The 57,163-nt window shown below is 68.2% G+C and carries 54 protein-coding genes (2 of these 54 only partly in view); 10 read left to right on the forward strand and 44 right to left on the reverse strand.

Features of this window, described 5'->3' with window-relative positions:
- The 7 genes from CCR79_RS07695 to CCR79_RS07725 all read right to left on the reverse strand — a co-directional run.
- Positions 1–243, reverse strand: partial view of a lipocalin-like domain-containing protein gene (locus CCR79_RS07695; RefSeq protein WP_201170502.1) — the 5' end (the start) only. The gene continues 924 nt to the left of window position 1, outside the view; 243 of the gene's 1,167 nt are visible here — the first part of the coding sequence; it begins with the start codon at positions 241–243; the stop codon falls past the left edge of the window.
- A complete protein-coding gene (locus tag CCR79_RS13825; protein WP_201170503.1) occupies positions 236–2,767 on the reverse strand; it encodes an FtsX-like permease family protein in 2,532 nt (843 codons plus the stop codon). Before CCR79_RS13825 ends, CCR79_RS07695 begins: the two co-directional genes overlap by 8 nt.
- Positions 2,764–3,423 carry an ABC transporter ATP-binding protein gene (locus tag CCR79_RS07705; protein WP_338018472.1) on the reverse strand — a complete coding sequence of 220 codons (660 nt, stop codon included), beginning with the start codon at positions 3,421–3,423 and terminating at the stop codon, positions 2,764–2,766. The genes CCR79_RS13825 and CCR79_RS07705 overlap by 4 nt, the downstream gene beginning before the upstream one ends.
- A 109-nt stretch (positions 3,424–3,532) precedes the next feature.
- A complete protein-coding gene (locus tag CCR79_RS07710) occupies positions 3,533–3,970 on the reverse strand; it encodes a DsrE family protein (protein ID WP_201170507.1) in 438 nt (145 codons plus the stop codon).
- 93 nt (positions 3,971–4,063) lie between these two features.
- On the reverse strand, positions 4,064–4,600 hold the full coding sequence (locus tag CCR79_RS07715) for a response regulator transcription factor (RefSeq protein WP_201170508.1): 537 nt from the start codon (positions 4,598–4,600) through the stop codon (positions 4,064–4,066).
- 42 nt (positions 4,601–4,642) lie between these two features.
- Positions 4,643–5,953, reverse strand: coding sequence for an ATP-binding protein (locus tag CCR79_RS07720; RefSeq protein ID WP_201170510.1), 1,311 nt, complete (start codon positions 5,951–5,953; stop codon positions 4,643–4,645).
- Between the two features lie 79 nt (positions 5,954–6,032).
- The gene (locus CCR79_RS07725) at positions 6,033–6,368 is read right to left on the reverse strand and encodes an ArsR/SmtB family transcription factor (protein WP_238636495.1); all 336 of its coding nucleotides are present in this window, start codon (positions 6,366–6,368) and stop codon (positions 6,033–6,035) included.
- A gap of 126 nt (positions 6,369–6,494) precedes the next feature.
- On the opposite strand from CCR79_RS07725, the gene CCR79_RS07730 reads away from it, so the two are divergent.
- From CCR79_RS07730 to CCR79_RS07740, 3 genes are read left to right on the forward strand one after another with little or no spacing between them, the layout of a single operon-like run.
- Positions 6,495–9,092: an efflux RND transporter permease subunit gene (locus tag CCR79_RS07730; protein WP_201170515.1), complete on the forward strand. Its 2,598-nt coding sequence runs from the start codon at positions 6,495–6,497 to the stop codon at positions 9,090–9,092.
- Between the two features lie 3 nt (positions 9,093–9,095).
- Positions 9,096–9,947, forward strand: a complete 852-nt coding sequence (locus tag CCR79_RS07735) for an outer membrane lipoprotein-sorting protein (RefSeq protein WP_201170517.1) — start codon at positions 9,096–9,098, stop codon at positions 9,945–9,947.
- A 6-nt stretch (positions 9,948–9,953) separates the two neighbouring features.
- Positions 9,954–11,303 (forward strand): hypothetical protein, encoded by a 1,350-nt coding sequence (locus CCR79_RS07740; protein ID WP_201170519.1) that lies wholly within the window; start codon positions 9,954–9,956, stop codon positions 11,301–11,303.
- A 72-nt stretch (positions 11,304–11,375) separates the two neighbouring features.
- On the opposite strand, the gene CCR79_RS07745 is transcribed toward CCR79_RS07740, so the two are convergent.
- The 7 genes from CCR79_RS07745 to surE form a co-directional block, all read right to left on the reverse strand.
- Positions 11,376–11,735 (reverse strand): ArsR/SmtB family transcription factor, encoded by a 360-nt coding sequence (locus CCR79_RS07745; protein WP_201170521.1) that lies wholly within the window; start codon positions 11,733–11,735, stop codon positions 11,376–11,378.
- Positions 11,736–11,773: 38 nt separating this feature from the next.
- Entirely contained in the window at positions 11,774–12,640 is an 867-nt protein-coding gene (locus tag CCR79_RS07750) for a response regulator (RefSeq protein ID WP_201170523.1), read from the reverse strand.
- Between the two features lie 92 nt (positions 12,641–12,732).
- Positions 12,733–13,746: an RNA polymerase sigma factor RpoS gene (rpoS, locus tag CCR79_RS07755; RefSeq protein WP_201170525.1), complete on the reverse strand. Its 1,014-nt coding sequence runs from the start codon at positions 13,744–13,746 to the stop codon at positions 12,733–12,735.
- A 252-nt stretch (positions 13,747–13,998) separates the two neighbouring features.
- Positions 13,999–14,739 carry a peptidoglycan DD-metalloendopeptidase family protein gene (locus CCR79_RS07760; RefSeq protein WP_238641606.1) on the reverse strand — a complete coding sequence of 247 codons (741 nt, stop codon included), beginning with the start codon at positions 14,737–14,739 and terminating at the stop codon, positions 13,999–14,001.
- A gap of 7 nt (positions 14,740–14,746) precedes the next feature.
- A complete protein-coding gene (locus CCR79_RS07765; RefSeq protein WP_201170527.1) occupies positions 14,747–15,328 on the reverse strand; it encodes a VTT domain-containing protein in 582 nt (193 codons plus the stop codon).
- Positions 15,329–15,991, reverse strand: coding sequence for a protein-L-isoaspartate(D-aspartate) O-methyltransferase (locus CCR79_RS07770; RefSeq protein WP_201170528.1), 663 nt, complete (start codon positions 15,989–15,991; stop codon positions 15,329–15,331).
- Entirely contained in the window at positions 15,991–16,746 is a 756-nt protein-coding gene (gene surE, locus CCR79_RS07775; RefSeq protein WP_201170529.1) for a 5'/3'-nucleotidase SurE, read from the reverse strand. The genes CCR79_RS07770 and surE overlap by 1 nt, the downstream gene beginning before the upstream one ends.
- 88 nt (positions 16,747–16,834) lie before the next feature.
- On the opposite strand from surE, the gene CCR79_RS07780 reads away from it, so the two are divergent.
- Positions 16,835–17,398, forward strand: coding sequence for a Smr/MutS family protein (locus CCR79_RS07780; protein WP_201170531.1), 564 nt, complete (start codon positions 16,835–16,837; stop codon positions 17,396–17,398).
- 33 nt (positions 17,399–17,431) lie between these two features.
- On the opposite strand, the gene truD is transcribed toward CCR79_RS07780, so the two are convergent.
- The 8 genes from truD to CCR79_RS07820 all read right to left on the reverse strand — a co-directional run bounded on the left by truD (position 17,432) and on the right by CCR79_RS07820 (position 24,173).
- Complete coding sequence (gene truD / locus CCR79_RS07785; RefSeq protein WP_207190325.1) at positions 17,432–18,445, reverse strand: tRNA pseudouridine(13) synthase TruD; 1,014 nt, start codon at positions 18,443–18,445, stop codon at positions 17,432–17,434.
- Positions 18,442–18,930, reverse strand: a complete 489-nt coding sequence (gene ispF / locus CCR79_RS07790) for a 2-C-methyl-D-erythritol 2,4-cyclodiphosphate synthase (protein ID WP_304118001.1) — start codon at positions 18,928–18,930, stop codon at positions 18,442–18,444. The genes truD and ispF overlap by 4 nt, the downstream gene beginning before the upstream one ends.
- Positions 18,930–19,661, reverse strand: a complete 732-nt coding sequence (ispD, locus tag CCR79_RS07795; protein ID WP_201170535.1) for a 2-C-methyl-D-erythritol 4-phosphate cytidylyltransferase — start codon at positions 19,659–19,661, stop codon at positions 18,930–18,932. Before ispD ends, ispF begins: the two co-directional genes overlap by 1 nt.
- Positions 19,658–19,930: a cell division protein FtsB gene (ftsB, locus tag CCR79_RS07800; RefSeq protein WP_201170538.1), complete on the reverse strand. Its 273-nt coding sequence runs from the start codon at positions 19,928–19,930 to the stop codon at positions 19,658–19,660. The genes ispD and ftsB overlap by 4 nt, the downstream gene beginning before the upstream one ends.
- Before the next feature lie 39 nt (positions 19,931–19,969).
- On the reverse strand, positions 19,970–21,256 hold the full coding sequence (gene eno / locus CCR79_RS07805; RefSeq protein ID WP_201170540.1) for a phosphopyruvate hydratase: 1,287 nt from the start codon (positions 21,254–21,256) through the stop codon (positions 19,970–19,972).
- Between the two features lie 15 nt (positions 21,257–21,271).
- A complete protein-coding gene (gene kdsA / locus CCR79_RS07810; RefSeq protein WP_338018475.1) occupies positions 21,272–22,099 on the reverse strand; it encodes a 3-deoxy-8-phosphooctulonate synthase in 828 nt (275 codons plus the stop codon).
- Complete coding sequence (locus CCR79_RS07815; protein WP_201170544.1) at positions 22,095–23,750, reverse strand: CTP synthase; 1,656 nt, start codon at positions 23,748–23,750, stop codon at positions 22,095–22,097. Before CCR79_RS07815 ends, kdsA begins: the two co-directional genes overlap by 5 nt.
- Positions 23,751–23,840: 90 nt before the next feature.
- Positions 23,841–24,173, reverse strand: a complete 333-nt coding sequence (locus CCR79_RS07820) for a helix-turn-helix domain-containing protein (protein ID WP_201170546.1) — start codon at positions 24,171–24,173, stop codon at positions 23,841–23,843.
- Positions 24,174–24,397: 224 nt separating this feature from the next.
- Between CCR79_RS07820 and CCR79_RS07825 the strand changes: the two genes are divergently transcribed.
- Positions 24,398–26,380: a M1 family metallopeptidase gene (locus CCR79_RS07825; RefSeq protein ID WP_201170548.1), complete on the forward strand. Its 1,983-nt coding sequence runs from the start codon at positions 24,398–24,400 to the stop codon at positions 26,378–26,380.
- Here CCR79_RS07825 and tilS read toward each other — a convergent pair.
- From tilS to CCR79_RS07840, 3 genes are all read right to left on the reverse strand, one after another.
- Positions 26,362–27,684, reverse strand: coding sequence for a tRNA lysidine(34) synthetase TilS (tilS, locus tag CCR79_RS07830; RefSeq protein ID WP_201170550.1), 1,323 nt, complete (start codon positions 27,682–27,684; stop codon positions 26,362–26,364). The two genes, CCR79_RS07825 and tilS, sit on opposite strands and share 19 nt — an antisense overlap.
- A 5-nt stretch (positions 27,685–27,689) precedes the next feature.
- The gene (locus tag CCR79_RS07835) at positions 27,690–28,646 is read right to left on the reverse strand and encodes an acetyl-CoA carboxylase carboxyltransferase subunit alpha (RefSeq protein WP_201170552.1); all 957 of its coding nucleotides are present in this window, start codon (positions 28,644–28,646) and stop codon (positions 27,690–27,692) included.
- 105 nt (positions 28,647–28,751) lie between these two features.
- Positions 28,752–29,141 (reverse strand): hypothetical protein, encoded by a 390-nt coding sequence (locus CCR79_RS07840; RefSeq protein WP_201170554.1) that lies wholly within the window; start codon positions 29,139–29,141, stop codon positions 28,752–28,754.
- A 112-nt stretch (positions 29,142–29,253) separates the two neighbouring features.
- Between CCR79_RS07840 and CCR79_RS07845 the strand changes: the two genes are divergently transcribed.
- Both CCR79_RS07845 and CCR79_RS07850 read left to right on the forward strand, forming a co-directional pair.
- Entirely contained in the window at positions 29,254–30,108 is an 855-nt protein-coding gene (locus tag CCR79_RS07845; RefSeq protein WP_201170556.1) for a fumarylacetoacetate hydrolase family protein, read from the forward strand.
- Between the two features lie 22 nt (positions 30,109–30,130).
- A complete protein-coding gene (locus CCR79_RS07850; RefSeq protein ID WP_201170559.1) occupies positions 30,131–32,215 on the forward strand; it encodes an EAL domain-containing protein in 2,085 nt (694 codons plus the stop codon).
- Positions 32,216–32,217: 2 nt separating this feature from the next.
- Here the strand turns inward: CCR79_RS07850 and frdD are convergent, their stop codons facing one another.
- From frdD to CCR79_RS07875, 5 genes are read right to left on the reverse strand one after another with little or no spacing between them, the layout of a single operon-like run.
- Positions 32,218–32,574, reverse strand: coding sequence for a fumarate reductase subunit FrdD (gene frdD, locus CCR79_RS07855; RefSeq protein WP_201170562.1), 357 nt, complete (start codon positions 32,572–32,574; stop codon positions 32,218–32,220).
- Positions 32,571–32,969, reverse strand: a complete 399-nt coding sequence (locus CCR79_RS07860; RefSeq protein WP_201170565.1) for a fumarate reductase subunit C — start codon at positions 32,967–32,969, stop codon at positions 32,571–32,573. Before CCR79_RS07860 ends, frdD begins: the two co-directional genes overlap by 4 nt.
- Entirely contained in the window at positions 32,966–33,730 is a 765-nt protein-coding gene (locus CCR79_RS07865) for a succinate dehydrogenase/fumarate reductase iron-sulfur subunit (RefSeq protein WP_201170568.1), read from the reverse strand. The genes CCR79_RS07860 and CCR79_RS07865 overlap by 4 nt, the downstream gene beginning before the upstream one ends.
- Entirely contained in the window at positions 33,727–35,499 is a 1,773-nt protein-coding gene (frdA, locus tag CCR79_RS07870; RefSeq protein ID WP_207190326.1) for a fumarate reductase (quinol) flavoprotein subunit, read from the reverse strand. The genes CCR79_RS07865 and frdA overlap by 4 nt, the downstream gene beginning before the upstream one ends.
- Positions 35,500–35,555: 56 nt before the next feature.
- Positions 35,556–36,884 (reverse strand): transposase, encoded by a 1,329-nt coding sequence (locus CCR79_RS07875; protein ID WP_201170571.1) that lies wholly within the window; start codon positions 36,882–36,884, stop codon positions 35,556–35,558.
- Between the two features lie 142 nt (positions 36,885–37,026).
- On the opposite strand from CCR79_RS07875, the gene CCR79_RS07880 reads away from it, so the two are divergent.
- Complete coding sequence (locus tag CCR79_RS07880; protein WP_201170572.1) at positions 37,027–37,752, forward strand: HAD-IA family hydrolase; 726 nt, start codon at positions 37,027–37,029, stop codon at positions 37,750–37,752.
- Here the strand turns inward: CCR79_RS07880 and dnaE are convergent.
- The 14 genes from dnaE to rpsB form a co-directional block, all read right to left on the reverse strand.
- Complete coding sequence (dnaE, locus tag CCR79_RS07885) at positions 37,749–41,300, reverse strand: DNA polymerase III subunit alpha (RefSeq protein ID WP_201170574.1); 3,552 nt, start codon at positions 41,298–41,300, stop codon at positions 37,749–37,751. The two genes, CCR79_RS07880 and dnaE, sit on opposite strands and share 4 nt — an antisense overlap.
- Before the next feature lie 64 nt (positions 41,301–41,364).
- A complete protein-coding gene (locus CCR79_RS07890) occupies positions 41,365–41,949 on the reverse strand; it encodes a ribonuclease HII (RefSeq protein WP_201170575.1) in 585 nt (194 codons plus the stop codon).
- Positions 41,946–43,085, reverse strand: a complete 1,140-nt coding sequence (gene lpxB, locus CCR79_RS07895; protein ID WP_201170576.1) for a lipid-A-disaccharide synthase — start codon at positions 43,083–43,085, stop codon at positions 41,946–41,948. Before lpxB ends, CCR79_RS07890 begins: the two co-directional genes overlap by 4 nt.
- Positions 43,086–43,117: 32 nt before the next feature.
- Positions 43,118–43,894, reverse strand: a complete 777-nt coding sequence (gene lpxA, locus CCR79_RS07900) for an acyl-ACP--UDP-N-acetylglucosamine O-acyltransferase (protein WP_201170577.1) — start codon at positions 43,892–43,894, stop codon at positions 43,118–43,120.
- Positions 43,891–44,352: a 3-hydroxyacyl-ACP dehydratase FabZ gene (fabZ, locus tag CCR79_RS07905; protein WP_201170578.1), complete on the reverse strand. Its 462-nt coding sequence runs from the start codon at positions 44,350–44,352 to the stop codon at positions 43,891–43,893. Before fabZ ends, lpxA begins: the two co-directional genes overlap by 4 nt.
- Positions 44,353–44,570: 218 nt before the next feature.
- Positions 44,571–46,925 (reverse strand): outer membrane protein assembly factor BamA, encoded by a 2,355-nt coding sequence (gene bamA, locus CCR79_RS07910; protein WP_201170579.1) that lies wholly within the window; start codon positions 46,923–46,925, stop codon positions 44,571–44,573.
- 70 nt (positions 46,926–46,995) lie between these two features.
- Complete coding sequence (rseP, locus tag CCR79_RS07915) at positions 46,996–48,363, reverse strand: RIP metalloprotease RseP (RefSeq protein WP_201170582.1); 1,368 nt, start codon at positions 48,361–48,363, stop codon at positions 46,996–46,998.
- A gap of 7 nt (positions 48,364–48,370) precedes the next feature.
- Complete coding sequence (locus CCR79_RS07920; RefSeq protein ID WP_201170585.1) at positions 48,371–49,543, reverse strand: 1-deoxy-D-xylulose-5-phosphate reductoisomerase; 1,173 nt, start codon at positions 49,541–49,543, stop codon at positions 48,371–48,373.
- The gene (locus tag CCR79_RS07925) at positions 49,543–50,367 is read right to left on the reverse strand and encodes a phosphatidate cytidylyltransferase (protein WP_201170588.1); all 825 of its coding nucleotides are present in this window, start codon (positions 50,365–50,367) and stop codon (positions 49,543–49,545) included. Before CCR79_RS07925 ends, CCR79_RS07920 begins: the two co-directional genes overlap by 1 nt.
- On the reverse strand, positions 50,360–51,139 hold the full coding sequence (uppS, locus tag CCR79_RS07930; protein ID WP_201170591.1) for a polyprenyl diphosphate synthase: 780 nt from the start codon (positions 51,137–51,139) through the stop codon (positions 50,360–50,362). The genes CCR79_RS07925 and uppS overlap by 8 nt, the downstream gene beginning before the upstream one ends.
- 9 nt (positions 51,140–51,148) lie before the next feature.
- Positions 51,149–51,706, reverse strand: coding sequence for a ribosome recycling factor (gene frr, locus CCR79_RS07935; protein ID WP_201170593.1), 558 nt, complete (start codon positions 51,704–51,706; stop codon positions 51,149–51,151).
- Positions 51,703–52,449 carry a UMP kinase gene (pyrH, locus tag CCR79_RS07940; protein ID WP_201170595.1) on the reverse strand — a complete coding sequence of 249 codons (747 nt, stop codon included), beginning with the start codon at positions 52,447–52,449 and terminating at the stop codon, positions 51,703–51,705. Before pyrH ends, frr begins: the two co-directional genes overlap by 4 nt.
- A 76-nt stretch (positions 52,450–52,525) precedes the next feature.
- Entirely contained in the window at positions 52,526–53,401 is an 876-nt protein-coding gene (gene tsf, locus CCR79_RS07945) for a translation elongation factor Ts (RefSeq protein WP_201170596.1), read from the reverse strand.
- Between the two features lie 15 nt (positions 53,402–53,416).
- The gene (rpsB, locus tag CCR79_RS07950) at positions 53,417–54,160 is read right to left on the reverse strand and encodes a 30S ribosomal protein S2 (RefSeq protein ID WP_201170597.1); all 744 of its coding nucleotides are present in this window, start codon (positions 54,158–54,160) and stop codon (positions 53,417–53,419) included.
- 280 nt (positions 54,161–54,440) lie between these two features.
- Here rpsB and map point away from each other — a divergent pair, with 280 nt between their 5' ends.
- Together map and glnD are read left to right on the forward strand one after the other, a co-directional pair.
- The gene (map, locus tag CCR79_RS07955) at positions 54,441–55,208 is read left to right on the forward strand and encodes a type I methionyl aminopeptidase (RefSeq protein WP_201170598.1); all 768 of its coding nucleotides are present in this window, start codon (positions 54,441–54,443) and stop codon (positions 55,206–55,208) included.
- 29 nt (positions 55,209–55,237) lie between these two features.
- Positions 55,238–57,163 carry the 5' portion of a [protein-PII] uridylyltransferase gene (glnD, locus tag CCR79_RS07960; RefSeq protein ID WP_201170600.1) on the forward strand. 741 nt of this gene lie beyond the right edge of the window, so only the first 1,926 of its 2,667 coding nucleotides appear in the window; the start codon lies at positions 55,238–55,240; its stop codon lies off the right edge, out of view.

Raw genomic sequence — 57,163 nt, forward strand, 5'->3', positions numbered from 1 at the left:
ATACCACCATTCGTGACGGTAGTCGGGGTGCGGCCCGTGATCCCGGGGAAAGACCAGCGGCCGCGGCCCCAGGGCCCGGGCGAAGCCCTGCGCATCCTGTTCGCCGGAGAGCGCCCCGGCAACCGTGACCCCCTGCTGCCCGGCTGCGCCGTTTTGCTCCGGCGGATCCGTGCACCCGGCCAGCAGCAAGACCGTGACGACAACCACGCCGCCGCGGAGTAACCTGCCGAGTCGCTCAGCCATCCTCACGCATCGCCTCCCCCGGGGGTACTCTGGCTGCACGGTAGGCGGGATAGAGCCCGGCGAGCAAGGCGGCCACGGTCGCCAGGGCCACGGCCTGTGCCAGCACTGCCGGATCCACCTGGAACTGCAGGCTCCAGCCAAACGCGCGCTGGTTGATCACGTCGGTCAGGGCAAGTGCCAGGGCAAGGCCCGGCACGATGGCCAGAACGCCGGCAAACGCACCCAGCAATCCCGTGCGGGCCAGTTCCAGCGTCCAGACCTGCGCCGGCGTCAGTCCCAAGGCACGCAGGACCGCCACCTCGCCACTGCGCTCCAGGGCGAGCGCCAGCAGAGCACCGAAGACGCCGACAGCCGCGACGATGGTGGCCAGCAACTGCAGAACCCGCGTCACGGCGAAGGTGCGGTCGAACACGTCCAACGACAGGCGCCGAATCTCGGCATCGGAGCGGAAGGTGAGCACTCCGGCCTCGTCACCGGTGGCCTCGCGCAGAGCAGCGATCAGGGCGTCGGTGTCGATCCCCGCCCCGGCGTGGACGGCCAGGCCGTCGACGGCATCGTCCTGCCAGTGCTCGTCGTAGAACCCCCGCGCCACGAACACAGCACCCTGACTCGTCGTGTAGTCGTGAACCACGGCGAGCACCGGGAGGTGCCGCTCGCCGGCGGGCGTCCGGATGGCCACCCGATCGCCGACCTCGAGATTGTGGTGGGCAGCGAAGGGCTCGGTGATGTAGGCGCCCTCTCCCCGCTCGAAACGGTCCCAGGCCGCCGGCCCCCGCTCCTTGTACGCCATGCCGGCATCACCAACCGGACCGTGATCAAAGGCACGGAGCTGGATCTCGCCGAACTCGGAGGGAACCCGCAACTGGCGCGAGGTCGCCACCGACTCGACCCCTTCTACTTCGGCCAAACGCTCGTGCAGCTGCGGCGGCAACTCCGGCGGCGGCTCGCCGGTCTGGGACGGGGCGCTGACATAGACATCCGCCGACAGCGTGCTGTCCAGCCAGGTAGCCAGGCTGCCGCGGAAGCTGTCGATCATGACGCTCACCCCGATGACCGCCGTCACCGCAACCACCAGCGCCACGGCCGCCACCCCGCTGCGCGACAGCCCGGCCGCCACGCCCCGCGCGGCCATGCGTCCCGGCGCCCCGAGCAGCCAACCGGCCGGACCGGCAAGCGCGCCGGCCAGCCCTCCCACGGCCCAGGGCACCAAGAGCGCCGCACCGACCAGCAGGGCAAAGACGCCACCGAAACCCACCACCAGGCCGCCGCTGCCACCCCACAGGAGACCGACTCCGGCGGCACCGAGCAACAACCCGCCCCCGGCCAGCGGGCGCACCCAGCGACGTGCACGCCCCTCCAGCGTGGCGCGGTCCAAGGCCGTGCGCGGGGCAACCGAGGCAGCTTCCCAGGCCGGCGCGGCGGCCGCCAGTGCGGCCGCCACCACCCCCAGCGCCGCGGCCATGAAAAGCGCCGTGGGTGCAAGCGCAACCTCACGGACGTTGTGGACGAAGTAGAGGTCGGTGATGGTCCGTGTCACGAGTTCGAGCAATCCGTCAGCCAGCAGGTAGCCGAGGGGCAGACCCGCCAGCGTGCCGGCGATCCCGAGCACGACCCCCTCGGTAACCACCGCGCGGAACAGCCGCCCGCGACCGACTCCGAGGGCTCGCAGCCGACCGATCAACGCCCGGCGCTGGACCACGGAGAAGGAGATTGCGTTGTAGATGAGCAGCGCGCCCACCAGCAGGGCCAGCAGGCTGAAGGCGGTCAGGTTGAGGCGAAAGGCCGCGGTCATTTCGTCGAGGGCAGCCGCGCCTTCCTGGGCCTCGCCGATCACTGCGCCATCGGGCAGTAATTCCTGCACGCGAGCCAGGCGAACCGCTCCGGCTGCTCCCTCGGGGATCACCAGATCGATGCGGTCGAGGCGCCCGAGCCGGTCGAGCAGCTCCTGAGCGGTGGCCACGTCCACTACGACGGTATCCCGCAGCCCCTCAGCGGTCAGGCGATCCGGAGCCTCAACCACCGCAGCCACCTCCAGCCGGTGCTCGCGCCCGGCGACCTCCACCGCCAAGGGGTCTCCCTCGGTGACCCCCAGCCGCCGCGCATCGTCCCGGAAGAGCACCACCAGATCGTCCCGATCGAGCCAGAGGGCAGCATCCACCGCACGAGCGGCACCGGCTACCGCCTCGCGGACCCCCGACTCGGCCCAGGGATCGATGCCGAGCACGCGCAACGGCCCGTCCGGACCTGTGACGTGTCCTTCGACCACCGGGGTCGAGGGGCGAATACCGGCATGCCGCAACCGGGTGTAAAGGCTTTCCTCCACCCCGGCGGTGCCGGCCGTGATCCGGTGGGTAGCCTGCCCGGTGAGGGCCTCCGCCGAACGCGTGAATGCCCGCTCCGAGGAGGCGTTGGCGAGTTCGACGGCAACGACCACCGCCACCCCGAGCGCCACGCCGAGGATCGCCAGCGCCGCCTGCCAGGGGTGGCGCAGGTGATGGCGCCATCCAGCCCGGGCCAGGATCACGCTGCAGACACCTCATCGAGCCGGCCACCCTGCAGTGCAACCACCCGATCGGCGGCGGCCGCCACCTCGCTGGCGTGGGTTGCGATCAGGGCGGTCATGCCACGCTCACGGCGGAGCTCATTGAACAACCCGAGTACGGTTCGGGCCGTCTCCCTGTCGAGGCTGCCCGTGGGCTCGTCGGCAAGGAGAAGCCCGGGGCCGTGCACCAGGGCCCGGGCGACGGCAACCCGCTGCCGCTCGCCGCCGGAGAGGTGTTCCGGGAAGGTGCCCTCCCGTCCCTGCAGTCCGACGCGCTCCAGCAGCGCCCGGGCGTGGCGCCTTCCGTCCCGATCCAGGGCCCCATTGAGCTCCAGCGGAAGGAGCAGATTCTCGAGCACGGTCAGCGTCGGGACGAGATTGAGCTGTTGAAAGATGAAACCGAGATGACGGCGCCGGAAGAGCGTTCGGGCGGTTTCGTCCAGCCTCGCCAGATCCATGCCGTCGAACCTCAGCGCCCCGCGATCCGGTGCCTCCATGGCCCCGATCAGGTTGAGCAGCGTGGATTTGCCCGAGCCGCTCGGGCCGATCACGGCCACGGATTCGCCGCGACGGATGGCCAGATCCAGATCCTCGAGGACCACGCGAACGGCTCCACCCTCCGGGTAGCCCTTGCACACGCCCTGCAACTGGATCAGCAGATCCTGCGCGGACCGTTCCGCACCGCCCTGCGCCGGCGATCGCAGCGGCTGCCGGCCCTTCGTCGGACAGGGGCCGGCAGCCTGGCCGTCAGTTGGAGAAGTGGCGGACACTCGGGTCAGCCATGTACTCGGCCACCTCCGGCGCCTCCGCCACACCGACGCCCTCGATCAGGTCGTCCTCGGTGTAGTCGGTGTTGGGCAGGAAAATGGCGCAGACCTCGACCTGAACGCCTTCATCGATCAGGTTGCGCATCATCTGCTGCGGATTGGCACCGGCCGGCTCCAGGGCATCGGCCGAGTAGTCGTCCGTGGCCATCTCGGCCCCGGGGCCGCAGAGCAGGATGCGTGGTTCCTGGCCCTGCTGCATACCCTGGGTGGCGAGGATCATGGACATGCCTTGGGTCTGCAGATCGTCAGAGGTCACGCTGACGAACAGCTTGTCCGGGCCGTGACCGTCGGCCTGGGCCAGCCCTACCCCGGCAGCGGCCATTGCGGCCGCTGCCAAAACCTTGTTAAAAGCTCGCATCTGGGCATCGCTCCTTGAGTTCACGGATCGGGTCGCTCGGCGACCCTCCCCGGAACATATCGGAGCATTCACGCCCGTGCAAACAGCGCGCGACTATTGCTTGACCGGTCGCTTGCTGAGCTTGCGCTGCAGCGTGCGCCGATGGATCCCGAGTGCCCGGGCCGCCGCCGAGATGTTGCCGTCGTGCTCGTTGAGCACCCGCTGGATCTGCTCCCACTCCAGCCGCCGCAGCGACATCGGCTTCTGCGGGGGCTTTTCCGGCTCTGCAGTGGGTTTGCCCTCCAGGGTGGCAAGCACGGTGTCCGCGTCCGTGGGCTTGGGCAGGTAGTTGTAAGCCCCGCGCTTGATAGCCTCCACGGCGGTGGGGATGCTGGCATACCCGGTCAGTACCAAGATGCGTGCCTGCGGCAGCGCATCCCGAAGTGGCTCGACCAGGTTCAGTCCGGAGTGCTCGCCGAGCTTCAGATCCAGCACCACGTACTGTGGCTGCTGACTGCGCGCCTTTTGCAGGGCGGTCTCCGGCTCTTCCGCCGAATCCACCTGACAGCCCCGGCGCGAGAGCGAGCGCCCCAGCACCTGGGAGAAGGTCGTATCGTCATCGATGATCAGAATCGATGGCCCGTTCAACATGGTCTACCTCCTCTCCTCCTCAAGCCTCACCGGCTCCCTCCCTCATTCAACGCCGCGGTTGTTGTCCGCCCGCAGCAGCTCGAGGGAGACTTCGATCCTCGTTCGCGCACCCTGGCCCTTCGGCGAATCCATCAGGGTGACGCTCCCGCCGAAACGATCCACCGTGGCGTTGGCCAGCACCAGCCCAATGCCCATGCCCGACGGCTTCGTTGTCTGGACCACCCGGCCGGCATGGCGCACGCGCTCGGAATCGAGGCCTGTGCCCTCGTCGTCGATGACCAGGGTCAGTCTTTCACCGTCGCTGCTGATCGAGACCTCGACCCCGCTGCGGTGATTCTCCAAAGACGCCTCGGCGGCGTTGTTCAGCAGGTTGAGCAGCGCATGCATGAGGGTCGGATCCTGGCTGATCTCGACGTCCACGAAAGGCTCCTGGTACGTCACGCTCGGCTCGATCTTCGGGTGCATCAGGCGCCAAGTATCCACGATACGCGCCACATGCCGCTGCAGAGAGACCGTGCGCCCGCCCTGATCGCTTCCGGCTGCGCCCGCGTCCTTCAGATCTTCCAGCGTTTCCTTGCACACCGCAAGCTGCGAATGCAGCAGCTCGAGATCCTGCTGCAGCTCGGTATCGTCCCGGCGTTCCTGGCGCAACTCGTCGACGACCATGGACATCGTCGACAACGGCGTGCCCAGCTGATGGGCGGCCCCGGCGGCCACCGTGCCAAGGGCCACGATCTGCTCGTTGCGCAGGGTATGCTCCCGGGCCCTGGAGAGGCGCCAGTCCTGGCGGCGCAGCACCGAAGACATGAAACGGACGAACACCGTGATCATCCATGCAGAGATCACGAAGTTCACCCACATGCCGATCATGTGCAGGTTGAAATCCCCGCCGATGATCGGGTGGGGCCCGTCCATGGGCAGATAGACCGCCAGCAGCAGGCCGTAGAGCACGACGCAGAGGATCGCCACCACCAGCGCCAGATTGGCCGGCATGGCGACGGCGGACAGCGCAACCGGGACGAGGTAGAGGGAGACGAACGGGTTCGAGGGCCCCCCGGTGAGCCCGAGCAGCACCGTCAGTGCCACGACATCGATGAGGACGTTGAACACGACCTCCGACTGGGAGATCTGCTCGGGGGTGTTGCGCAGACGCCAGAAAGCGAAGACGTTCCACGACGCCAGAACGGTGATGGTCAGCAGCAGGGGCACCAGCGGCAGGGTCAGGCCCAGTCCGAAGTGGACGAAGAGGACGGTGATCATCTGCCCTGTGGTGGCGGTGATGCGCATCCACGCCAGGATGCGTACCGCCTGGGCGGGCTCGAAACGCGGCACGCCCTCCTTTCCTGCGGCCATGTTGTTCGCCTTCTGTCGACCCGTCGATGGCGGCTCAGTCTAACAGGTAAGCGCGGTCCACCGGACAGGCCCGCTGCGGTCAGGTCGCGCCGGACGGCCCCTGCGGGGTCGCCGAGCGCATGCGGCCATCGACGCCGCAGACGGCATCACACAGATCGAACACGTGCGGGGCGGCAATCGCGAAGTAGGCCAACGTACCGCAGCTGCGCCGTCGAACCAGCCCGTGCTGGCGCAGCACGGCCAGATGCCGGGAGATGTTCGGCTGCGACGAGCCGGTCAGCGCCACCAGCTCGCCGACGCTCTTCTCGCCGTCGCGCAGGGCGTGGAGCAGCTGCAAGCGCAGCGGCTCGCCCAGAGCCCGGAACTGAGCCGCAATGAACGCCAGGGTCTCCGCGTCCGGTTCCGAATGTGCCATGCCCATGACCTCGCTTTTCGCAGTGCGCCGGCCCGACGCAGGGCCTCATTGATGCGTGAACTCTAATATGCGTATACTCTCATATTATGGCGCTTGAATGCGAGCAGATCGAAAAGGGAGTTCCCGATGGGCGAGAGGCTGGCACGCTGGTGCGTCGACCACCGGCGATGGATCTTCGCGGCGATGGCTCTGCTGGTGGTCACCCTGGGCGCCCTGATCCCGCGCATCCAGATCGATACCGACCCCGAGAACATGCTCCCGGCAGATCAGGCCGACCGCGTGCTCCACGACCAGGTCCAGGAGCAGTTCAACCTTCACGACATGATCGTCGTCGGCCAGGTCAACGACGACCACCCCGAGGGTGTCTTCAACCCAGACTCCCTCGCCGCCCACTACCAGCTCACCCGGGCTATCGAGCAGATCGACGGCGTCGTCCGGCGTGATCTGCTCTCCATGGCCGCCGTGGACAATGTCGAGCAGGCGGCACCGGGGACCATCGACTACGACTGGCTGATCCCGGCGCCACCGGAGAGCCAGGAGGAGGCCGACCGCATCCGCGCCGCCGTGGAGCGGCTGCCCATGTACCAGGGCACGCTCGCCTCCGAGGACGGCACCGCGGCGGGCATATTCGTGCCCATCGAGAGCAAGGATCACAGCCACCGCATCGCCGGCGAGATCCGCGCCGCGGCCGAGGCGATCGGCGTCGAGGACGAACTCCACATTACCGGCCAGCCCGTCGCCCAGGACACCTTCGGCGTGGAGATGTTCCAGCAGATGGCCGTCTCGGCACCGCTGGCCGGGCTGATCATCTTCCTGGTGATGCTCTTCTTCTTCCGCAACATCCCGCTGGTCATCGCCCCCATGCTCCTGGCCCTGACCACGGTCATCGCCACCATGGGGCTGCTCATCGGCACCGGGTTCACGGTGCACATCATGAGCTCGATGATCCCCATCTTCCTCATGCCCATCGCCGTGGTCGCCTCCATCCACGTGCTGTCGAACTTCGCCGACCGCTACCGACCCGGCGATGACCCCCGTGCGGTGATGGCCGGCGTCATGGAGCGACTCTACAAGCCGGTGCTGTTCACCGCCCTGACCACCGGCGTCGGCTTCGCCTCGCTGATGTTCACGCCGATCCCGCCGGTGCAGGTCTTCGGCGGCTTCATCAGCTTCGGTGTGCTGCTCGCCCTGGTGCTGACTCTCACCTTCATCCCGGCCTATGTCGGTAGCCTCTCGCGCAAGAACTTGGACCGCATGGCCGAGCGGGTCCGGCGCCAGCAAAACGACACGGAAGGATCCCCCATGTGCGCGGTGCTCGACGCCACCGGCCGCCTGGCCGTGCGCGGCCGGGCTTGGATCGTCGGCGCACTGGTGGGCTTGGTGGCCATCGCGGTCTTCGGCATCACCCAGATCCAGATCAACGACAATCCAACCCGCTGGTTCAAGGCCAACCACGATATCCGTGTCGCCGACGAGGTCCTCAATGACCGATTCGCCGGGACCTACGAGGCGTACATCCGGCTGCGCCAGACCGGCCTCGAGGAGGTCGCCGAGCGGCTCGATGCCGAGGCGCAGGCGATCCTCGAGGCGGCCGAAGCCGAGGGATACGACCTGGCGGAGCGCTGGGAGCGGCTGCAGGCCGAGACGACCGACGAGGGCCCGATCGGCGACCGCATGGAGGCACTGGCCACCGAGATCGATGACCTGCTCTTCGAGGTGGATCGCGACGAGGCCGAGCACTGGGAGGACCTGCTCGACGCCGTCGAGGCGGCCCGGACCGAGACCCGTGCCTTCCAGAACCCGGAGCACCTGGGCTGGATCGTCGATCTGCAGGAGCACCTCGTGGGGGCCGGCGTGGTCGGCAAGGCGAACTCGCTGGCCGATCTGGTCCGTACCGTCAACCGGGAGCTGATCAGCGGCGAGCCGGAGGACTACCGCCTGCCCGGGACCTCCGGCGGCGTCTCCCAGGCGATCCTGAGCTTCCAGGGCTCCCACCGCCCCCACGACCTGTGGCGCTTCGTGACCCCGGACTACACCGAGGCCAACGTCTGGCTCCAACTGCCCAGCGGCGACAACCAGGACATGGCCCGGGTGCTCGAGGCCGTGGACCGTTTCGTCGCCGACCAGCCGCCGCCGGAAGGCGTCGAGCTAGACTGGGCCGGCGCCACCTACATCAATCTGGTCTGGCAGGGCGAGATGGTCGAGGGGATGCTCTTCGCCCTGCTCTCCGCCTTCGCGGTGGTGCTGGTGATGATGATCGCCCTATTCCGCTCCCTGACACTGGGCCTGCTGGCGATGCTCCCGCTGACGGTCACCATCGCCTTCATCTACGGGGTCATGGGGCTGGTGGGCAAGGACTACGACATGCCCGTGGCGGTGCTCTCGTCGCTGTCTATCGGGTTGTCGGTGGACTTCGCCATCCACTTCATCCAGCGCCTGCGCATGGCCCTGGAGCAGACCGGCGAGTGGCGCAGCGCCCTGACCCAGGTCTTCCGCGAGCCAGCCTGCGCCATCACCCGCAACACCATCGTCATCGCCGTGGGCTTCCTGCCCCTGCTCGCCGCCCCGCTGGTGCCGTACATCACCGTCGGCACCTTCCTGGCCAGCATCATGGCCGCCTCGGCGCTGGTGACCCTGCTGGCGCTGCCGGCGATCATCAGCTTCGCCCCCGGCCTCTTCTTCCCCCACGCCCGGCAACCGGCGCAACCGCAACAGGAGGTGTAAGCCATGGACCGAACCCTGCACAGCCCCAAGGACTCCGTCCCGGCAGGCAACCCGCGCCGGCGCGGGCGGAACGCGCTGCTCACGACCCTGCTGCTCGCCTTCCCCGGGGTCGCCACCCTAGCCGCGGAGACGCCGGAGGTGGGGGACATCGTCGAGCGGGCCAACCTCGCCGCCTACTACGCCGGCGAGGACGGCCGGTCCGAGGCGCGCATGCGCATCGTCGACGAACGCGACCGCACCCAGACCCGGCAGTTCACCATCCTGCGCCGGGATGTCGAGGACGGCGGCGATCAGCAGTACCTGGTGGTCTTCAGTCGGCCGTCGGAGTTCCGCGGCGTCGTCTTCCTGGTGGAGAAACACCCCGGCGGTGATGACGACCGCTGGCTCTACCTCCCGGATCAGGACCTGGAGCGGCGCATCGCTCCGGGCGACAAGCGGACCAGCTTCGTCGGCTCCCACGTCTTCTACGAGGACGTCTCCGGCCGCCACCTGGAGGACGACGACCACGAGCTGGTGGAGGTCACCGACGACCATTACAAGGTGCGCTCTACCCCGCGGGATGGCGGGAATGTGGAGTTCGCGGCCTACACCACGTGGATCGACCGCGAGACCTACCTGCCACTGACCACGGAGTACAAGGACGACGATGGCACCGTTTACCGGCGCATCGAGAGCTCCGATGTGGAAGAGATCGACGGCTACCCGACACCGATGCGCATGCGCGTCGAGGACGAGCGCATGGGGGGCCACACCGAGGTCCAGTTCCGCGGCCAGGAGTACGACCTGGGCCTGCCGGAGAGCGTCTTCACCCAACGCAGCCTGCGCAACCCGCCCCGCGACTGGCTGAGGAGGTGAGCGAGGATGAGCCCGGCACACGCGAGAAGCGTCCGTCTCCGCCGACGCCACGCCCTGCCCGGCTGGCTGGCCGGCCTGGCCCTGGCGGCCGGGACCGGCACACCGGCCCTCGCCGACTGGGACGACGACCCGTGGGCCGATGACCCCTGGGAGGAGGAGGAGGAGCAGTGGCTGCCCTTTGAAGTGGACGGTTTCGTGGAGCTCGCCGGCGGTCACCACCTCCGGGACAACCGCCTCCTCGACAAGGACTACAACCTGGCCGAGGCCCGCCTGCGCCTGGAGGCACGGGGCGACTGGCGCCGCTTCGATCTCCGCGTCCGCGGCGACGCCGTTGCCGATCAGGTCACCGAGGAGGTACGCGGGGAACTGCGCGAGGCCCGGGTGGCCTTCCCGCTTGGGCAGCGACTGGACATGCGCGTCGGCCGCCAGGTGCTGGCCTGGGGCACCGGCGACCTGCTCTTCATCAACGACCTCTTCCCCAAGGATTTCAACTCGTTTCTCACCGGCCGCGACGAAGACTATCTGCAGGGTCCGTCCGACGCGGTACGCGGCACCTGGTACGGCGACAACGTGACCCTCGACCTGGTCTGGACCCCGGTCTTCGAGCCCGACGACTACCCCGACGGGGAGCGGCTGAGCTTCTTCAATCCGTTAGACGGCGAGAGAACGGCAACATCCCCCGCCGCGGACGACCCAGACACGTTCCCCGACGACGGCGAGCTGGCGGCACGGCTGACCCACCGCATCGGCAGCACCGAGCTGGCCGGGTACTTCTACCGCGGCTTCTTCCCGCAGCCGGAGCAGCGGCTCAATGACCGTTTCACCCACGCCCGGCTCAACGCCTACGGCGCCAGCATCCGCGACCGGATCGGGCCGGGCATCGCCAACGCCGAGGTCGGTTACTACGACTCGGTGGACAACCGCGACGGGGAGCGCAGCGGCGACGTGCCCAACTCGGAGGCGCGCCTGCTGCTCGGCTACACGTGGGAGGCGGTCACCAATCTGGACGTAGGCCTGCAGTACTACCTGGAGTGGCTGCAGGACCACGACGACCTCGAATCGGCCTGGAAGGACCAAAACCGAGACATTGATCGTCTGCCCGAAGAGTACCGCCAGGTGGTCACCACGCGGCTGACCTACAGCATGTGGCGGGACAACCTGACCTGGTCGCTGTTCGCCTTCTATTCACCGGACGACGCCGATTACTACCTGCGTCCGTCCGTGCGCTACCGCGCCTCCGACGCGCTCACCTACTCCGTGGGCGGGAATCTGTTCGGTGGCGATAACGAGCACACCTTCTACGGCCAGTTCGAGCGGGATTCCAACCTCTACGCCCGGGTGCGCTATCGCTTCTGAACCCTCCCGTGCACTCGCCGGCGTGGCCCGCCCCGCAACCGCGGCGGCCCATGCCGGCGGCTGCGGGGTGCTCTACGACTGCTGGCAGAAGAGTTCGTAGAGGCGCTCGAGCAACGCCTCGGTCTCGGGGCTGGCCAGGCGGTAGTAGATGGTTCGCGACTCGCGCCGGGTGGCCACGATCCCCTCCTCGCGCAGGCGCGCCAGCTGCTGGGATAGCGCCGGCTGGCGCATCTTCAGGAGCTGTTCCAGCTCCCCGACGGAGCGCTCGCCGGCGACCAGATGGCAGAGGATCATCAACCTCCGCTCGTTGGCCAGGGCCTTGAGGAAGGTCGCGGCCTCGGCGGCCCGCGAGTCCATCTCCGTCGGGTCCGGGATCACGCCCTCATCGGGGGCGCTGCTCTGGATCTCTGGCTGCACGGTTTCCGTCGACATGGTCGGCTCCGGACTGCTTCGCGAATACAACGCGGCTCTCAGCCGTCAATGACATTGAAATAGTATCCGAGGTGATCCTGCTTTTCGGGATCGTCATCCACAAAGCGCAGGGTCATGCGCAGGATGTCGGTGTCCTGACGCTTCTCGCCCGCCTGCAGGGCGTGGATGTAGGCGTTCATCCGGGATGTCCGCCCGTCCTCCTCGGTGGTGAAATCGAAGGTGGCCTGCTCGAGCAGGGTCGGCATGCGCTCGGGGCGCTTGAAGACCACCACGACCTGGTTGAAATCGATCTCCTTGACCAGGCAGCCGATCGTCCCGCCTGAATGGCGCACTTGGGCGATGACCTTGTCGCGGGGCACCGCACGTTCCTTGCGGGCGCCGCTACCGCCGGCACCGGTCTCCAGCCGTTCAGCGATATTCAGATCCCCGGAAAGCCCCCCGGCGAGCACCGCCGCCGAGTCGCCGCCCTGCACCTGGGTCTCGCCCCCGCCGAGCTTTTTCAACGCCTTGGCGGAGACACCCAGCGACTTGGTCAGTGCACGGGTGACGACTTCGTAGAGCTTTTCGTTGGTAAACGGCTTGACGATGTAGTTGGTGGCGCCACGCTCCACCGCCTGGACCACGTGCTCCCGGTCCCCGCGGCTGGTGATCATCACGAAGGGCACCTCGGCCAGGTTCTCGTCGGCGCGCATCCATTCGAGAACCTCGAGGCCACTCACCTCGGGCATCTCCCAGTCACACAGCACCAGATCAAAGCCGCCCGTGGTCAGCTTCGCCTGCGCCTGCCGTCCATTGGCGGCCTCGTGTACGACGAACCCAGGGTAGCCGAGCTTGACCCCCTTTTTCACCAGATCCCGGGTAAAGGTCGCGTCGTCCACGACCAGGATGTGGAGTTTCTTCGCCATGGCGCCTCCTACGGGTGCCAGGTCAGCTTATCAAATCCCTGACCCTTTTCCGTAGGAGAACGCCTCGCGTCCCAGCTCGATTGCCTGACGCGCTAGCCGAAGACCGCCTCCTGGGAGTAGCCATCCCGCTCCATGAGTTCACGCAGGCGCCGCAGGGCATCGATCTGGATCTGACGGACCCGCTCGCGCGTCACCCCGACCTGCGCGCCCACCTGCTCAAGGGTGTAGCGTTCGTGTCCGTTGAGCCCGAAACGCCGCTCCAGCACGGCGCGCTGCTTGTCGGTGAGGACCGAGAGCCAGTCCTCCAGGTGCTGCATAACCTCGCCATCTTCCAGCGCGCTGTCCGGCACGCTCTGCGTCTCGTCGGGGATGGCATCGAGCAGCACCCGGTCGGAGTCCTTGCCGATGGGGACATCCACCGAGGTGGTCCCCTCGTTGAGGCCGCGCATCCGCCGGACGTCCTCCGCTGAGCGGCCCATGGCCTCGGCGATCTCGTCGACCGTAGGCTCGTGATCCAGTGTCTGCGTCAGCCGCCGCTGGGTGCGCAGGTACTGGTTGATCTCCTTGATGACGTGGATCGGCAACCGGATGGTGCGGGTCTGATTCATGATGCCGCGCTCGATGGTCTGCCGGATCCACCAGGTGGCGTAGGTGGAAAACCGGAACCCGCGCTCGGGGTCGAACTTCTCCACGGCACGGATCAGCCCCAGGTTGCCCTCTTCAATGAGGTCGAGGAAGGCGAGCCCGCGGTTCATATAGCGCCGGGCGATCTTGACCACCAGACGGAGATTGCTCTCGATCATGCGAGCCCGGGCCGCCGCGTCGCCCTGCTGGACTCGACGCGCCAACGTGACCTCTTCCTCGGCGGTAAGCAAAGAGGCGTGCCCGATCTCGTTGAGGTAAAGCTGCGTGGCGTCCAGCGCCGTCCGGCACTCGGCACTGGATCGATTCCTGCTGCGAGGCCGGCGTTCCGGCTCGGGCTCGCTGGCCCCATCCATGCCCCCGGGCTGCATCAGCTCCATGGGGTCTTCCGTCATCGGGGTATCCTGCTCCGTCTCCGAATCAGCGTACGGGTATACGCTGCCAACCGCGGTATCGAGGGTCATCGCGGACCTCCCAGTGGTCTCTGCAGAACCGCTCGCCGGGCTTCCAAGTCCGGCTCCTTGGGCAGCCGACGGGGGATCGGCTCCTTGTCAACTCCCGGTGCTAGCGCACCGCCCCCAAGAACCCTTTGCCGAGGAGACCTAACCCCTTGTTTTGATGATCGTTATTTGAAACGGAATCAACTCGGCCTATGGTTAAGTTATTACCAAACCATCGCCAGCGCAACAAGAAAAGTGTGAACCGTTAACCCCTTTTCACAAATCGCGCGCAGGCAGGTAATCCTCCGGGTCGACCACCTCTCCGTCGATGCGGATCTCGAAGTGCAGGCTGGCCTCATCAGCCCCAGGGGCTCGCCCCATCTCGGCGATGGGGTCGCCGCCGCTGACCCGCTCGCCCTCCGCCACGTTCAGGGCTCGGTTGTAGCCATAGGCCGACAAGAAGCGGTCATCGTGCATGACGATGACCAGGTTGCCGTAACCACGCAGACCGCTGCCACTGTAGACCACTTCACCATCGGCCGCGGCGCGCACCGTGTCCCCCTCCGAACCGCCGATCTGGATGCCACTCTTGCCACCGCTGTCGGTGGCGTAGGAGCGCCGCACTTCACCGTCGGCCGGCCAGACCCAGCCGAGTTCGTAGTCCGGCGCATCGTCCGGCGGCGGGGGCGGCTCCCGGGTCGTATCCTCGGTCTGCCCCGGGGCCGTATCCGCTGCGTGCCCTCCCGCAGCACCCTCGTCGCTGGGCGGATTGAGCACCAGGTAGGCCCCGGCCTGGATCTCGTCCGGGTTGGCCAGCTCGTTCCAGCGCTGCAGCTGCTCGACCCGCAGCCCGTGCCGCCAGGCGATGCGGCCGAGCGTATCGCCTGGCTGCACCTCGTAGAGATAGATACGACGGTGTCCGTCCTCTTCCCAGTCCCCGTCCCAGAGCGTCGCGCACCCGGGCATCAGCAGGAAGATCAGTGCCCAGGCCAGCGCTCGCGACGGGTTGCCCACCATGGGACGGCTATCCGTATTTGACCCACAGCATTCCGAGCAGCAGCAGGACGACACTGATCCAGCCGATCCGCTCGACGTGGCGCAGGAGCCAGGGCTCAAGCCGGGCTCCTCCCCAGGCTACCAGCCCCGCTACCAGGAAGAACCGTGCCCCACGCCCGAGCAGCGACGCGACCACAAACGGAACCAGGGCAACCCCGGTGGCACCGGCCGCCACGGTAAAGACCTTGTAGGGGATCGGCGAGAAGCCCGCCACCAGCACCACCCAGAAGCCCCAATCCTGGAACCAGTCCACCGCCGTCCGATAGGCCTGCTCGTAGTCGGCAGCCGCGATCCAGGGCTCAACCAGATAGAGGGCGAAGTGGCCCAGGGCGTAGCCGATCAATCCACCGAGCACGGACCCCACCGTGGCGATCAGGGCGAAGGCCGCCGCCCGGTTCGGCCGCGCCAGGGACATCGGCGCGAGCAAGACATCCGGCGGGATCGGAAACACCGACGACTCGGCGACGCTGAGCCCACCCAGGGCCCAGGGGGCCCGGCGGTGACCCGCCCACCGTACCGTCCAGCTGTACAGCGGTCCGAACAGTCGCACTCAGATCCGCCCCTCAAGCATCGGCACGAAAGAGACCCCGGCCGCCCGACGCTGCTCGTACTCGTCGCCACGACGATCCACCACCAGCAGCTCCTGGTAACCGGCCCCGCCAATCGGCGCCACCAGACGTCCCCCGTCGGCAAGCTGCTCAAGCAGCGCCTCCGGTAGCGCCTCCGGCGCCGCGGTCACGATGATGCCGTCGTAGGGGGCGTACTCGGGCCAGCCCTCGTAGCCGTCCCCGTGGCGGAGCTGGCAGTTGAACAGGCGGGCGGTGTGCAGCCGCTCGCGGGCCTTGCGCAACAGCGAGCCGATACGCTCGACGCTGTAGACCCGAGGCACGAGCCGGGCCAGTACCGCCGCCTGGTACCCCGAGCCGGTCCCCACCTCCAGCACGCGCTCCGGCACCCCTTGTTCGAGCAGCAGTTCCGTCATCCGCGCCACCACCCAGGGCTGGGAGATGGTTTGCCCCTCGCCGATGGGCAGCGGGGTGTTTTCGTAGGCGCGGCTCTCCAGGGCCTCGTCCACGAAGAGGTGGCGGGGTACCTCGCGCAGCGCCGCCAGCACCCGTTCATCGTGGATCCCCTGGGCGGCCAGCGCTTCCACCAGCCGGTCCCGGGTCCGCTGAGACGTCATGCCGATACCGGTTGCATTCCGCTCGCGCATCACCAGGTCACCCCGTCCAGCCAGCCGCGGACCTGCTCCAGCCCCTGGTGCCGGGTCAGGTCGACCTGAATCGGCGTCACCGAGACGAAGCCGTTGCGCACCGCGTAGAAGTCGGTCCCCGGGCCGGCGTCCTGTTCCGAGCCCGGTGGCCCCACCCAGTAGATGGTGCGACCGCGCGGATCGTGCTGCTTGATCACCGGCTCGGCCCGGTGGCGGCAGCCGAGCCGAGTGGCGTGGAAGCCCTGGATCTCATCCCAGGGCAGATCCGGCACGTTGACGTTGAGGATGCTATCCGGCGGCAGCGGATCATCCTGGATCTGCTCGAGCAGCTTGACGGCCACCCGCGCCGCCGTGTCGTAGTGGACCGGCGCCCAGGTCCCGGCCAGGGAGATGGCCACCGCCGGCAGCCCCAGGTAGCGCCCTTCCATGGCGGCCGCCACCGTGCCGCTGTAGAGCACGTCGTCGCCCAGATTGGCACCGGCATTGATGCCGGAGAAGACCATGTCCGGATCCTCCTCCAGCAGCCCGGTGAGCGCCAGGTGCACACAGTCGGTCGGTGTTCCCTGGACCCGGTAACGGTGGGGCTCGATCTGATTGACCCGGATGGGGTCCTCAAGCGTCAGCGAATTGCTGGCTCCGCTGCGGTCCCGTTCGGGCGCCATCACGGTCACCCGCGCCACGGTGCCGAGCCGTTCGGCCAGGGTCAGGATCCCCTCGGCCTGGTAACCATCATCGTTGCTGATCAGAATGTACATCTCGCTCCTGCAGGCGCAGCCTCGAACACACAGTTGCCGCCAAGATTGGCAGTATAACGTGTCGGGGAGCACCACCGTGGGGTTGGGCATGAGCAACGGGCAAGACGACAGCGGCGACTCCCGCGACCCGGCGGACGAGGCGGCCGTGTTCCGCCGGGCCATGGCCGGCGTGCGCCGTTACGAAAACGACCGGGCCGATACGCGACCGCCTCCCCCGCCGCCCCGCCCTGCCCAGCGTGAAGCCGACGAACGCCGGGTTGTCGAGAGCCTGCTCGATCCCCCGCCCGACCCGGCGGAGGTCGAGACCGGCGAGGAACTGCTCTACTACCGCGCCGGGGTCCAGCGACGCGTGATCCGACAGTTACGCCGGGGGCACTACCCGCCGGCGGCCCAGCTGGATCTGCACGGGCTAACCCGGCGCGAGGCCTACCGTGAGCTGGTGCTCTTCCTAGCGAGCGCCGCTGATCGCGGTTTGCGTTGCGTGCGTATCATCCACGGCAAGGGACGCGGCTCGCGACAGCCGCAACCGGTGCTCAAGGTTTCGGTGGATCAATGGCTGAGGCGCCGCGACGACGTTCTGGCCTTTGCCTCGGCCCCGGAGAGCGATGGCGGCACCGGAGCCGTCTACGTGCTGCTGCGCAACCGGGGCTAGGAGCCGCGTCCCCGGCCGCCGGGGACGCGGGCCTCACTCCTCCGCGGTATCGAGGATCTCAGCGACCACTGTGGTGGCGTAAGCCCCGGCGGTCAGGGTGAACTCAAGCGAGAGGGTATCCGGCGCGGGCCAGTGCCAGGCCAGCCGCCGAGGCATCAGGCGCAGCGGCCGCCGGTCGGCGCGAACGCCCCGCTGGGCGAGCGCGCCGAGCAGCTCTGGCTCTTCGGACAGGACCTCGGACTCGAGGGTGGCCACCTCGCCTCTCGGCCCGTCGCCCTCGACCCCCGGCAACGGCCCAGTGGGGTGGACATCACCCTGGACAACGCGGCGACGCAGCGCGGCGTCAAGCACCTCCACGGGGAAGTGACTGCCGGTGCCATCGAGGGCTGCTCGCTCTCCGGGCCGCACGACATCCCAGCTACCCGCCGCCACTCGCCGCGCCAGCACACGATTGAACAGGTCCGAGCGCACCGCGGAGATCAACAGCCCCCGCACGGTGCGCCCCCGCACCGGCTCGCCATCGAGCAGCCAGGCACGGGCCTGCTGCAGATTGCGGCCCCCGCGCCCGAACCGCTGCGGGCCGAAATAATTGGGCACCCCGCACCGGGCAATGGCCAGCAACCGCCGCTCCACCGCCCGGCGCGGCGCGGACACGTTGCGCATAAGCAGGCTGAAGCGGTTGCCGCTGAGCGCTCCGCGCCGCAGCTTGCGGGCATTGCGTGTGGCGCTGACGACCTCCAGGCCGTCGTCCAGGCAGCCCGGCGCGAGGGCCGGGCATGGCTTCGGCGCGTGAACGGAGAACCACTGCGTGGTGACCGCGTGCCGGTCCTTGAGGCCGGCGAAGCTCACCGCACCCCGCGCCACGCCGGCCTGGGATGCCAGCAGCCGGGCGACCGCCTCGGTGGTCCAGCCCCTCTTGCGAATCTGGAGCAGGCAGTGCTCTCCACCGCCGGAAGGCCGGAACGGGAGGATTTCATCCACCCGGAAGTCCTCGGGACAGGCGCGCAGTCGCGCCGTACCCAGGGGACCGCCGAAGGCCCGGATCAACCCCGCCCCGGGGCCGATTCCACCAGGACAACGGCCATCGCGGCGACCCCCTCGCCACGCCCGGTGAAACCGAGCCGCTCGCTGGTGGTCGCCTTGACGTTGACCGCCCCGGGCGCCAGCTCCATGGCATCCGCCGTGGCCTGCCGCATGGCATCGATGTAGGGGGCCAACTTGGGGGCCTGGGCAATCACGGTGCCATCAACGTTCACCGGCACCCATCCAGCCTCCGCGGCCAACCGCAGCGTCGATGCCAGCAGCCCGGTGCTGTCCGCATCCCGCCAGCGCGGGTCGTCGTCCGGAAAGTGGCGGCCGATATCCCCCAGTCCACACGCTCCGAGCAGGGCATCGGTGACCGCGTGCAAGAGCACATCGCCGTCCGAGTGGGCCTCCAGCCGCTTGTGGTACGGAATGGCCACCCCGCCCAGCCGAAACCCCTCGCCCTTGCCGCCGAAGCGATGAACATCAAAACCCTGCCCGACACGAATCACGCCGTTCGCTCCCTCTCTGTGGCCGCCCGCTGCGCCGCGAGCACGGCGGCAGCCAGATCCAGGTCAGCCTGGTGAGTGATCTTCAGATTGCCGGCCTCGCCGGTCACCAGACGCGGGTGACCGCCGTGCCACTCCACAGCCTGCGCCTCGTCGGTGACGGCGACACCGGCCGCAAGGGCCGCATCCAGTGCCGCGGAAAGACGCTCCAGCGGGAAAAGCTGCGGCGTCTGCGCCTGCCATAGCCCGTCCCGAGAGACGGTGGCATCCACGCACCCCGCGGCGGCACGCTTGAGGGTATCGCGCACGGGGGTCGCCAGCAGCGCCCCATCGGCGGCCGGGCCACCCTCCTCGATCAGCCGGTCCAGCTCCGCCGCGCTGAGACAAGGACGCACGGCATCGTGGACCAGCACGCGGTCCTCCGGCCCGGCGATCCCGCTTAGGTAATCCAGGGCCGCCCGCACCGAATCGCGCCGCTCGGCGCCTCCATCAACACGGTGCACGGGCTTGTCCGGCAGCTCGTCGGCCAGGCCCAGGGCATTCCAGTAGCCGTCGTCGGCAGCCAGCGCCACGACAGCCCCGGCTACCTTTGGGTGCCCGAGCAGGCGCTCCAGGGCCCAGCCGATAACGGGCCGACCCAACAGCGAACGGTACTGCTTGGGGCCATCCCCGCCCCCCATACGCCGACCGACACCCGCCGCCGGTATCACCGCCCAGTAGCGCGCCATCACTCCTCCACGACCTGGTAGAAGACCTCATCCTGACGGATCATGCCGAGCTCATAGCGTGCCCGCTCCTCGAGGGCCTCCGTGCTCTCCTTGAGGTTTTCCACCTCGGCTGCCAGGGCCTCGTTGCGCGCCTCGGCCCGCTCGTTCTCCGCCTGCTGCGCGGCGACTGCGCTGCGCAGCTCAAGCAGGCCGGGGATGCTGGCCTGCCCGAACCAGAGCTGGCCCTGCAGCAGGATCAGCAGCACGCCGAGCAACCCGTTCACCCAACGCATGGCGCCCTCCCGCGACGGCCCCACGCGGTGGTCACCGGCCTACCCCTGCTCGGGGCGGAGCGCGTCGCGACCCGCGTAACGGGCATCGTCGCCAAGCTCCTGCTCGATGCGCAGCAGCTGGTTGTACTTGGCCACCCGATCCGAGCGGCACAGCGAACCGGTCTTGATCTGGGTCGCCCGCGTCGCCACGGCCAGATCGGCAATCGCCACATCCTCGGTCTCGCCCGAACGGTGGGAAACCACCGAAGTGTAGCCGGCCTCGTCGGCCATGCGGATCGCCTCCAGCGTCTCGGTCACCGTACCGATCTGATTGAGCTTGATCAGGATCGAGTTGGCGATGCCGCGATCGATCCCCTGGCGCAGGATCTGCGGATTGGTGACGAACAGGTCGTCGCCCACCAGCTGCACCCGGTCCCCGAGGCGCTCGGTTAGGATCTTCCAGCCGTCCCAGTCGGACTCATCCATGCCGTCCTCGATGGAGACGATCGGATACCGGTCGACGAGCTGCGCCAGGTAGTCGGCAAAAGAGGCCGCATCGAAGTCACGACCCTCGGAGGCGAGTCGATAGCGGCCGTTGCTGTGGAGCTCGGAGCTCGCCACGTCGAGAGCCAGGGCCACCTGCTCACCAGGCTGATAGCCGGCGCGCTCCACGGCCTCGATGATGGCCTCCAGCGCCGCCTCGTTGGAGGGCAGATCCGGGGCGAAGCCACCTTCGTCGCCGACGGCCGTGGAGAGTCCGCGCTCGTTGAGGACCTTCTTCAGGGCGTGGAAGATCTCGGCGCCACAGCGCAGGGCCTCGGAGAACCGATCGAACCCGAGGGGCATGATCATGAACTCCTGGATGTCCACGCTGTTGTCGGCGTGCTCACCGCCGTTGAGGATATTCATCATCGGTGCCGGCAACTGAGCCGAGGAGCCCTCCTGCTGGAGGTGGCGGTAAAGGGGCAGTCCGCGGCTGCGCGCCGCCGCCTGGGCCACGGCCATGGACACGGCGAGGATGGCGTTGGCACCGAGGCGGTCCTTGTTGGGGTTGCCGTCAAGCTCGATCAGCTGCCGGTCCAGGGCGGCCTGATCGTCAGCACTGACGCCCTGCAGCGCCTCGCGGATGGTGGTATTGACATGCTCCACCGCGGTGCGCACCCCCTTGCCGTTGTAGCGCGCTCCGCCGTCACGCAGCTCCACCGCCTCACGGCTGCCGGTCGAGGCCCCGGAGGGGACCGCGGCGCGGCCGAAGCTGCCGTCATCCAGCCAGACATCCGCCTCGACGGTGGGGTTGCCGCGGGAGTCCAGTACCTCGCGGCCGATGACACGCTCGATGTTCGCCATGATTCAGTCGCTCCTTCATTGCTCGGCGAATCCCCGCTCCTTGACCACGCGATCCAAGGCGATCAGCGTCTCAAGGAGTTCGCGCATCCGCTCCAGTGGCCACGCATTCGGGCCGTCGGACAGCGCGCGTTCGGGATCCGGATGGGTTTCCATGAACAGCCCCGACACGCCGGCAGCCACCGCGGCCCGCGCGAGCACGGGAACGAACTCCCGCTGGCCGCCCGAGGCGTGACCCTGGCCACCGGGCAACTGCACCGAATGCGTGGCGTCGAAGACCACCGGCGCCTCGGTGTCACGCATCACGGCCAGCGCCCGCATGTCGGAGATCAGGTTGTTGTAGCCGAACGATACCCCGCGCTCGCAGACCAGAATCTGCCGATTGCCGGTGGCGCGCGCCTTGTCGACGACGTGAGCCATATCCCAGGGGGCGAGGAACTGCCCTTTCTTCAGGTTGACCGGGAGCCCGCAGGCGGCCACCCGCTGGATGAAGTTGGTCTGGCGACAGAGAAAGGCCGGGGTCTGGAGGGCATCGACCACGGAGGCGACCTCGTCGAGCGGGGTGTCCTCGTGGACGTCGGTGATCACCGGCACCCCAAGCTCGCCGCGCACCCGCTCAAGTACCCGCAGCCCCGCCTCCATGCCGGGGCCGCGATAGCTCTGGGCCGAGGAGCGGTTGGCCTTGTCAAAGGACGACTTGTAGATCAGCGGGACGCCGAGTTCGCGGCAGAGTTCGCGCAGCTCGTGGGCACTGTCCAGCGCCAGCTGCTCGGACTCGATCACGCAGGGGCCGGCGATCAGGAACAGCGGCTGCTCGAGGCCGGCGCGGAACCCGCAAAGCTCAATGCTGCTCATAATTCAGGGCCTGCGCAGTACCGTCGCGACGGGCCATCGCTGCCCGCACGAAACTGGCGAACAGCGGATGCCCGTCCCGGGGCGTGGAGGTGAATTCCGGATGGAACTGACAGCCGATGAACCAGGGGTGGTCGGGTAGCTCCACGACCTCGACCAGCCGGCCGTCCTGGGACCACCCCGAGAAGCTCAGGCCCGCTTCGGCCAGGCGCTCACGGTAGTGGTTGTTGAATTCGTAACGGTGGCGATGGCGCTCGACAATCCGATCCTTGCCGTAGACCTGATTGATCAGGCTCCCGGCGCCAAGCCGACAGGGCTGCCCGCCCAAGCGCATGGTGCCGCCCAGGTCGTCGGCCTCACCGCGCTGCTCGAGGTCACCGTCGTCGGTCATCCACTCGGTGATCAGACCGATCACCGGATGGTGCGGGTGGCGGATGAACTCGGTGCTGTGGGCGTTCTCCAGCCCCGCCCGGTGCCGTGCATACTCGATGACTGCCAGTTGCATGCCCAGACAGATGCCGAGGTACGGTACCCGATGCTCCCGAGCATAGCGCACGGCCTCGATCTTGCCCTCGATACCACGCTGCCCGAAGCCACCCGGCACTAGGATCGCGTCCGCCCCCTCCAGTGCCGCGCACCCCTCGCGCTCCAGGGACTCCGAGTCGACATAGCGGATATTCACCCGCTGCCGGGCTTGGATACCGGCGTGACGCAAAGCCTCGTTGAGAGACATGTAGGCGTCGGTCAGGTCGACGTACTTGCCAACCATGGCCACCGTCACCTCGCCCTCCGGGTTGGACATGATTTCCACGACCCGGTGCCAGTCCCCCAGGTTCGCCGGCGGCAGCTCCAAGCCCCACTTCTCGGCGACGATGTGATCCAGCCCCTGCTGATGCAACTCCTCGGGGATCTGATAGATGTTCGGCACATCCAGCGCCGCGATCACCGCGCGCGGATCGACGTTGGTGAACAGGGCGATCTTGCGCCGCTCCTCCTCGGGGATCGGGTGCGCCGCGCGGCAGACCAGGATATCCGGCTGGATGCCGATCGAGCGCAGCTCCTTGACCGAGTGCTGCGTCGGCTTGGTCTTCATCTCCCCGGCGGTGCCGATGAACGGCACCAGGGTCAAATGCATGAACAGGCACCGCTCACGCCCGAGCTCAGTACCCATCTGACGGATCGCCTCGAGGAAGGGCAGCGACTCGATATCGCCCACCGTCCCACCGATCTCGACCAGCGCGACGTCGACATCGTCGGCACCCTCCTGGATGCAGCGCTTGATCTCATCGGTGACGTGGGGGATGACCTGCACAGTACCACCGAGGTAGTCCCCACGGCGCTCCTTGCGGATCACGCTCTCGTAGATCCGGCCCGTCGTGAAGTTGTTGCGGCGACTGACCGGGGCACGCACGAACCGTTCGTAGTGACCCAGATCCAGATCCGTCTCGGCCCCGTCGTCAGTGACGTAGACCTCGCCGTGCTGGAAAGGGCTCATCGTCCCCGGGTCGACATTGATGTACGGGTCGAGCTTGATCAGGGTCACGCTCAGGCCGCGCGCCTGGAGGATGGTCCCCAGGGAGGCGGCCGAGATGCCCTTGCCCAGGGAGGAAACCACGCCACCGGTAATGAATAGATAACGCGTCATGGACAGAGCCAGCCGAGGGAAGGGTGAACCGGGAAACGGAATGGCGGAACCTTACCAGAAGGGGGGTAGGCCCACAACGCACCCGGCGGCTCAGGAGTCTCCGCCACGCGGCCCTTCGTCGGAGCCGAAGCAATCGCTCAGGACGTTGATGAGTTGGTCCACGGCGGCCCGCGAGGTGACGTCGAGCCGACGATAGACCGAGATCAGGCGCACCTCCCCCTCATCGAGAGTGAAACGGGACGCCGAATACTCGGCACCACCCGACTCGGCCAGCACCTCACCGGGGTGCATCGGCCCCTCGCCGTACTCCAGCCAGCCGTGGCGCACGCCCAGCGCCCGGGCGAGAAGGGCGATGTGCTCCCGGGTGGGGAAGTTCTGGCCCTCGAGCCAGCCGCGCGCCGCCTGCTTGGATACCCCGACCATACGACCCAGCCGGGCATACTCCCGCGGACCGACTCCACACCGGTGGAGGGCTTGGCGGAGTCGTTCGGCGAACTGGGCCCGCGCGTCTTCAGATCCAGGATGACATGCCATCGTCGCAGGCTAAGGAGGGCGGTCGAAAAAGGCAGTTGCCATCGACAACCGCTGCTTGTCGTCGGCAGCCGGCACGGACGACGCGCCCAGCCAGGGTGCGCTATGATGCCCGCATGTGCAGGCTCGCCCGCATCCTCGCCGCTGCCCTGCTCGCCACCCTGCCGGTGGCGGCTGCCAGCTCGTGGCCCGATGACCCACAGGCCGAGATGGATGTCCGCCTGCACCCCGACGATGGCCGGCTCGAGGGGCGCCTGACTCTGCAACTTCCGGACGAGGGACCATTCTCCCTGGCTGTCGGGCCGGGATACCGCATCGACGAGGTGGCGCTCGACGCCGGTAGCGCGGAGAAACTGGGCCAACGGGGGGTCATCCTGCGCCCCGGGGAGGCCACTGAAGCCCGGCTGCGCTGGTCCGGCGAACCCGGCGAGGAAAGCCGGGGTGCCCACCTGCGACCCGAGGGCGCCTGGCTCGCCGCGGAGGCCGGCTGGTACCCCCGCCCGGCGGAACGGCGTACGGGCTACCGGCTGAACGTCACTGTGCCGGAACCTCTCCAGGTGGTGGCCGAGGGAACGCGCGTCGATGAGCGCATTTCAGACGGCCTGCGCCGCGTCGAGTTCCGCCATCCGGCGCCAGCGCGTGGCATCACCCTGTTCGCCGGCGAATGGGAGCAACGCAGCCGATCCGTCCGTCACGGGACCGTCCACACGTTCTTCCCTGAACACCTCGCGGAGCACCACGACCTCTACCTGGAGAAGACCGGGGCCTACCTGGACGAATACAGCGACTGGATCGGCCCGCCACCGCACGAGACCTACTCGGTGGTCGCCGCACCATACCCCGTGGGCCTGGCTTTTGCCGGATTCACCGCCCTCGGCGAGCAGGTCATCCCCCTGCCCTTCATCCCGGAGACCTCGCTGCCCCACGAAGTCGTCCACAACTGGTGGGGCCGCGGTGTCTACACCGACTACGACGAAGGGAACTGGAACGAGGCCCTGACCTACTACATGGGCGATTACCACCAGGCCGCGCAGCGGGATACCGAGCAAGCGCAGCGCCTGCGAGGAGACTGGCTGCGCAGCCAGGCCGCGCTCCCCGATGCGGCTGACTACCCGCTCAGCGAGTTCCGGCACAACCGGGGGACGGTCGACGAGATCATCGGCTACCAGCGCGGCGCCCAACTCTTCCATACCCTGCGCCGAAGCCTCGGCGAAGCGGCTTTCGACCAGGCAGTGCGCCGGTTCTACGCCCGGCACGCCCACCAGGAGGCCAGCTGGTCGGAGCTCGAGACCGCCTTCGCGGGAGCTGCGGAGGACGAGGGCGCGGACGCCGAAACCGTCCCTGCGCTGTTCGAGTGGTTCCTTTCGGCCACCCGCGCCCCGGATCTGGAACTGGATGAACGCACGCTCGAGGTCGCCCACGAGGGGGACGACCGCTTTCGGATCCGGGTAGACATTGCCTGGGATGAGGACGGCTACCCGGTCTCTGTCCCCGTCGTGCTTAAGGGCGAACACGGCCGTCTGGACGAACGGGACATCCGCCTGCAACCGGGGGAGCGAACCCGGATCGAGTTCACCAGCGAGACCGCTCCCCGCTACCTACAGGCCGACCCGGACCACCACCTGTACCGCCAGCTGGCCCTCGGTGAGGGAGTCTCCATCCTGCGCGACACCCTGCTGGCCGAGTCCGTGACCCTGGTCGCTAGCTGGGACGGCCTGGAAGCAGCCGCCGAGCGGGCGCTGCGCGGCGAGGTCGAGCCCGGCGCCCCGGATCGCGACCGCCCCCTTCTGATCGTCGGCCCCAGGGAAGCGGTCAGCGAACACCTCGAGGCGATCAAGGCCTGCGTCACTGATCGGATCCGGCCGGTGGACCGTTCCCCCGTCGCCTGGGCCAGCACCACCGGGGGCGGACAACCGCTGATCGCCCTCGCCGCCGAGGACGCCGAAGAGGCTCGCGAGGCGCTGCAGCGTCTGGCGCGCTACGGCCGGCACAGCTACGTCGGCTTCGGTAGCGGCCACGATGCCGAGACCGGGCTCTACAACCCCGCCGACCGCCACGGGCTGCGCCTGCCCCTGGCCGATCAGCTGGACGCCGACTGACCCGCGACACGAGGCGGTTGCCACAGCAGTCGCACCCCCGGCATGGCCCGGCACGATGGGGCCACGCCGTAGCCCGGCACGGCGATCGGGCGATGACCGGAGAAGACCACCGGAACCCGGCTGCGCTCCCAGGGCGGGACACCCAACCGCTGATACAGGCGCTGCAGCCTGCGCCGGGCATCCGCATCCAGCACTGCGGCACGGAAGACCACCGTCACCCCCTGCGCAAGGAGTTGTCCGTCGATACCCCGCGGGCTCCACCGCGCTGACAACGTGCCCCCGGCCAGGCTCAGCGCCCCCCGGCCAAACCAGGAGCACGGCTCCGGATCGGGATCCGCGCCCAACGACTCGGCGGGCAGCAAGTGGAGCCGCCCCCGGTAGCGGCGGATGCACCCGTCCGGCCAACGCAACTCCGGCTGAGCCCCTTCGCCCGATTCAAGTAGCGCCTGCACGCCGACGGCCAGCCGCCGGCCCGGCGGCGGACGGTGCCCGGAACGAACCAGCCAGTGGCGAAGCACGGCCTGACGCCGATACGGCGCCAGTCGCAGCAGCTCAGCTACCGCCGGGCGCCCGTCGGCGGCACGCGCCGCCGCCAGATCGCTGTCCAGGTAGCCATCCAGCAAGGCCTGATCCGCCTGCAGGGCAGCCACCCCCGCCTGCAGGCGGCCAGCTGCATCCGGCCAGCGCGCCGCCAACGCCGGCAGCACATGCTCGCGCAGATAGACCCGGTCATGGGCAGGATCCCGATTGGCCGGATCCTCGATCCAGTCCGCACCACGGGCCTGCAGGTAGGCCGTCAAAGAGGCACGCGGCACCTCCAGCAGCGGCCGCGCCAACCGACCCCGCCCCAGCGGTCGGGTTGTCGGCATGGCGCACAGCCCGTGCAGCCCCCCCCCGCGCAGTGCCCGGAGCAGGAAGGTCTCGGCTTGATCCTCGGCGTGGTGCGCCAAGACAAGGCACTCGCCGGGGGCCACCAGGGCACTGAAAGCCCGGTAGCGCGCCTCCCGGGCGGCGGCCTCCAGGCCCTGACCGACGGGGGAAGGCACATCCACGCGGCGGCACTCGAGTGCCACCCCCAGGCGCTGGCACACGGCCCGGCAATGCTCCGCCCAGCGGGCCGATCCGGCGTGCAGGCCGTGATCGATATGGACTGCACCCAGCGGCGCTGGCAACTCATCGCGGCCTTCGGCCAGGGCGTGAAGCAGTGCCGTGGAATCCCGCCCGCCGCTGAAGGCGACCCGGTAGCCCGCGGCCGCGGGGGCCAAGGCCAACAACCGCGCCACCAGCGCCCCGGGGTCGAGCACGCAGGTTACCCCTGGGGCTGACCGATCCCCGCAAGCCGCCGGTGCCGGTCGGCCACGAGCTCATCCGGGCTCATCTGCGCGACCCGCCCCCACTCCTCGCGCAGCACCTCGCGCACGCTCTCGGTCATCGCGTCGTAGTCCCGGTGGGCGCCCCCGAGCGGCTCGGGGATCACGCGATCGACGACCCCCAGGTCGTGCAGCCGCTCGGCCGCCATCTGCATGGCCTCGGCCGCATCCGCGGCCCGCTCGGAACTCTTCCACAGGATCGAGGCGCACCCCTCTGGCGAAATCACCGAATACACCGAGTAGCGCAGCATCAGCAGTCGATTGCCAACGCTGATCGCCAGCGCGCCGCCCGACCCGCCTTCACCGATCACGGTGCAGATCACCGGAACGCGCAGCTGTGCCATCTCGGCCAGATTCCGCGCAATGGCCTCACTCTGTCCGCGCTCTTCGGCGCCGACGCCGGGATAAGCGCCCGGCGTATCGATGAACGTAAAGATCGGCAGACCGAAGCGCTCCGCCATGCGCATCAGCCGAAGCGCCTTGCGATACCCCTCCGGTCGGGGCATGCCGAAATTGCGCCGCACCTTCTCCTTGGTATCCCGCCCCTTCTGCTGCCCGATGACCATCACCGGGCGGCCGTCGAAGCGCGCCAGGCCACCGGCGATGGCGGCATCGTCGGCATAGGCTCGGTCACCGTGAAGCTCCTGGAAATCGGTGAAGATCCGCTCAACGTAGTCGAAGAAGTAGGGGCGCTCGGGATGACGGGCCAGCTGCACGATCTGCCAGGCGCTCAGCGAGGAGAAGATCTTCTCCGTCAGCGAGCGGCTCTTGGCCTCGAGGCGCTGGATCTCCTCGTTAATGTTGACCTCGGAATCCTGGCCGACGTTGCGCAGCTCTTCGATCTTGGCTTCTAGCTCGGCGATCGGCTGCTCGAAATCCAGAAAGTTCTTGGTCATGAGCTCCCCGTTGACCTCTCCGATGGGCGGGCGGATACCACAGGCTAAATGCGTCGTGGGCGTACCTTACCAGAAGCGAAACTCCTGTGGGGACGCCGGCTTGGCCTAACCAAGGCGGCGCCGGTAGACACTGAGCAGCTGCCCCGGCCCGGGTCGTCCTCGGGTGGTGACGATCAGCGTCTCGCGCTCGGCCAGATGGGCACCACACTCGCGCACAAGGGTCTGGTAGACCGCGTGGACCACCCCCGACCCCTCCAGCGCCAGCAGATCGCTTCGCGGGATACGTACCTCGACCCGGCACCCGGCGACGCTGGTCAGCGCCAGCACATACTCCGTCCCCGCCTGCGCGTCCCCTTCCGCTTGGTAGCGCTGGGCGACGCCGTCGGCACCCGCGTCCAACGGGGCGAGCAGCGGATCGGCAAAGGCCGCCGCCATCCGCCGGACCGCTTCCAGCGTCGCCCGTTCCAGGGCATTGTCGCCACTTTCATCGTGCATGCCGCCCCCCGATCCGCATCATCCGACCGATCACCGTCGACGACCGGCCCCAAATGCGGGACAATGCGGGGCCGACAGGCTTGACCGCAACCCCCAAGGCGGAAACGGCAGCATGCGCATCACCACCGTTGTTCACCAGGGCGTCACCCGGGTCGCCATCCACGAACAGGGCGACCGCTGGGCCGTCTCACCCGTCGCGGGTGATCTGGGCGGACACCTGTGCGCCGGCACCTTACCCGAGGCCGGCTACGACTGGCCGCGGGTCACGGCCGAGGCCCTGACGTTCCTGGCTCCGCTGCCGCAGCCACCCCGCAACATCATGTGCCTGGGCCTGAACTACGCCGACCACGCCCGAGAGTCGCAACAGGCCAAGGGTGACGAGCTGGCGCTGCCCGAGGCGCCGGTGGTCTTTACCAAGGCAACGACCACCGTCGCCGGCCCATACGCGGACTTCCTCCTCGACCCAGCCGTCACCCGGGAGTTGGACTGGGAGGTGGAGCTCGGCGTGGTGATCGGCCGGGGTGGCCGGCACATCCCGGAGAGCGAGGCACTACAGCATGTCTTCGGCTATACGGTGATCAACGACCTGTCGGCACGTGACCTGCAATTCCGGCACAAGCAGTTCTTCCTCGGCAAGTCGGTGGACGGCAGCTGCCCGATGGGGCCCTGGATCACCACCGCCGACGCGGTACCCGATCCCCACGGCCTTGCCCTCTCCTGTCAGGTCAACGGCACCACCCAGCAACAGTCGCATACCGGCGAGATGGTCTTCTCCATCCCCGCGGTCATCGCCACGCTCTCGCGGGTCATGACCCTGGTTCCCGGGGATATCATCGCCACCGGCACGCCGGCCGGCGTCGGTTTTGCCCGCACCCCGCCCCGCTTCCTGCAGGCCGGGGACATCGTCACCTGTGAGGTCGAGGGGCTCGGCACCCTGCGCAACCGCATCGTGGCACCGGACCCGTGAGCTAACCCCTGTGAAAGACGACGTGGTTCCCCCAACCACTCCGGCCCCGGCGCTCTCGAGCAGCCTGACGCAGACCCTCTTCCTGCACAGCGAAGACGGGATGCTGATCCTGCGCGATGGGCACTTCATCGCCTGCAACCCGGCGGCTGCCCGCATGCTGGGCTGGGAGGATCCGCAGCAGCTGATCGGCCTGCGCCCGGAGGCCATCTCCTCGCAACTCCAGCCGGACGGATCGTCGGCGGCGGAGCGGGCACAAAACCTGCTCGAGACCGCACTCATCGAGGGCGCCCAACGTTTTGAGTGGGTGCACGTTACCCCGCAGGGCGAACACCTTTGGCTGGAGGTGGTGCTCACCCCGCTGCACCTGGAGGACGAGACCCTCTGCTGCGCCACGCTGCGTGACATCTCTGGGCGCAAGGAGATGGAACGACGCCTGCAGCTGTCGGCCAAGGTCTTCACCGCCACGCGGGACGGGATCCTGATCACCGACGCCGAGAGCCGCATCCTCCAGGTCAACGACGCCTTCGCGCGAATGACCGGCTACACCGAGGACGAGCTCATCGGGCTGACGCCGCGGATCCTGCAGTCGGGCCACCACAACGACGACTTCTACCGGGCCATGTGGGAGTCGATCCAACGGGAGGGTAGCTGGTCCGGCGAACTCTGGGACCGCTCCAAGTACGGCACCCTGCAGCCGAAGTGGGTGACCATCAGCCGTGTCACCGGGGCCTACGGCGAAGTCGTCAACTACATTGCCGTCTTTAGCGACCTGACCGAGCTCAAACGTTCCCAGGAGCGGCTGCAGTTCCAGGCCTACCACGATGCGCTCACCGGCCTCGCCAATCGCCTGCTGTTCAAGGACCGCATGGCCCGCGCCCTGGAGCGCTCGCGACAGTCCGGTGAACAGCTAGCCGTGCTGTTCATCGACCTCGACCACTTCAAGGACGTCAACGACAGCCTCGGTCATACCGCCGGCGATCGCGTCCTCCGCCAGGTGGCTCACCGCCTCCAGGCGCGCCTCGGCGCCGATGACACCCTGGCGCGACTGGGTGGCGACGAGTTCAGCATCTGCCTGGCCGAGATCCGCGACCACCGGGACGCTCTCGCCTGCGCTGAGACCGTCCACCAGGAACTGGAGCGACCGTTCCAGTACAGCCGCCGCTGGTTCCAGTGCCGGTGTAGCATCGGCATCAGCATGTATCCGGACAACGGCGAGACCGTCGAGGCGCTGGTCCGCAACGCCGACTCGGCGCTGCACAAGGCGAAGGCCGACGGACGCAACACCACGTGCTTCTACGCCGAGGAGCTGACTGAACATGCCCAGCGCCGGCTGGATCTCGCCCAGGAGATGCGTCAGGGCCTGCAGCGCGGTGAACTGGTCCCCTATTTCCAGCACCAGGTCGAGCTGCAGACCGGTCAGATCGTGGGCATCGAAGCCCTGGTCCGCTGGCACCACCCGGACCGGGGGCTACTGGCCCCGGGCGCCTTCATCTCGGTCGCCGAGGAGGTCGGAACCATGGCGGCGCTGGGGGAGGACATCCTCCACCAGGCCTGTCAGCAAGGGCGCACCTGGCTGGACCAGGGACGCGAGTTCGGGCGCATCGCCGTCAACCTGTCCGGGGCCCAGTTCCACAACGGCAACATCGAAAAGACGGTCCTGCGTACGCTGGAGCAGACCGGCCTGCCGGCACGGCACCTGGAGCTGGAGATCACCGAGTCGACCATCATGGATCTCAGCCCCCGCACCCTGGAGCGGCTGGCCGCCCTGCGCCGGGCCGGAGTGTCGCTGAGCATCGACGACTTCGGCACCGGCTACTCGTCCCTGCTCTACCTCAAGCGCCTGCCCATCAACCGGGTCAAGATCGACCGCGGCTTCATCTGGGACATGGAGACCACGCCGGAATCCCGCTCCATCGTGGAGACCATCCTGCAGCTCGCCCATGTCCTCGGGCTTGAGGTGGTGGCCGAGGGGGTCGAGACCCTGCAGCAGCGCGACCAGCTCATCGATGCCGGGTGCCGCGTCGGCCAGGGATTCCTCTGGGCACGGCCGGAGCCCCACCCGCGGCTACGCTGCTGTCGCCCCCAGGCGCCCAACGACCCGCCCTGAGTTCACCACCACAGGGCAACAACCGCGCCCACACCGAGCACCCCCGCGACACCGGCGCCGCCGTAGCAGACCCACCAGGTACCGCGCCCTGCCGGAATCCCGAGATCGCGCAGGGTATGGTAGATGCGGTGAGCGGCGTGGCAGAGCACCAGCCCCAGCGCGAGGGCCACTGGCACCCCCACCACCGGCCGGGCGAACAGCTCGCGGGATGCGTGGTAATCCAGTACCTCGATGCCATGCTCTGCAGCCACGGGCATCACGACGCCGGTCAGCAGGATCAGCGCCGGGGCGAGCAGCGCGGCGAGTAGGCCCCCGGCACCGAAGAGCAGCCACAGCGGCGGTTCGTGCGAACGCCTCATCGGACGCCTCCCAGGAGATAGAGCCACACCCCGCCCGAGAGGGCCACCGAGACCACCCAGGCACCCCGCACGACCGCCCGGTCGGTGGGCCTGCGGCCCCGCCAGCGCAGGACCGGCAGCGTCAGGGGCAGCAACCGGAACCAGGTGACAGCGTGGTAGGCGGCGGCCAACAGAGCGGCCAGGTGGAGGCCGAACAACCAGGGGCTGCCGTGCAGGTCCCGCCACCCTTGGTAGGCGGCTTCCCCAGCAGCAAGGGCCAACAGTCCGGCAAGCAGCCAGAGCGCATAAAGGCCCAGCAGGACGCTGCTGCCTTCGCGCAACAGGTAGCGGCGGTAGGCCGGATGCCGCTCCCACCAACCGCGCATGGTCGGACGGTAGACGCGCGCTCGGCTCATTCCGATCCCTCCTGTCGACGACGACCGGGCCGCAGCCAGTCGAGCAAGTACCGCGCGCTGCTGCCGGGCTTGTTCTGATTGATGGCCCGCGCGGGATCGACCCCCTTGGGGCAGACCTCGGAGCAGTGGCCGACCAGCGTGCAGCCCCAGACCCCCTGTTCGGCATCAACCACCGCGTGCCGCAACTCGCTACCTGCGTCACGGCTGTCCAGGTTGTAGCGCTGGAGTAGCGCCAGGGCCCCGGGGCCGACAAAGTCCGGATGCCAACCGTACTGCGGGCAGGCGGCATAGCAGAGCAGGCAGTTGATGCACTGGGCGTACGCGTAGTAATCCGTCATCTGCTCCGGCGTCTGCCGATAGGTCCCCTCGGCCGCCGTCCGTTCCCCGGCCGGGATCAGGTAGGCGTGCACCGTCTCGAGCTTCTCGAGGAAGTCGCTCTGATCGATGACCAGATCCCGCTGCACGGGGAAGTGGTCCAGTGCCGACACCCACACCGGCCCCGGCGCGTAGTCGCGGAGGAAGACATGGCAGGCCAGCTCGGGTTCGCCGTCGATCATGCAGCCACAGCTACCGCAGATCGCCATGCGACAGGACCAGCGGAAGGTCAGGCTGCCATCGAGGTGATCCTTGATGTACTGCAGCCCCTCGAGCACGGACATATCCGGCGTGTACGGCACGGCATAGCGCTGCCAGCGCGGTTCGGCGTCCTGTTCCGGGTGGAAACGCTGCACCGCCAGAGTGATCCGCTGCGATTCGCTCATGCCTGCGCCTCCCCTTCAGCGCCGTAGGCCCGCCGCCGCGGCGCAGAGCGGGTAACGGTCACCGGCGCATGGTCGATCACGGGGCCCGTCCCGTCACCGGGGTAGGCCAGGGTATGAACCAGATAGCGCTCGTCATCACGCTCGCTATAGGCGTCATCGCGCACGTGGGCGCCGCGGGACTCCTTGCGTGCCCGCGCCGACCAGGCCATCGCCTCAGCCACCTGCAGGCTGGCCCCGAACTCCATCGCAGTCAGCCACTCGGTGTTGTATGTCCGGCTGCGGTCGTCGAGGCGGATGCCGCGTCGCAGGCGCTCGCGCAGCGCCGCCAGCGTCGTGCACGCCTGCTCCAGGCCGGCCTCGTTGCGAAAGATCCCCACCCCCTGTTCCATGGCCCGATTGAGATCCGCGCGCAGCGTAGCGAGCCGCTCGCCCCTGTCGTTGCGCAGCAGTTCAAGCCGCGGCGCCAGGGCCTCGGTAGCGAGCTGCTCCACCACGCGCTGCGGCCGCCGCGGTGCCTCGCGGGCGTACTCGGCGGCCGCCTCTCCTGCCGCCCGGCCGAAGACAAGGAGTTCCGCGAGCGAGTTGGAACCGAGCCGGTTGGCTCCGTGAATCCCGGTGCTGGCGCACTCCCCGGCAGCAAACAGCCCCGACAGGGGGGCGGCACCCCGGACGTCGGTGGGAATCCCCCCCATGGTGTAGTGGACCGCCGGACGGACGGGGATCGGCTCCCGAACCGGATCCACTCCGGCGTAGCGGCGAGCCACCTCGGTGATCATGGGCAGCCGCTCTAGGATGCGGTCCTCGCCCAGGTGGCGTAGATCCAGCTGGACTGCCGTGCCCTGCGGCGTGGGCACGGTCCGGCCCGCCTGGTCCTCGTACCAGAAAGCCTGGGAGAGCCGATCCCGCGGCCCCAGCTCCATGGCTTTCGGACGCGGCCACGGTTCGGTGGGCCCGAGACCGTAGTCCTGCAGATAGCGACGATCATCCCGGTTGGTCAGGACGCCGCCCTCGCCCCGGCACCCTTCCGTGATCAGGATGCCACTGCCGGGCAGCGTGGTGGGGTGCCACTGAACGAACTCCATGTCGCGCAGGGGCACCCCCTGGGCGTGCGCCATGGCCATGCCCTCGCCGGTCACGATGCCGGCGTTGGTGTTCTGCCCGTAGACCCGCCCGGCCCCGCCGGTGGCCAGCACCACCGCCGGTGCGCCGAAGCGCACCGGCTTGCCGCTGGCGATCTCCAAGGCCAGTACGCCACAGACCACCCCGTCGTCGACCAGCAGATCTGAGCAGAAGTATTCGTCGTAGCGCTGAATCCCCGGATAGCGCAGGGAGGTCTGGAACAGCGTATGCAACATGTGGAAGCCGGTCTTGTCGGCGGCGTACCAGCTGCGCTGGGTCGTCATGCCCCCGAAAAACCGGACATGTACCTGGCCGTCCGCCTGTCGGCTCCACGGGCAACCCCACTGTTCGAGACGGACCATCTCGCCAGTGCACTCGGCGACAAAGCGTTCAACCACGTCCTGGTCGCACAGCCAATCCCCCCCGGAGACGGTGTCGTTGAAGTGCCCGTCCAGGCTGTCATCCGCCCGGGCCACACCGGCAGCGCCCCCCTCCGCAGCGACGGTGTGGCTGCGCATGGGCACCACCTTGGAGATCAGCGCGATCCGCAGCCCAGGGTCGCGCTCGGCCGCCGCGATAGCGGCCCGCAACCCGGCCCCGCCGCCACCAACAACAACCAAGTCGCACTCAATGTCTTCGATCGCCTGCAATGCGCCTCCCGGGATCCAGGGCCACGACGGAGGTCCAACCGTCGCGGACGCGGGTGTCACTCCAGATCCAGTGCCGCCATCTGTACCTTGCCGAGCATGGTATCCGCCTGCCGTCGCTCAGCATCGGCCTCCTCAGTGCCCAGCTCCTCGGCCAGTTCCGTGAAGAGTTCGGCGAGCTGCTCAAAGTGAGGCAGGGCCGCCTCGGCGCCCTCGGCGGCGAGCACCGCCATGGCCAGGCGCTCCTGAGCGATCCCGAGAGCCCGGCGCGCCTGCGGTGTGTCCTGCTGCTCGACCAGCGCCCCGCGCACCTCGAGGGCGTGGCGGTAGGTCTCCACCGTCTCGGCCAACCCCTCCACGGCCTCCTGGACCGCACCGCAGCGCTCCAGCGCCAGCGCCCAATCCTGGTAGGCATCCGCGCTCTGCCGCTCGCGGACGATGTCCTCGCGCAGTTCGATCACCTGCCGGTAGTAGGGTAGTGCCACCTCGGCCCCCTCCTCGACCAGCACCCCCTGGCCGTAGCGACCCAGCGCAACGCTCCAGTCCCGAAGCGACTGCGCCGTGGCGTGTTCGGTGGCCAGGGCCTCGGCGAGTTCACACCAAGCCTCATAGCAGGGCAGTGCGGCACTCGCCCCCTCGGCCTCGAAGAGCGCATCGCCCAGGCGCTCCAGGGTGATCCCCCAGTCGCGGCGCGCGGCATCTCCCCCTTCACCGGCGCTGATCGCTGCATCCAGATAGTCGAGTGCCTCCTGGTAGATCGGAATAGCCGCCTCGGGACCCTCGTCGTCGTAGACGGCATCGCCCTGATCGGCGCGTTCCAGGCCGACGGCAAGCAACTCGGCTGGATCGCCCTCCGTCTCGAGGCCGGCGTGCGGCTGCACATCTAGCTCGACCCCCTCCTCCTCGGGCACCCCGCCCTCGGGAGCCGGGTCGACGATCACCTCGCCGTCCGCCGATGGGGCCACCTCGGCCGGCTCTTCCGCCGGCTCGGGTTCGGCCCGCTCGGGCGCCCCCTCCCCAGCCTCCGCAGCCGTGTCCGCGGGGCGCTCCAAGACGCGCTTGCCGGCCAGCCGGTGCGCTTGGCTACTCGCCGGCCTGCTCCGGGGACCGGCCTTCGCCGTCTTCGAGCGCTTCCCGGACCCCGCCGCGGACGCAGCAGCGCCAGGGCTCTTGCCCTGCTGCCTGCCTCCCGGGCCAGCGCTGCGCCGATCTGCAGCCCCGGTGCGCCGCTCGCTGGTCTCCTGCCGGTCCTCCTGGTACCAGCGGCGGATCGTCTTGGCCGCCGGCTCGTAGGTCCGTGCCAACTCTTGCGGGGTGTGCCCCGCCTCGACCAGTTCGACCAGCTTGCGCCGGAACTCCGGCGAATATTTCGGGCGACCCTCAGCCATGCAGTGCTTTCCTCCGGATCATGCGGATACGGCGAGTCCGTCGACGCGGTTACTCCAGCCCGTTTTCCCGGACGGGTCAAGAACCCTAAGATGATAACGCCGGCACCGCCACGGACCCGACACCCCTGGAGAACGGAAACCCATGCAAGCGCTGCTCTTTGACGTCGATGGCACCCTGGCCGACACCGAAGGCGCGGGCCACCTGCCCGCCTTCAACGCCGCCTTCGAGGCATTCGGCCTTCCCCACCGCTGGGATGAAACCACCTATCGACGCCTCCTGAACGCGGTCCCGGGCGGCCGGGAACGACTGCACGACACCCTGACCCGGGAACCGCCCCCGCCCGGGCACGGCGATATCAATACGCTCGCGCGGCGACTGCACGAGGCCAAGAACCGCCTCTACGCCGAGCGCCTCAGCACCGGCTCCATCCCGCCCCGGCCGGGGATCGAGCGAATCCTTGCCGAAGCGCGAGAGCGGCAGGTGCGCCTGGCCGTGGTCACGACCAGCGCCCGCGCCAACGTCGAGGCCCTGTTCAACGGCGTGCTACCCGCCGAGTTGCAACCGGCCTTCGAGGTCTGCATCTGTGGCGACGACGTCAACGCCAAGAAACCCGACCCCGAGGCCTACCTGCAGGCCCTGCGATCACTGCGGCTCGCGGCCGAGGACTGCCTCGCCGTGGAGGATTCGGTCAACGGGCTGCGCGCCGCCCGCGCGGCCGGGATCCCGACGCTGATCACCCGCAACCGCTGGACCCGGGACGACGCATTCCCGGGTGCCGCAGCGGTCATTGATGACCTGGACCACGGACCCGACGGCACCGCCGTGGGGATCGATGACCTGATCGCCATTCACCGCGAGAGCCGCTAGCGGGGGTACTCGACCCCCACACGGTCATCGACCACCGACTCAAGCCGCTTGATCAGGTCATCGCTGGGCGTCACCGTCCAGTTGCGGCCTAGGACGACGCGCCCCCGGCCCCTTGGGTGGCGGTAATCGACATGGACCGGACTCTCCCCAGCGTAGCTGCTGAGGACCTGGCGCAGCTCGGGCACCAGACCGTTAGCGGCACGAGCCGCGGTTACCGGAATCACCAACCGACCGGCTGCCCGCTCGCGGGCCCGGGCGATGTCCAGCACCTCTTCGCCGGTGATCCGGTACCCGCCACTGAAGTCGTCGTAGTCGAGACTGCCGCGCACCACCAGCAGCGCATCCTTCTCAACGGCATGCCGGTATTTGCCGAACGCCTCGGGGAATAGCACCACTTCGATCCGGCCCGTGCGGTCATCCAGGGTCAGGGTGGCCAGGCGGCCGCCAGTGGAGGTGCTGCGCACCCGCAGCGCGACCACCAGCCCAGCCGCGGTAACCGTCCGGCCTCGGCCCCCATTGCCGTCTCCGCCATTGCCGCCGGCGCCACTGGACAGCCGCTGCAGGCGATCCGTAGCCAGATACGGAAGCTCATGCTCGTAACGGTCGATCGGGTGCCCCGTCAGGAATAGACCCAGTGTGGCCTTCTCCGCGGCCAGGCGTTCTTCCTCCGGCCATTCGGGCTGCTCGGCAACCTCTTCGCCCTCGCCACGGGAGGCGATCACCGCCTCTGCAGGGCCACCGAACAGATCGGTCTGCCCGGCGGCCTGGTCGCGCGTCGCCTGCTCGGCAGCCGCCAGCGCCGCCGGGATCTGTGCCATTCCCGTGGCGCGGTTGGGGATCAGGCGATCCAGGCTCCCCGAACGACACAGGGCCTCCAGCACGCGACGATTGGCGCGGCCGGTGTCGACCCGGCGGCACAGGTCGAAGATATCCCGGAACGCCCCGTTGGTATCGCGCTCGCTCAGCACCGCATCGAGCGCCGACTCCCCCACCCCCTTGATGGCACCCAGACCGTAGACGATGGTCCGCTCGTCCACCGCCCGGAAGGGCTTGTCACTGCGGTTGACGTCCGGCGGCAGCACCTCCAGCCCCATGGCCCGGGCCTCATCCAGGAAGATCACCACCTTGTCGGTGTTGTCCATGTCCGAGGAGAGCACCGAGGCCATGAACGGCGCCGGGTAGTGACACTTGAGCCAGGCGGTCTGGTAGGAGAGCAGCGCGTAGGCCGCCGAGTGCGACTTGTTGAAGCCGTAGCCGGCGAACTTCTCCATAAGGTCGAAGATGCCGGTGGCATGGTCCTCGGACAGACCCCGGGCCTTGGCCCCTTCCAGGAACTTGGCCCGCTGCTTGGCCATCTCCTCGGGCTTCTTCTTGCCCATGGCGCGGCGCAGCAGATCCGCCTCGCCAAGGCTGTAGCCGGCCAGGACCTGCGCGATGCGCTGCACCTGCTCCTGGTAGAGGATCACCCCGTAAGTAGGCTGGAGGACCGGCACCAGGTCCGGATGGTGCAGCTCGCGGGTTGGGTAACCGGCGACCGCCGAACGGCCATGCTTGCGCTCGACGAAGTCGTCGACCATGCCCGACTGAAGCGGCCCGGGCCGAAACAGCGCCACCAGTGCCACGATATCCTCGAAGCTATCGGGCTGAAGGCGCTTGATCAGCTCCTTCATCCCGCGGGATTCCAGCTGGAAGACCGCGGTGGTGGCACAGCGCTTGAGCAGCTCGAAGGTGGCGCCGTCATCCAGGGCGATGGCATCGATATCCAGCGCCGGGTCTCCCCGCTGCTCGAGGATGCGGTTCACCGCCTGGACGGTCCAGTCGATGATGGTCAGCGTGCGCAGACCCAGGAAGTCGAACTTGACCAGACCCACCGCCTCGACGTCGTCCTTGTCGAAGTGGGTGGCCACCTTCCAAGCCTCGGCGTCGTCGCGCTCCTCCGGGTCGCGGTAGAGCGGCGAGAAATCGGTCAGGTCCGTGGGCGCGATGACGACGCCTCCGGCGTGCTTGCCGACGTTGCGCGCCATCCCCTCCAGGCTGCGCGCGGTGTCGATCAACTCGCGGATGTTTTCGTCGTTGTCGTACTCGGCGCGCAGGTCCTCTTCCTGCTCCAGGGCCCTGTCCAGGGTCATGCCGATCTCGAAAGGGATCAGCTTGGCGATCCGGTCCATGTAGCCGAAGGCGTGACCGTAGACCCGGCCCACGTCGCGCACCACGGCCCGGGCCGCCATGGTGCCGTGGGTGGCGATCTGCGAGACCTTCTCGGCGCCGTAGCGGTCCGAGACGTACTCGATGACCTCGTCGCGGCGCTCCATGCAGAAGTCCACGTCGAAGTCGGGCATGGAGACCCGCTCCGGGTTGAGGAAGCGCTCGAAGAGCAGGTCATAGCGCAGGGGGTCGAGGTTGGTGATGCCCAGGGCATAGGCGACCAGCGATCCCGCACCGGAGCCGCGCCCGGGGCCAACCGGGATGTCGTTCTCCCGCGCCCAGCGGATGAAGTCGGCGACGATGAGGAAGTAGCCGGGGAACCCCATCTGCTCGATGACGGCCAGCTCGTGCTCGAGGCGCTGCCGGTAGGTCGCCTCGACCTCGCCGGTATCCTCGTCCTCAGTCAGGCCGCGTTGTTCGAGCCGCTGCGCCAGGCCGCGCTCGGACTCGGCGCGCAGGAACGAGGCCACCGTATGGCCCTCGGGCACCGGAAAGTCCGGGAGATAGTTGGTGTCGAGTTCCAGATCCACGCTGCACCGCTCGGCGATACGCAGGGTGGTCTCGAGCGCCTCGGGCAGATCGGAGAAGCGCTCGGCCATGTCCGCAGCGTCGGCAAAGTACTGCTGTTCCGTGTAGTGGCGTGGCCGGTTGGGGTCGTCCAGGGTACGCCCCTGATGGATGCAGACACGGACCTCATGGGCGTCGTAATCCGCCGGGCGCATGAAGCGCACGTCATTGGTGGCCACCACCGGCACGTCCTCGTCGGCGGCCAGCGCCACCGCGGCATGCAGGTGGCGCTCGTCGCCCGGCCGGCCCAGACGGTGGAGCTCCAGATAGAAGCCGTCCTCGCCGAAGGTCTGCCGGTGCTGCTCGAGGTAGCGCCGCGCGGTGGCCTCATCACCACGCAGCAGGGCCTGACCGATATCCCCCTGGACCCCGCCGGAGAGGGCCAGCAGCCCGCCGGCATCCGCTTGCAACCACTCCCGCCGGATGACCGGGATATCGCCGCAGGCACCCTCGCGATAAGCGCGGCTGAGCAGCCGCGACAGCGCACGGTAGCCGCCGCGATCCCGGCAGAGCAACGTCATCCGGGCGTAGCCGAGTTCCAAGGTATCGTCCGCCAGCCACACGTCGGCTCCGATGATCGGCTTGACTCCGGCGGCTAGCGCGGCCCGGTAGAACTTGACCATGCCGAACAGGTTGGCCTGATCGGTGATGGCCACCGCCGGCATGCCGGCGTCCCGCGCCGCGGACACCGCCTCCTGAATGCGGACGATGCCGTCGACCAGCGAGAACTCGCTGTGCAGACGCAGATGGACGAAGGACGGTGGGGCTTCACTCATGGTCGCGTCAGGATATCAGGGTCGCGGTGGTCAACGGGTCAGCCAAGCGCGTGCGGTGCGCGCCTCAGCCGCCGAGCATCCTGCGCACCGGGGCAAAGCTGCGCCGGTGCGCGGCGCACGGGCCGAGGCGCTCGAGGGCGTGGCGGTGCTCGGCGGTCCCGTAGCCCTTGTGCCGGGCAAAACCGTATCCCGGGTAGGTCTCCTCGAGCGCCACCATCTCGGCATCACGTAGCGTCTTGGCCAGGATGGATGCCGCCGAGATGCTCGGCTCCAGGGCATCGCCACCGACCACGGCCCGCGCTGGAGCGGGCAAATCCTCCGGCATCTCGCGCCCGTCCACCAGGATTTCGGCGATCCGCGCGGTGCTGGCCACCGACGCCACCGCACGGGACATGGCCAGGAAGGTGGCACGACGGATGTTCAGTGCATCGATCTCGGCGACCTCTGCCCGCCCGACCCCCCAGGCCACGGCCTCGCTGCGGATCAGCCCAGCGGCCTGCTCGCGGCGCCGCGCCGACAGCCGCTTGGAGTCGGTGACACCGGCGATGGGCTCGCGCAGGATGACCGCGGCGGCCACCACCGGCCCGGCCCACGGCCCACGGCCAGCCTCGTCGACACCCACCTGCCACGCGCCGCCGTCGCCGCTCACCGCAGGATCTCCAGAACGGCCTCTGCCGCCCGGGCATCAGCCCCGCGGGCTAGTGAGGCGTGGAGCTCCCGGAAGCGGCGGACCAGCTGTAGCCGGGCCGGGGCCTCATCGAGCCAGTATGCGGCCGCCTCGGCCAGGACCTGCGGCGTGACGTCGCCCTGGAAGTACTCCGGGACCAGGGGCTCGCCGGCAAGCAGATTCGGCTGCGATACCCAAGGGACATGGATCAACCGGCGGATGATCTGATAGCTCAGCGGCGACAGACGGTACGCCACGACCATCGGACGCTTGGCCAGCATGACCTCCAGGGTTGCCGTGCCCGAGGCGGTCAGGGCCACATCCGCCGCAGTCGCCGCGGTCGCCGTGTCGCCGTCCAGCAGCCGCGTGCGCAGGCGGACCTGGTGCCGATCCACGGCCGCCTCGATCCGCTCGCGCAGCCGCGGTGCGGCCACCGGTATGACAAAGTCCGGCGCATCCGGCCGCTCCGCCAGAAGCGCTGCCGCCCCGAGGAAGGGCTCGAGCAGGCGGTCGATCTCGCTGCCACGGCTACCGGGCAGCAGGGCGACCACCGTGGCGTCCGTATCCAGCCCCAGCCTCCGGCGCGCCGCAACGGTATCCGGCTGCAGCGGGAATCGATCAGCAGCCGGATGACCGACGCAGACCGCGTCGACGCCGCTGTCGGCGTAGAACTGCTCCTCGAAGGGATAGAGGGTCAGCATCCGGTCCACCGAGCGCCGGATGCCCCGCACGCGCCCACGACGCCAGGCCCAGATGGTGGGGCTGACGTAGTGGAGCGTGGGGATCCCGGCCGCACGCAGGCGCCGGGCCAGACCGAGGTTAAAATCGGGTAGATCGACGCCGATGAAGCAATCCGGCGGATCCTCCCGCCAGCGCCGGGCCAGATCAGCGCGCAGGCGAAGAAGCCCCGGCAGATGCCGCACGATCTCGGTCAGCCCCATCAGCGAGAGCCGCTCCATGGGTACCAGCGACTCAAGCCCCTGGGCTGCCATCGCCGGCCCACCAACCCCCTCGAAACGCACACCGGGGCACCGGCCCCGAAGCTCGCTCATCAGGCCGGCGCCGAGGACGTCACCGGAGAGTTCACCGGCGAGAATCGCCACCCTGGGACTGGCCATTGGCGGACCCCCCTGCGCCGTCCGACGGCAGTCTAGCGCAACAGACCGCGCTGGCTGCTGTCGATGAAATCGACCATGCCCTGCACGTCCGCGGAGTGGCCGAGCTGCTGGCACAGCGCCTCGCGCGCATCGTCGAGACGCAGCCCCTGTCGGTAGATCATGCGGTAGGCGCGCTTGATATCCCGGATGCGCTCCCGCGAGAAGCCGTGCCGGCGCAGCCCCACCGAGTTGATCCCGTGCGGCACCGCCATCTGTCCGGAGACTGTGACGAACGGCGGTACATCCCGATTGATCCCGCTGCCGAAACCGCAAAAGGCGTAAGGACCGATGCGGCAGAACTGGTGTATTAGCGCGAAGCCGCCCAAGGTGGCGTGATCACCGACATCCACATGCCCGGCCAGCGACGCGGAGTTGGCGAACAGCAGATGGTCGCCCAGCCGGCAGTCGTGGGCAATATGGCAGTACGCCATCAGCCAGTTGTGATCGCCGATGCGGGTCTCGCCCCGCCCCTGCGCTGTGCCGCGGTGGCAGGTGACGAACTCGCGGATGGTATTGCCGTCGCCGATCACCAGTTCCGTGGGCTCGCCCTGATAGCCCTTGTGCTGCGGGGCCTCCCCCAGGGCGGCAAACTGGTAGATGCGGTTATCCCGGCCGATGCGGGTCGGCCCTTGGATGACCGCGTGCGGGCCAATCCAGGTCCCCTCGTCGATCTCCACATCCGGCCCGATCACGCTGAAAGGCCCCACCTCGACGTCCTCGCCGAGGCGGGCCTTGGGGTCGACCAGGGCGTTCGGATGGACTCGACTCAAACCGTACGCACCGTGCAGCGGATCTCACACTCGGCCGCCAACTCGCCATCGACACTTCCGCGTGCCTGGAAGATCCAAATCCCCCGAGCCACACGACGCACCGAGACATCGTGTCGAAGCTGATCACCGGGCTGAACCGGCCGCTTGAAGCGCGCCTTGTCGATCCCCACCAGGTAGAGGACGTCGTTGTCCGTGAGGGTGTCCTGAACACTCTTGAACGCGAGCATGCCACAAGCCTGGGCCAGCGACTCGAGGATGAGCACCCCCGGCATTACGGGCTTTTGCGGGAAATGGCCGACGAAGAACGGCTCATTGATGGTGACATTCTTGATGCTGGCCAGATGCTCGTGGGGCTGGAACTCTAGCACCCGGTCGATGAGCAGCATCGGATACCGGTGCGGCAGCAGGTTCATGATGCCTTCGATATCCGTTGCCCCCTGCGCGTCACTCTCGCTCACGCTCACTCCTCCGTGGTCTGATCCGGTTACTCCCGGCACCGTGCGCCTCGTGCCATCCGCAGGCCGCGGACGACCCCATAAGCGGCAGAGCCTATCACACCGGGCGCTCGGATGAACTCGGCCACCCTCCCCCGGGAGATCACGGATCGACCGGGCGTCCGGGACGGTCCAGGGGGCTGCCGCCTTCTGCATTCGGCCCTGCCCGCTTCGCGACAGCCCTAGAATTCCGTCCCGAGCGAGAACTGGAAGGTCTCGGTCTCGTCGTCCCGCGACTCATTTAAAGGTTCGGCAAGACTGAATGTCAACGGACCGACCGGGGACATCCAGATCAGAGAGATACCCGCCGCAGCCCGGAGTTCGCCGAGATCCACGCGGTCCAGTCCCTCCGGAATGATCTTCTCAGTGTTGGACCCAAAGTCGTAACGATCCAGTCGCGTATTGAAAACCTGCCCGGCGTCGACGAAAGCGGCCATGCGCACCGACTGCGACTCCGGCGTGGGTGGGAAGATCACCTGCGCCTTGGTCAGCACCCGGGCGTTGCCGCCGATCGGATCACCCCCCTCCTCGCGCGGCCCGAGGTAGTTGCCGCGGTAACCGCGGACGGTCCGCACACCGCCGGCGTAGTAGTTCTCGAAGAACGGCAGGCGGTCGGTATCGCCGTAGCCGTCGCCGTAGGAGACCTGCCCCTCCACTGAGAACGTCGTGCGGTCACCGAGCCAGCGCAGCGGCCAGTAGCGCCGGTTCTCGTAGGTGAGCTTGTAGAACTCCAGGTCATCACCGGGGACGGTCCCCTCCAGCGACAGCCGCTGACGCCCGCCAGCGGTGGGGAAGACGCCGCGATCCCGGGTGTCCCGGTTCCACGACAGCCGCGGCTTGATCATAGTGAAGCGATCGTCGCTCTGATCCTCAAGGAAGTTACGGATCCAGCCCGGCGTATCGGAGCGCTTATCGATGCCGATGCGTTCCAGCCGCAGCCGCGCCGCCAGTCGGTCCACCTCGGTGACCGGCACGCTGTACTCCACCGAGGCGTGCCCTGAGGTCAGGTCGTAGTCGGACAGGTCGGCGCGGCGCGCGCGGGTCTCGCGGTAGCCGGCCGACAACGTCTGGGAGACACCCTCCTGGGTGTGGTAGCGGTCGGTGTACGAGACGTTGTAGATCGTCGAAACGCTGGAGTTGTTCACCGTCATGCTCAGCCGGTCGCCGGTGCCGAGCAGGTTGTCCTGAGAGACGGAGAAGTTGACCAGCAGTCCCTGGACATCGCCGTACCCGACGCCGGCCTGCAGCTGCCCGGTCATGCGCTCCTGGACACTGACATCCACGTCCACCCGATCGTCCTCGCCCGGCACCCGGGGGGTCTCGACGTTGACGAAGTCGAAGAAACCGAGCCGGTTGAGCCGGGTCTGGGAGCGCTCCAGGGCCTCGCTGGACAGTGGCGCCCCCTCAAGCTGGCGAAGTTCGCGCCGGATGACCTCGTCCTGGGTGCGCTGATTGCCGGTGATATTGATCCGCCGCACGTAAACCCGCGCCCCGGGGTCCACCACATAGGTCAGATCGACGACCTGTTCGTCCTCGTCGACCCGCGGGCGCACGTTGACGTTGCTGAAGGCGTACCCCTCCTCCGCCAATCGCGAACGAATGGCCGAGGAGCCGGCGTTGACGCGGCTGCGCGAATAGAGTTCGCCGGGCTCGGCCGTGATCAGCTCCCGCAGCTCCTCCGGCGGAACCACCAGATGCCCCTGGACGTCGATACTGCCGATCTCGTACTGCTGACCCTCGGCGACATTGACGGCGATATGGACATCGCGCCGGTCGGGGCTGATGGAGACTTGGGTCGAGGTCACGGCGAAGTTCAGGAAGCCACGATCCAGGTAGTACCCGCGCAGGCTCTCCAAGTCGTTGGCGAGCAGATCACGGGCGTAGCGGTGCCGCTGCGACCACGGCGCCCACCAGCGCCGAGCCTGCTGCTCGAACACGCCGCGCAGCTCGCGGTCGGAATAGGCCTCGTTGCCGGTGAAGTGGATCTCGCGGATCTCGGCAACCGGGCCCTCCTCGATGTCGATCCGGATGGCCACCCGGTTGCGCTCCAGCGGCGAGACGGTGCTCTCCACGGAGACATCGTACTTGCCCTGGGCAAAGTACTGCTGGCGCAGTTCCCGCTCGATCTCCGCCAGCTGCGCACGGTTGAAGACCTGCCCTTCGGCCATCCCCGCGCTGCGCAACGCCTCGCGCAGGTCCTCGGTACGGATCTGCTCGTTGCCCTCGAACTGGAGCCGTGCGATGGACGGCCGCTCCTGCACCCGCACGATCAGGTCATCGCCGTCCCGAGCCAACTCCACGTCGCGGAAGAAGCCGGAGCGGTAGAGTTCACGGATCGCCTCCGCGACCTCGCCGCTGCCCACGCGATCACCGGGCTCGACGGGCAGATAGCTGAAGACCGTGCCTTCGTCAATGCGCTCCAGTCCTTCCACGCGGATCTGCTCGGCGACGAAGGAGTCCGCCCTGGCCGTCGCGACCGTGGCCGCGCCCAGCAGCAGCAGCGCGACAACCGCATTGCGCCCCCAGCGTCGAATCAAAGCGCCCCCTTGTCTACCGTGTGCCGCATCGGGCCGGCTCCTTGTCCGCCTCGTATCGTCGCCGCCGGGCTCAACCACCGAGCAGACGCTCAAAATCGTTGTAGAAGGCCAGTGCCATCAATCCGAGCAGGATGACGATACCCACCTGCTGCCCGATCAACTGCGTCCGTTCCGAGACGGGCTTGCCGCGGATGGCCTCGGTCAGGAAGTAGAGCAGATGGCCACCGTCGAGGATCGGGATGGGCAGCAGGTTGATGATGCCCAGGCTGATGCTGATGACCGCCAGGAAGGTGAGGAACGGCACCACCCCCATGGAGGCGGTATCCCCGGCGAACTGGCCGATGGTCACCGGGCCACCGATATTCTTCAGCGACGCCTCGCCCATGACCATACGCACGAGCATCTTGACGGTCACCACGGTGGTGTCCCAGGTGCGCTCCACGCCGTAGGCGACCCCGGCCACTGGCCCGTGGCGAACCTCCCGTTCCATGCGCTCCTGATACCCCTCGGGGATGGCCGGCCCGACACCGAGCATGCCGACCTCGGCTTCGCCGCGCTCCTGCGCGCCCAGAGTGAGCGTAACCTCGCGGACTTGGCCTTCCCGCTCGTAGGTCAGGGTCACTGGCTCGTTGGCGCGTGGCTCGACCCGTTCAACCAGCTCAAGCCAGGAACCGACCGCCTCGCCGTCGATGGCGCGGATCCGATCCCCCTCGCGCAGGTCCGCCTGCGCTGCCGCCCCCCCCTCGGCGAGACGGCCGATGGTCGCCGGCAGATCCGGCGTGTAGGCGCGCAAGCCAATGGTGCCGAGGATATCGGTGGTGTCCTTGAGCCGGGGCTCGGCGCGCAGATTCAGGGAGCGTTCCAACTCGTTGCCGGCCTCATCGCGTACCGTGACCGGGACATCCTCGCGGTTGAACCCGGCATTCATCAGCCCCATAGCCACCCGCTGCCAGGTGGGGGTATCGCGGCTGTCGATGGCCACGATCTCCTCCCCCCGCTCGAAACCGGCCATCTCGGCCGGTGAATCGGTGATGGGCTCGTCGACGATGGGCCGCATTTCGACCATGCCGAGCACCGCCACCAGCCAGTAGGCCACCACCGCGAACAGGAAGTTGGCCGCGGGCCCCGCGGCGACGATGGCCGTGCGCTGTCCCAGGGGGCGATTGTTGAAGGCGCGGTGGCGCTCGGCGGGATCGACCTCGCCCTCGCGCTCATCGAGCATCTGTACGTAACCGCCGAGAGGGATGGCCGACAGGCAGTACTCGATGCGGTCCGGGCCGCGCCCGCGCCAGCTCAGCAGCGGGCGCCCGAAGCCGACCGAGAAGCGGCGCACGCGGACGTTGCACCAGCGCGCGACGAGGTAGTGACCGGCCTCGTGGACCGTCACCAGGATCGCGATGGCGACCAGGAAGGCGATGATGCTCCAGACGATGGTCATAGTCGAATCAGTCCGCGATGCGCCGCACGGCCTCTTCGGCCTGGCGGCGGGCCCGCGCGTCGATCCCACGGGCCGAATCCAGATCCTGGGGGGGCGGTGGGGTTTCCGCCGCCAGGGCCTCCTCGATCACTGGCGCGATGCGGTCGAAACGGAGACGCCCGTCGAGGAAGGCATCCACCGCAATCTCGTTGGCCGCATTGAGCACGGCACAGGCACCGCCGCCGGTACGCAGCGCCTGATAGGCCAGGCGCAGGCACGGGAAACGGCGCTCGTCCACAGCCTCGAAGTCGAGACGACCCGCCGCAGCCAGGTCGACCAGATCGACGCCGGAGGCGATCCGCTCGGGATAGCCCATGGCGTAAGAGATCGGCACCCGCATGTCCGGCGACCCGACCTGCGCCAGGTAGGAACCGTCACGGTAGCCCACAAGCGCATGCACCAGGCTCTGTCGATGAATGACCACATCGACGCGCCGAGGTTCCAGGTCGAAGAGGTGGCAGGCCTCGATGACCTCCAGGCCCTTGTTCATCATCGTGGCCGAATCCACGGAGATCTTGCGACCCATGGACCAGTTCGGGTGCGCCACAGCCTCCTCCGGCGTGACCGCAGCCAGGGTATCGGGATCGCGATCGCGGAACGGGCCGCCGGAGGCGGTGAGCACGATGCGCTCGACCCCCGCCGTGGCATCTGCACCGGCCGGCAGTCCCTGGAAGACCGCGTTGTGCTCGCTATCCACGGGCACGATCCGGGCTCCGAAACGCTTCGCCGTCGCCATGAACAGCTCCCCGGCGACGACCAGTGTCTCCTTGTTGGCCAGCAGGATCCGCTTGCCGGCGCGGCAGGCCGCCAGCGAAGAGGCCAGACCCGCGGCGCCGACCACCGCCGTCACCACGGCGTCCACGTCGCTATCCGCCGCCAGGGCGGCCACACCCTCCTCGCCGGCATCGACCTCGATGTGCTGCAGCCCCTCGTCCCGGAGGCGATGGCGCAGTTCGTCCGCCGCCGCCGCATCGGCAAGGGCCGCGCGTGCTGGACGGTGCTCGCGGCAGATCCGCAGCAACCCCTCCCAGTCCCGGCCGGCGGCCACCGCGTGGACGCCGAACCGTTCCGGATGCCGGGCCGCGACATCCAGGGTGCTCGTGCCGATGGAGCCGGTGGCCCCGAGTACTGCCAGCTGCATCAGATTCCGCTCTGCCACCACGCTAACCCCGCTGCTAGAACCGGCGCCGCCGCAGTCAGGCTGTCGATGCGATCGAGGATCCCGCCGTGCCCCGGCAGGATGCCGCCGCTGTCTTTCACGCCGCGCTGACGCTTGAGCATGCTCTCGAAAAGATCCCCCACCACCGAGGCAACAACGACCGCCACCGTCAGCAGGGCCAGCGCTCCCAGCCCCGGGGCCTGCGGCTGCAGGGCGAGCACCAGCAGCCCGCCTCCGAGCAGCGCAGCGGCACCCCCACCGAGCGCCCCTTCCCAGCTCTTGCCGGGACTGATCCGCGGTGCCAGCCGGTGGCGGCCCCACGCCCGACCGGTGAAGTAGGCGCCGGTGTCCGCCGCCCAGACCAGCACCAGCAGGAATGTATGCCAGAACGGCCCCCAGGGCGTGCTGCCGTGGAGGTAGACCAACGCCAGCCAGCACGGCCACAGCACCAACCAACCCACCAGGGCAGCCCGCAGGGGCGAAGGCGCCGGGAGGTCACGCCGGCTGTAGAGCAGGAGCCACACCAGGGCCCCGACCCACAGACCGGCCACCACATAAAGAATACCGCCAGCCGCGACACCGGCTTCCAGAAGCAACCACCCCGGCAGCAGGGTGGCGGCGAACCCGCCCACGATGGCCGCCCTACGCGCCGTGTCCTGAACCCCGATCAACGTGGTCCACTCCCAGGCCGCAAGGGCCGCCGTGGCCCCCAGCAGCACGGCGAGCACCCCGGTGGGGAGCAGCCAGATGGCGGCGAGTAATAGGGGGCCCAACGCCAGTGCCGTCAGCACCCGTGCCTTAAGCATGGCGCACCGACTTCAGCGAACGGGAGGATACGGCGCCAAAGCGGCGATCCCGCCCGGCATAGTCCTCGATGGCGCGGGCTAGCTCCTCGGTGCCGAACTCCGGCCAAAGCGTCTCGGCGAAGTGGAGCTCGGTATAGGCCATCTGCCAGAGCAGGAAGTTGGAGATGCGTCGCTCGCCCCCGGTGCGGATGAACAGATCGGGATCGGCCACATCCGGAAGGGACAGCGCGCCGCGGAAGGCCTCCTCGTCGATGGCCTGCGGATCGACCTCTCCGCGAGCCGCCGACGCCGCCAGGTGGCGGGCCGCCTCGGCGATCTCCCAGCGTCCGCCGTAGCTGGTGGCCACGATCAGATTCAGCCCGGTATTCCCGGCGGTCAGCGTCTCGGCGTCGACGAGCCGCCGTTGCAGGGCCTTGTCGAATTGCGCCCGATCGCCTATGAAGCTCAGGCGCACCCCGTTGTCGTGGAGCCGCTGCAGCTCCTCATCGAGCGTGGTCCGGAACAGCTCCATCAGCACGCGGACCTCGCCGCGGGGGCGACGCCAGTTCTCGCTGCTGAAGGCGAAGAGCGTCAGTGCCTCGAGTTCCAGGCGCCCGCACGCCTCGACCACCTCTCGCACCGAGCGCGCGCCAGCCCGGTGGCCGGCGTAGCGCGGCTGCCCACGCCGCTGCGCCCACCGCCCGTTGCCATCCATGACGATGGCGATGTGGCGCGGCAACTCGACACCGGCTAATCGCTCGGCGATCTGCGCTGGCCCGTTCGTCTCCGCCATACGACCCGCTCAGACCTCCATGAGCTCGCGTTCCTTCTCCTCGAGCAGGTCGTCGACTTGCGCCACGTACCGGTCGGTGAGCTTCTGAATGGCCTCTTGGCCGCTGCGCTCCTCGTCCTCGGTGATGTCCTTGCCCTTGGCCAGGTCCTTGAGGTCCGAGTTGGCATCCCGGCGGACGTTGCGGATGGCGACGCGGGCCTGCTCGGCCTCGTTCTTGACCAGGCGGACCATCTCCTTGCGGCGGTCCTCGGTCAGTGAGGGCAGCGGCACCCGGATGACCTGCCCGGCCGTAACCGGACTCAGCCCCAGGTTCGAGGCCATGATCGCCTTCTCGATGGCGGGCACCATGTGCTTTTCGAAGGGCGTAACGGCGAGCGTGCGCGAATCCTCCACGCTGATGTTGGCCGCCTGCTTGATGGGCACCTCCATGCCGTAATACTCGACATTCACCTGATCAAGCAGACTTGTATGGGCGCGCCCGGTGCGCAGCCGAGCCAGGTCGTGCTTGAGGCTCTCGACAGCTTTGGCCATCCGGCGGTCGGCGTCTTCCTGGATATCTTCGATCACGATGATTCCTCCTGGGCGCTGGGCAGGCCCGGGTCGACCACGGTGCCCACCGGCTCGCCACGGGCCGCGGCGACCATGGTACCCGGGCTGGTGATGTCAAAGACCATGATGCGCATCGCTTGATCGCGGCACAGGACGATGGCGGTCGCGTCCATGACCTCCAGGCGCTTGCTCAGCACTTCATCGTAGGTGAGCTGCTGATAGCGTTTCGCCTCGGGGTCGCGGACCGGGTCGGAGCTGTAAACCCCGTCGACCTTGGTTCCCTTGAGCAGTAATTCGGCTCCGACCTCCACGGCGCGCAGACTGGCGGCGGAGTCGGTGGTGAAGAAGGGGTTGCCGGTACCGGCCGCGAAGATCACCACCCGGCCTTTTTCCAGGTGACGCACCGCCCGGCGGCGGATGTAATCCTCGCAGACCTGATTGATCTTGATGGCCGACATGACGCGGCAGAACACGTTCCGCCGCTCCAGAGCGTCCTGGATGGCCAGGGCGTTCATCACGGTGGCCAGCATGCCCATGTGATCGGCGGTGACGCGGTCCATGCCCGATGCGGCCAAACCGGCCCCGCGGAAGATGTTGCCACCCCCGATGACCACCGCCACCTGGACCCCCATGGCGTTGATCTCGGCGAGCTCGTCGGCGATGCGATCGAGCGTGTTGGCGGCGATCCCGTATTGTCCGTCACCCAGCAGCGCCTCGCCGCTGAGCTTGAGCAGTATCCGGCGATAGTGCGGCACCGTCATGACTCCGGCCTTTCGGTGAGCGGGCGCGGTGCCCGGGCACCCCGGGCACCGCCGTTGCTGATAGCGCCGCCCGGGCTCAGGAGTCGCGGACCTGGGCCATCACCTCGTCAGCGAAGCTCTCGTCCTTTTTCTCCTTGCCCTCGCCGACCTCGTAGCGCGCGAAGCGGGTCACTTCCGCGCCCTTGGCCTTGAGCAGGTCCCCGACGGTCTGATCCGGGTCCTTGACGAAGGGCTGACCGAGCAGCGTGATCTCGCTCAGATGCTTATTGAGCCGGCCCTCGACCATCTTTTCGACGATCTCTTCCGGCTTGCCACTCTCGCGGGCCTGCGCCAGCAGTACCTCTTTCTCGGAGGCCAGCTGATCCGACGGCACATCGTCGGGGCTGACGCAAACCGGCGAGGAGGCCGCGATGTGCATGGCCAGGTCGCGGCCGAGCTGCTCGTCGCCCCCGGTGTACTCGACCATCACGCCGATCCGCGCGCCGTGCAGGTACTGAGCCACCTGTTGGTTGCCAGCGTAGCGGATCAAACGACGGACCTCGATGTTCTCGCCGAGCTGCGCGACCATCTCCTGGCGCAGGGTCTCCACCGACTTGCCGTCGACCTCGCTGGCCAGCAGGGCGTCCAGGTCCTCGGCGCCGGAGTCCAGAGCCCGTTGCGCTACGGACTCGGCGAAGGCGCGGAACTCGTCGCCGTTGCCGACGAAGTCGGTCTCGGAGTTGACCTCGACGAGCACGCCGGCCTTGCCGTCATCGGAGCGGGCCGCCACGATGCGGCCTTCGGCCGCGACCCGATCGGCCTTCTTGTCGGCCTTGGCCAGGCCCTTCTTGCGCATCAGCTCTGCGGCGGCCTCCAGGTCCCCGTCGGCCTCCACCAGGGCCTTCTTGCACTCCATCATGCCGGAGCCGGTGCGCTCACGAAGCTGCTTGACCAGATTTGCGGATACGGACATCTCTGTTTGCCCCCCTCAGGATGCGGTGTCGTTGATCTCGACGAAGTCGTCCTTGCCCGAGGCCGCGGCATGACTGGTTGCCTGCTTGGCCTCGAGGACGGCATCGGCGATACCGCTGACATAGAGCTCGATGGCACGGATGGCATCGTCGTTGCCGGGGATGACGTAGTCGACCTCGCGGGGCGAGCAGTTGGTGTCCACCACGCCGATGACCGGGATGCCGAGCTTCTTCGCCTCGGAGATGGCGATGTGCTCATAGCCCACGTCGACGACGAACATGGCGTCGGGAAGGCGCTCCATGTTCTTGATGCCCGAAAGACTGCGATCAAGTTTCTCGCGCTCGCGACTCAGCGCCAGCGCCTCGCGCTTGGTCACCTTGTCGAAGGTGCCGTCCTCCGCCTGGGTCTCCAGGTCCTTGAGGCGGGCGATGGAGTGCTTGACGGTGCGGAAATTGGTCATCATGCCGCCGAGCCAGCGGTGATCGACGTAGGGCATCCCGCAGCGGGCCGCATGCTCGCGGACCAGCTCCCGCGCCGGCCGCTTGGTCCCGACGAAGAGGATCTTGCCACCGTTGCTGGCCAGGCGCCCGGCGAAGTTCAGGGCGTCCTTGTAGAGGGGCAGCGTCTTCTCGAGGTTGATGATATGGATCTTGTTGCGCTCACCGAAGATGAAGGGGCGCATTTTCGGATCCCAGAAGCGGGTCTGGTGCCCGAAGTGCACTCCCGCTTCCAGCATCTGACGCATGGAAACGTCGGCCATGTCGGATCTCCTTGGATCGGGTTGAGCCTCCATACGCCCGCAGACGACGACCCGGTCGCGCACGGCCACCGGGCACCCGGTCGAATGTGACGGCGTATGTGTGGATTCAGTGGTTTTCCCAGTTTGCTGGGCGCACCTTTACGCCGCAGCAGCGCGGTTTATACCACTATCGACAGTCGGTTACAAGAATGAACTGCACGGCCTGCCGATGCTGGGCAACACCCTCCACGGCCGGGCGGCGACACACCGCAGGCGAACTCCACATGTTATGATGAGGCGCATGTCTGTACCCATCAAAACCGCTGAAGAGATCGAGGGCATGCGCCGCGCCGGCCGGATGGCCGCGAGCGTGCTGGACATGATCGCCCCCCGGGTCGAGCCCGGGGTGACAACCGAGTACCTCGACGAGCTCTGTCATCGCTACATCACGGAGGAGCTCGGGGCGACGCCGGCGCCGCTGAACTACCGCGGCTTCCCCAAGGCCACCTGCACCTCGGTCAATCACGTCGTCTGCCACGGCATCCCCGGGCCGAAAAAGCTCAAGAAGGGCGATATCCTCAACATCGACGTGACGGTCATCGACCCCGAGGGCTGGCACGGCGACACCAGCCGCATGTTCTACGTCGGCGAGCCGAGCATCCTGGCCCGACGCCTCGTGGAAACCACCCGCGACTGCCTCTGGCGCGGCATCGAGCAGGTCCGGCCCGGCGCCACTCTGGGGGATATCGGCCACGCCGTGCAGTGCCACGCGGAGGAGCACAACTTCTCGGTCGTGCGAGAGTACTGCGGCCACGGCATCGGGCAGAGCTTCCACGAGGAGCCACAGGTGCTTCACTACGGCCAGCCCGGCACCGGCATGCGCCTCGAGCCCGGTATGACCTTCACCATCGAACCGATGATCAACGCCGGAAAACCGGCCACCAAGCTGCTGCGGGACCAGTGGACGGTGGTGACCAAGGACCGCAGCCTCTCGGCCCAGTGGGAGCACACCCTGCTTGTCACCGAGGCCGGCTACGAGATCCTCACCCCGACACCGGACGGCCGCTGAGTCGCCGTCCCATCGACAGGAGCCCCACCATGCCCGCCACGGCCCGTCCCGCCGTCCTGGAGTCCGGTGATCTAGCCCGGGCGCTGGAGGCGGGTGAGCCGCTGCTGCCCACCCTGCGCCAAGCCCTGCGGGAGGCTGATGCAGAGTTCGCCGAGCGATTCCGCGCCGGGACCGGCGCGGAGGAACTGGTTCCGGAACGGGCCGCCCTGGTGGATGAGGTGGTCCGACAATTGTGGCGAGGCAGCCTGGGCGGCGACGATCCAGGCGGCTGCGCGCTCCTGGCGGTGGGCGGCTACGGCCGCGGCGAGCTGCACCCGGGGTCCGACATCGACGTGTTGGTCCTGGTCGCCCCCGGGCGCAGAGAGGCGCTCACCCCTTCGCTCGAATCCCTCATCACCGGGTTATGGGATCTAGGTCTGGACATCGGTCACAGCGTTCGCAGCGTCGAGGAGTGCATCGAGGCCGCCGGCGACGACATCACCATCGCGACTAATCTCATGGAGTCGCGCCTGCTTTGCGGCGACCCGCAGCTTTGTCAGTCGCTGCGCCAGGCCATGTCGGCCGAGCGCATCTGGCCAAGCCCGGCCTTCTTCGAGGCCAAGCTGGCCGAGCAGCAGGCCCGCCACGCCAAATTCCACGACACCGCCTACAACCTGGAACCAAACATCAAATCCAGCCCCGGCGGTCTGCGCGACATCCAGATGGTGGGCTGGGTCGCCAAGCGCCACTTCGGGGCCGAGCACGTGCATGAGCTGGTCGCGGAGGGGTTCCTGACCGAAGCCGAGTACCAGGCCCTCCACGCCGGCCAACGCTTCCTCTGGGACGTGCGCTTCGGTCTGCACCTGATCGCCGGTCGACGCGAGGACCGTCTGCTCTTCGACCACCAGGTCGGTCTGGCCGAGCTGTTCGGCTACGTCGATGACGACCGCACCCTGGCCGTCGAGCAGTTCATGCAGCGCTACTTCCGCACCGCCATGGACATCTCGCGGCTGAACGAGATGCTCCTGCAGCACTTCCAGGAGGCGATCCTCTACGCCGGTTCGGGTACCGAGCCGACCCCGATCAACAAGCGCTTCCAGATCCGCCGCGACTTCCTTGAGGTCACCGACCCCTCGGTATTCCGGCGCTATCCATTCGCCCTGCTGGAGGTCTTCCTGGTGCTGCAGCAGCACCCGGAACTCAAGGGCGTGCGTGCCTCGACCATCCGGCTCATCCGCCAGCACCGGACGCTCATCGACGAGAGTTTCCGGCGCGATCTGCGTTGCCGCAGCCTGTTCATGGAGATCCTCCGCCAGCCCCAGGGCATCACCCACGCCCTGCGCCGGATGCACCGTTACGGCGTGCTCGGGCGCTACATCCCGGCGTTCGGGCGAATCGCCGGGCGCATGCAGTACGACCTGTTCCACGTCTACACCGTCGACTCGCACACCCTCTTCGTGGTGCGCAACCTGCGCCGCATGGCCCTGGCCGAGCACCGTGCCGAGCTGCCCCTGGCCCACGACATCATGCAGCAGCTGCCAAAACCCGAGCTGCTCTTCCTGGCGGGGTTGTTCCACGACATCGCCAAAGGCCGCGGCGGCGATCACTCCGAACTGGGCGCCACCGATGCCTACGACTTCTGCATCCAGCACGGGCTCGGGGCCTACGACGCCCGCCTGGTCGCCTGGCTGGTGCGCCACCACCTGGACATGTCGGTCACCGCGCAGCGCAAGGATCTCTCCGACCCGGCGGTGATCACCGAGTTCGCCCGCGCCATGGGCGACCAGCCCCACCTGGACTACCTCTACCTGCTGACCGTCGCCGACATCCGCGCCACCAACCCGGAACTCTGGAACGCCTGGCGGGCCGCGCTGCTCAACGAGCTCTACGGGCTGACCCGGGCCGCCATCCGCCGCGGACTGGGTAAGCCGCTGGACAAGCGCGAGCTGATCCGCGACACCCAGCGCGATGCCCGG

Source organism: Halorhodospira halophila (genome assembly GCF_016653405.1).
GTDB lineage: Bacteria > Pseudomonadota > Gammaproteobacteria > Nitrococcales > Halorhodospiraceae > Halorhodospira > Halorhodospira halophila_A.

What these genes read in the sequence shown, in the direction of transcription:
- frdD (WP_201170562.1), bottom strand. Translation starts at nt 32,574, where the DNA reads ATGAGGCGTTCGCACGAACCGCCGCTGTGGCTGCTCTTCGGTGCCGGG.
- surE (WP_201170529.1), bottom strand. Translation starts at nt 16,746, where the DNA reads ATGTACATTCTGATCAGCAACGATGATGGTTACCAGGCCGAGGGGATC.
- map (WP_201170598.1), top strand. Translation starts at nt 54,441, where the DNA reads ATGTCTGTACCCATCAAAACCGCTGAAGAGATCGAGGGCATGCGCCGC.
- CCR79_RS07815 (WP_201170544.1), bottom strand. Translation starts at nt 23,750, where the DNA reads ATGACGCGTTATCTATTCATTACCGGTGGCGTGGTTTCCTCCCTGGGC.
- CCR79_RS07715 (WP_201170508.1), bottom strand. Translation starts at nt 4,600, where the DNA reads ATGTTGAACGGGCCATCGATTCTGATCATCGATGACGATACGACCTTC.
- CCR79_RS07875 (WP_201170571.1), bottom strand. Translation starts at nt 36,884, where the DNA reads ATGGCTGAGGGTCGCCCGAAATATTCGCCGGAGTTCCGGCGCAAGCTG.
- dnaE (WP_201170574.1), bottom strand. Translation starts at nt 41,300, where the DNA reads ATGAGTGAAGCCCCACCGTCCTTCGTCCATCTGCGTCTGCACAGCGAG.
- uppS (WP_201170591.1), bottom strand. Translation starts at nt 51,139, where the DNA reads ATGGCGGAGACGAACGGGCCAGCGCAGATCGCCGAGCGATTAGCCGGT.
- eno (WP_201170540.1), bottom strand. Translation starts at nt 21,256, where the DNA reads ATGGCGAACATCGAGCGTGTCATCGGCCGCGAGGTACTGGACTCCCGC.
- tsf (WP_201170596.1), bottom strand. Translation starts at nt 53,401, where the DNA reads ATGTCCGTATCCGCAAATCTGGTCAAGCAGCTTCGTGAGCGCACCGGC.
- CCR79_RS07825 (WP_201170548.1), top strand. Translation starts at nt 24,398, where the DNA reads ATGTGCAGGCTCGCCCGCATCCTCGCCGCTGCCCTGCTCGCCACCCTG.
- CCR79_RS07780 (WP_201170531.1), top strand. Translation starts at nt 16,835, where the DNA reads ATGAGCAACGGGCAAGACGACAGCGGCGACTCCCGCGACCCGGCGGAC.
- CCR79_RS07735 (WP_201170517.1), top strand. Translation starts at nt 9,096, where the DNA reads ATGGACCGAACCCTGCACAGCCCCAAGGACTCCGTCCCGGCAGGCAAC.
- CCR79_RS07740 (WP_201170519.1), top strand. Translation starts at nt 9,954, where the DNA reads ATGAGCCCGGCACACGCGAGAAGCGTCCGTCTCCGCCGACGCCACGCC.
- rpsB (WP_201170597.1), bottom strand. Translation starts at nt 54,160, where the DNA reads ATGGCCGACGTTTCCATGCGTCAGATGCTGGAAGCGGGAGTGCACTTC.
- rpoS (WP_201170525.1), bottom strand. Translation starts at nt 13,746, where the DNA reads ATGACCCTCGATACCGCGGTTGGCAGCGTATACCCGTACGCTGATTCG.
- pyrH (WP_201170595.1), bottom strand. Translation starts at nt 52,449, where the DNA reads ATGACGGTGCCGCACTATCGCCGGATACTGCTCAAGCTCAGCGGCGAG.
- CCR79_RS07865 (WP_201170568.1), bottom strand. Translation starts at nt 33,730, where the DNA reads ATGAGCGAATCGCAGCGGATCACTCTGGCGGTGCAGCGTTTCCACCCG.
- CCR79_RS07820 (WP_201170546.1), bottom strand. Translation starts at nt 24,173, where the DNA reads ATGGTCGGGGTATCCAAGCAGGCGGCGCGCGGCTGGCTCGAGGGCCAG.
- CCR79_RS07860 (WP_201170565.1), bottom strand. Translation starts at nt 32,969, where the DNA reads ATGAGCCGAGCGCGCGTCTACCGTCCGACCATGCGCGGTTGGTGGGAG.
- CCR79_RS07880 (WP_201170572.1), top strand. Translation starts at nt 37,027, where the DNA reads ATGCAAGCGCTGCTCTTTGACGTCGATGGCACCCTGGCCGACACCGAA.
- CCR79_RS07730 (WP_201170515.1), top strand. Translation starts at nt 6,495, where the DNA reads ATGGGCGAGAGGCTGGCACGCTGGTGCGTCGACCACCGGCGATGGATC.
- lpxB (WP_201170576.1), bottom strand. Translation starts at nt 43,085, where the DNA reads ATGGCCAGTCCCAGGGTGGCGATTCTCGCCGGTGAACTCTCCGGTGAC.
- CCR79_RS07845 (WP_201170556.1), top strand. Translation starts at nt 29,254, where the DNA reads ATGCGCATCACCACCGTTGTTCACCAGGGCGTCACCCGGGTCGCCATC.
- CCR79_RS07770 (WP_201170528.1), bottom strand. Translation starts at nt 15,991, where the DNA reads ATGCGCGAGCGGAATGCAACCGGTATCGGCATGACGTCTCAGCGGACC.
- CCR79_RS07710 (WP_201170507.1), bottom strand. Translation starts at nt 3,970, where the DNA reads ATGCGAGCTTTTAACAAGGTTTTGGCAGCGGCCGCAATGGCCGCTGCC.
- rseP (WP_201170582.1), bottom strand. Translation starts at nt 48,363, where the DNA reads ATGACCATCGTCTGGAGCATCATCGCCTTCCTGGTCGCCATCGCGATC.
- CCR79_RS07835 (WP_201170552.1), bottom strand. Translation starts at nt 28,646, where the DNA reads ATGACCAAGAACTTTCTGGATTTCGAGCAGCCGATCGCCGAGCTAGAA.
- CCR79_RS07840 (WP_201170554.1), bottom strand. Translation starts at nt 29,141, where the DNA reads ATGCACGATGAAAGTGGCGACAATGCCCTGGAACGGGCGACGCTGGAA.
- CCR79_RS07760 (WP_238641606.1), bottom strand. Translation starts at nt 14,739, where the DNA reads ATGGTGGGCAACCCGTCGCGAGCGCTGGCCTGGGCACTGATCTTCCTG.
- CCR79_RS07920 (WP_201170585.1), bottom strand. Translation starts at nt 49,543, where the DNA reads ATGCAGCTGGCAGTACTCGGGGCCACCGGCTCCATCGGCACGAGCACC.
- CCR79_RS07725 (WP_238636495.1), bottom strand. Translation starts at nt 6,368, where the DNA reads ATGGCACATTCGGAACCGGACGCGGAGACCCTGGCGTTCATTGCGGCT.
- ftsB (WP_201170538.1), bottom strand. Translation starts at nt 19,930, where the DNA reads ATGCGTTGGGTGAACGGGTTGCTCGGCGTGCTGCTGATCCTGCTGCAG.
- CCR79_RS07750 (WP_201170523.1), bottom strand. Translation starts at nt 12,640, where the DNA reads ATGGCGAAGAAACTCCACATCCTGGTCGTGGACGACGCGACCTTTACC.
- CCR79_RS07720 (WP_201170510.1), bottom strand. Translation starts at nt 5,953, where the DNA reads ATGGCCGCAGGAAAGGAGGGCGTGCCGCGTTTCGAGCCCGCCCAGGCG.
- CCR79_RS07925 (WP_201170588.1), bottom strand. Translation starts at nt 50,367, where the DNA reads ATGCTTAAGGCACGGGTGCTGACGGCACTGGCGTTGGGCCCCCTATTA.
- CCR79_RS07745 (WP_201170521.1), bottom strand. Translation starts at nt 11,735, where the DNA reads ATGTCGACGGAAACCGTGCAGCCAGAGATCCAGAGCAGCGCCCCCGAT.